Raw genomic sequence first — 57,671 nt, 5'->3', positions numbered from 1 at the left:
AAGGTTTGATTTTCAGTATGTTCCAGTTGTTTCAGTCCGCAGGACGAAATGGCACTTCGGCAATTGCCGCAAAAGGGTTGTCTGGTCCCGGGTACGATGGTCACTATTTTTGGGATACTGAAATTTACGTGGTGCCATTTTTCGCGCTTACGGCACCGGACATTGCTCGTAGTTTGATTATGTATCGTTATCACACGTTGGATAAAGCCAAAGAGCGAGCAAGGCAAATGTCGCATGACGATGGCGCTTTGTTTGCTTGGCGAACCATAAGCGGCGAAGAGTGCTCCGCTTTTTTCCCTGCCAGTACGGCGCAATATCACATAAATGCAGCCGTGGCGTTCGCTATTCGTACCTATTTTAGATCGACAGGTGATTTACAGTTCTTGCACGATTACGGCACGGAACTGTTGGTAGAGACTGCACGCTTATGGCCGCAGCTTGGGCATTTCAATCAGCAAGGTGACTTTTGCATTGATGGCGTGACTGGTCCAGACGAATACACTGCGGTGGTGAATAACAATTTCTACACTAACTACATGGCGAAACAGCATTTATTGTTCGCTATAGAAGCCATTTTCCTAATGAAAGACAAAGCGGTAGATATTGAAACCGCATTCGGTGTCAGTGAGCAAGAGCTTGCCTTATGGGAACGTATTGCCGAGAAAATGTATTTACCATTTGATGAGAACAAGCAAGCGCACCCGCAAGATGATAGCTTTTTCCAGAAAAAAATATGGGATTTAGTGAATCAACCGAAAGAGAAAATGCCACTGTTATTGCACTACCATCCCTTGGTGATTTATCGGCATCAGGTGCTTAAGCAAGCGGATGTTATTTTAGCGATGTTCTTGGGGGACGATGATTTTACCGAGCAACAAAAACGCAGCAATCTTGCTTATTACGAGCCGCTCACCACTCATGACTCAACGCTTTCCTCGTGCATTCATAGCATGTTGTATGCAGAAGTGGGGGACATGAAAAAAGCGTGTGATTATTTTGGTGATTCTGCTCGAATGGATCTCGATAACCTGCATCACAATACCGAATACGGAGTACATACGGCCTGTATGGCGGGGGCATGGAGCTGTATCGTTTTCGGATTCCTTGGCTTGAGGTTGCGGACAACGGGACTAAGCTTGTCGCCTAAATTACCGCAAGGTTGGCGCAGCATTTCACAGGTGGTTCAATACCACGGTGCCAGTTTGCATATTGTGTTAGATGCTACGCAATTAAGCTTAACGTTAGAAAGTGCGCCACAAGAAGGGGAATCACTGACTGTCTACTGTTTTGAGCAACCTTTGACGCTCAGTAAAGGCGAAGTAACCTGTATTCAATTGACTCAATCGGGAGCTGCATAATGAGTTCAGAGCCAAGAAATGCTGTGATTTTCGATTTGGATGGTGTGTTAACAGATACTGCGCACTTCCATTTTATCGCGTGGCAGAAAATCGCGCACCAAGTCGGAGTTGAGTTTGGTGAAGCGGAAAATGAAGCGTTGAAAGGCATCGATAGAATGCGTTCGCTGGAAATGATTTTGTCGCGTAGCGATATGACGTTTACCGATGCAGAAGTATTCGCGCTAGCTGAGCAAAAGAATACACATTATCAGTCGCTAATTGCTGAAATGACACCAGATGATGTGTTTCCCGGTGTTAATACCTTGATTCAGGGACTAAAAGCAGAAGGCTTTGGGCTTGGCGTTGCCTCGGTCAGTAAAAATGCAGAGTTTGTATTAACACGTATCGGCTTATTAGATGAGTTCGAATTTGTTGCTGATGCAGCAAAAATCAAAAACACCAAACCAGATCCAGAGATATTCTTAACCGTTGCGAGTGCCTTGTCTGTTCCACCGGAACAATGTATTGGCATTGAGGACTCTCAAGCCGGTGTGACCGCAATTAAAGCGGCAAATATGCCTGCAATCGGTGTAGGAAGCGCTGATACTCTGACTCAAGCGGATACAATAGTCGCGCGTACAGGTGATATTACTCCTGCCTTGATTACGCAATGGCTTAATAAGTAATACACGACAGGAGCGAGTTATTCGCTCCTATTGTTTTCAGGAGGAATCTCAAAGCAATGAGCACTTTGTTGCAATTAATATCCTCGATGACGACAGAAACCTGATCATTCTTTTTCAAGTCAACAATCTTAAACACACTTCCCTTTCGGTAATCTCCACCTTGATAACGCTCTCAAACCGGGAGTGGCTTAGTTGCGCAGAATGGGTACACACTTTGAATGAGTTTAGTCTGCGCGGGCGAAAGTGATTCCAATGCATTGGATTGTGCTTTAAGGCATCAAAATATGAGGGGTTAGAATACGACTCTTTGCTTCTGTAATTGTTTGATAAGAATAAATAAACATCGATTTGGTGAATAATAGTCTAATATAGACAGGGACATTCATGAGCGGAGATAAGAAAGTGAGTAAAATTTCAAACACAGTGTGTATTTCGATGCTTTTTGCTCTGACAAGTGCCGGTGTGTCTTCGGGGCTTTGGGCCAAACAGCAAGACAATGAGCAAGTGCAAACAGAAAGGTCTCTCAGGGCTGTTGAGCGTGAGAGAAAAATGGAATCAGCGAAATTAGAAAGGGAACAGCAAAGAGAAGATAGAGCATTGAAGCGTGAGCGCAGCAATGAAATATTCGATCAAGAGCGTGAGGCAAGAGCGGTTAAGCGTGAAGAAAGGGAAAAACTGCGAGAAGAAGAGCGCGAGTTAAGAAAGGAAAAAAGCCAACGAGAGCGTGAAGCAAGAAGTATTGAAAGGGAAAAACGTAAGGCCGAGAATTGGCAGGAAAGAAAAGCCTTTGAAGCTAAGCGTGAAGCGCGAGAGGAAGCGCGTGAACAAGAGCGAACTGAACGCAAGGATAAGCGCGAAGCCCGAAAAGAGGCGCGTGAGCAAGAGCGAGCTGAACGCGAAGATAAGCGTGAAGCTCGAGAGGAGGCGCGTGAACAAGAGCGAGCTGAACGGGAAGACGAGCGCGAAGCTCGAAAAGAAGCGCGGGAACAACGTTCGAAAAAAGAGCGTAAGCGTAACAAGGATGAGCCCAACTAATCGGAAAGCCTCCTATCTATGAAAATTGCCTTTTACACATTGCTGGCGCTTATCGCGTTTGCTGGGAATTCGGTATTGTGTCGTTTGGCGCTAGGAGAGGCCGTGGTTGATGCAGGGAGTTTTACCAGTATTCGTTTGGTGTCTGGTGCATGTGTGTTGGGTTTGCTACTCCAATTGTCTCAACGGTATTCTCGCCGACGTCATCAATTGTCTCAGGAAATAAGCAATGCTGAGCCATCGGAATCACACCGAGGAAGTTGGAGAGCAGCAATCTTGCTTTTCGTATACGCAGTCGGTTTTTCCTATGCGTATATCTCATTGGATACGGGAACGGGCGCGCTGATTTTATTTGCCTCGGTACAAATAACCATGATTTTATCTGGGATGATACAAGGGCATAAATTGCATATTACCGAACAACTTGGTGTATTGGTGTCGATTTTGGGGTTTATTTACCTAATGTTGCCCGGAGCGGCAATGCCAGCTATCCCCGGGTTTATACTCATGTCCATTGCGGGTGTGGCTTGGGGGTTCTACTCGCTTTTAGGGCGAGGCTCTGGTCATCCCTTAGCCGATACAGCCTACAATTTTATTCGCTGCATTCCTCTGGTAATGATGCTGGCTGCTGTCACGTTGTTTGATGCGTATCTCTCCTTAGAAGGGATCATATTAGCGATACTTTCCGGCGCAGTAACTTCCGGGGTTGGTTATACCATTTGGTACATGGCACTACGGGGATTGTCAGCGGTTCAAGCTGCGGTGGTGCAGCTTTTCGTACCCGTTATTGCTGCTTTTGGAGGCGTTATTTTTGCTCAAGAAGTGCTATCTATGCGCTTAGTCACCGCTTCTTTACTTATCTTGGGCGGTATATTTATCGTGATTTTAGGAAGGCAATATTGGAGTAAGCCGACTGCGGCCTAAATTTACACGAGCTTGCTTGATCCTCTTTCAATCAGTTTTGTTTCTAATTCAACAGAGTGTGCAGGTTTTTTGTGGATCTGTTTAAACAACAACTCAACTAACCGTTTTCCACCTTCATACGTATCTTGTCGAATGGTTGTTAAAGAAGGATGCATGAACTTTGATACTTCAATATCGTCATATCCCACTATCGAAAACGGCTTTGCTTGTTCCGATAATTCTTTTTCTGCATTGAAATCATTAAAGGCTTTTAAGATGCCAAGAGCGATTGTGTCACTCGCCGCAACAATACCGTCAAAATTAAATTGCTGAGTTTCGAGTAGCTTTGTTGCCACGTTATAGCCATCTTGATAGGTAAAATGGATGTCGATTAAAGGAGATGAAGGGAGATCTGCTTTTTCGAGTGCGTCCTGATAACCATGAAAACGCAATTCTGTTTCAATCGTTTTTCGTCCCGCGTAAGCAATATGTTTACATCCTTGATTGATAAGATGCTCAGTGGCTAATTTACCGCCTAAAAAATTATCAGTGCCTACGGTGAGATAACGCTGATGAGGATCTTTGGTTCCCCAAACAACAAAAGGCATATCATTATTAAGGAGGTGATCAAAGAGCGCAGGATCATTACCCTGACCGAAAACAATCATGCCATCCGCTTTTTTGCTATCAAAGTAATTCTTTAACGCATTTTCATTTGGGCTGGTATGGGAGGCCAGTAGCATGTCGTAGCCAATTCGTGTGAGTTCATCGGCAATAACACCGAGCAAGCGAAGAATAAAAGGATCAGTTGTGGACTGGTCATTCTCTGAATGGATAAGTAAGACAACCGCAATTGTGTTTGATTTCTGTAAACGCAAATTACGAGCCGTGGTATTAACACTGAAATTGGCTTCCTTTGCCAGTGCTTGAATTCGCTCACGCGTTTTTACGCTTATCAATTTACTGTTACTTAAAGCTCGGGATACAGTCGATTCCGAAACGCCAGCCAATTTTGCCATATCAGATAAAGTTGAAACCTTTTTCCTCATGGGTAATTATTATTCCTGTTAGTTGTATATTGTTTAAATAACGGTTTTGCATCATAACATGCAGTTCACGTATTTTGCCTGCAAATAGACGCGAGATATGTCACAAACTGTGAGTTGTTTTTGATGCAGTGTATTTATTTTGTTAACGGGAATGTAAACATCACTGCAATCGTTTGCATGAATGTATTGCAAACGATTGCATTTTAACATATGTTTTACATTAATGATGTGTGAATGTGGAAATATCGAAATGCAAAAAGTGGTCTCTTCATCAAATTTAGCGAATAAAAATAAGTTTAAAGTCAGTGGGTTAACTTTAGCAGTAGCTTTGGCTTGTTCGACGTCAGTTATGTCACAAGAAGTATCGGAACCCGATTCTGGAAAAGAAAAACAAGACTTTTTCGAGCAGATAGTGGTAACGGGTACAGCAAGTGGCACGGCGGTACGAAAAGTAGACTCAAGCTATGCAACGACATCTCTTAACGCTGACATGATCAAGAAGCTTGCTCCAAAAAGTACAGCCGATTTATTCAAGGCTATTCCCGGCGTTTGGGCAGAAAGCTCTGGCGGTGTGGGTGGTGCGAATGTGTTCGTTCGTGGTTTTCCCGGTAGTGGTGATGCACCTTTCTTAACGGTGCAGTTGCAAGGTGTGCCGATTTATCATCCACCAACGTTATCTTTTTTGGAAAACTCAACTCTGTTCCGTGTAGATGAAACTATTTCATTTATGGATGGCTTGCGTGGCGGTCCTAACTCGGTTGTTTCCAATGGTCAACCCGGATTAACCACTAACTTCATCTTAAAAGAGGGGGGTGAAGCCACCGAAGGCTTAATTAAATACACGACCTCTGATTACGATTTGCAGCGCTTAGATGCGGTATTAAGCGGCGCGATTGCAGAAGACCTTTACTACATGGTAGGTGGTTATGTTCAACAAAGTTCTGGTATTCGTGACGCTGGCTTTAATTCAGAGAAAGGCCAACAGTTTACGATCAACATCACGAAAGAGTTGGACAACGGTAAACTGAATTTCTACACCCGTGTTACCGATGACCATGGTGCGTGGTATCTGCCCACACCGTTAGTGGAGGGCGTAGATAATAACTATGCGCAAATTGGTACTTTGAATCGCCAAGCAAGTATCCAGTACGGCCCCAATGGCACAACGCAAGCGTTTGATTTTGGCGATGGTCGTGGTTGGGATGGCTCCATTTCCGGTGGTTCAATCAACTTAGAACTTGGCAACGGCTGGACATTTGTAGACCGCTTCTCTTACACCAGCGGTGATGCCGATACCTTTGGTTTAGTGCCAAACTTGTCGCCCGTAGCGCTTTCGACGGTTGCCGATAACGGAAGCAGCGCATTTGGTGCTGTTACAGGTACAGAATATTCTGGTGATACCTTGGTTCAGCAAGTTGGTCGCTGGGTAGTATTGAAAGAAATTGAAGCCTTCACGAACGATTTAGCATTAACTAAGAAGAGTGATAAATACCAAGCAACTATTGGTTTGTACGCAACCGACTATTCAGCAGAAGATTGGTGGTCTATCGGTAATCAGTCTTATCATGTGATCCAAAGCGGTGGTGAGAACCTAACGGGTATAGCGTGTAACGATAGTGCTGATAGCTGTGACTTTAACTACGACATTAACAGTGTTGGCGATGGTAAAACTACCGCACTTTATGCCGCATTTGAATATCAGTTAACCGAACAATTACGCGCCGATATTGGTATTCGTAACGAAGATCACGAAGTCGAATATACGGTTGATGAAGGCTTAGATGGTGTTATCACTAAAGCCGTTCAGTACGATGAATCTGACACCGCGTGGACAGTTGGTTTGAACTATCAATTTCAACGCGACATGGGGGTATTCTTCCGTGCCAGTGAAGGTAGCAAAATGCCTTTCTTTGATGATTTCAGAGATAACTTTGATGCTTACACCGGCGGTGATGACCTAATCAAAGATGTCACTCAGTACGAAGTCGGTTTCAAACTTGCTCGCTCTAACTTTAACTTATACACCACGGGTTTCTTCACTGAGGTGAAAGGTGACACCTTTGTTCGTCGTCCCGGCGCTCCTGTTGAGAAGCTAACCAACGAAGCTTACGGTGTGGAAATTGACGGTGCTTATTTCAACGATAGCGGCTTTTCGGTATCAGTAAATGCCACTATTCAAGAAACTGAAATTACCGAAAGTGCGACAAACGAAGGTAATGAAGCAATGCGTCAGCCGGGCTGGCAAGTACGTGTTACGCCTAGTTATGACTTTGAACTTAGTGGCTTGGAAGCTAACGTCTATGGCACCTTAATTGCGGTAGATGATAGATATTCTAGCAACGAGAACAATGTTGTATTAGAAGGCTATGAGCAGGTGAATTTAGGTATGTTTGTGCGCACAGAATCAGGCTTGAAGTTTGAGTTTGCGGTAAACAATTTAACAGATGAAGACGCACTTACAGAAGGTGATCCTCGTAATCCGCAGGCACCGAATGGTCGCTTCATCATGCCACGAAATGCGACGTTTAGTGTGAGCTACGAGTTCTACTAAACTGCATAATCGAGCTGTGTTTGCTCTTGTAACACAGCTCTTTGTTCTTTTGTGTGTTTGTTTCTTGTGTATTGGAGTCGGGTTTAGCCTTGAACCCGATCTCCTTTTTTCATTATCCAACTTGGCGTAATGACACCAAATTCGTAGACTAAGTCTCGTGGATGCGAAATATCCCAGCAAACAATATCCGCAAGTTTTCCTGCTTCTAATGTCCCAACCTGATTCTGCATTCCAAGCGCTTTAGCGGCATTCAACGTTGCACCTTGTAGTGCTTCTTCCACGGTTAAACCAAACAATGTACATGCCATGTTTAGTATTAACGGTAACGAGGCGATGGGAGAAGAGCCGGGATTAAAATCCGTTGCAATGGCCATTGGTACTTGGTGCTCGCGTAGCAAATTGATAGGCGGTAGCTTCGTTTCTTTTAAATAATAGAAAGCCCCGGGAAGGAGTGTTGCAACTGTGTCGTTTTTCGCCATGGCTTTTACATCAGACGCTTGTAAATACTCTAAATGGTCAACCGACATCGCTCCCATATTTGCCGCAAGTTCACTGCCACCCATTGCGGAAAGTTGCTCTGTATGACCTTTAATGGCGAGCCCTAAGGACTTCGCTCGACGAAATATTTTTTCTGTTTGCGCTAGCGTAAAACCAATGTTTTCGCAAAATACATCAACCGCATCAATAAAATTTGCATCAGCCAAATCTGGCATGATCTCATCGCAAATCTTGTTAACGTAAGCATCTGCATTACCTTTGAATTCAGGCGGGATAGCGTGAGCGCCCAAATACGTTTTACTGATATTAATTGGCAACGATGCTTCAATCCGTTTAGCAACCTTTAACACACGTTTCTCGGTTTCGTGATCTAAACCATAACCTGATTTAATTTCGATGGTGGTGACGCCGTTGTTCAACATGGCTTTGGCGCGACGAATAGCGAGTTGATATAAGTCTTCCTCGCTAGCTGCGCGAGTTGCATTAACGGTATTCAAAATACCTCCACCTTGCTCGGCAATTTCCTGATAAGACACCCCATTTAAACGCTTTTCAAATTCATTGGAGCGATTTCCAGCAAAGACAAGATGCGTGTGGCAATCTATGAAGCCGGGCATGAGCCATTTGCCCTGACAATCATATTGAATAAGGTTTTCTGGGAAGACACTGTATTGAGACAATTCTTTCATAGAACCTACCCAGATAATTTTCCCTCCTTCGATGAGAAGTGCTGCATGACGAAAAACACTATTATCGGAAATGCCGTTTTTCATGGTGGCAATATTGGCGTTAACGAGAAGAAGGGGAGTTGGCTCGTGTGTCACAGAATTTGTCCTACAGTAATGATTAGGTCGATACCTCTATTTTGAATATTTTATCTTGTATATACAAGTCAAATATGCCAATTTAAAAAGAGTAACAAGCGTTTCCGTCAAGATAGGTAAACATGGCTAAAAGTAAATACCAAGTCATCAAACAGTTCTTATTACAGAAGATCGAGTCTGGGGAATGGCCGGAGTATGAAGTGGTGCCATCGGAAAATATGTTAGCTGAGCAATTTGCTGTGAGTCGTATGACAGCCCGCCGGGCATTGCAGGATTTAGCTGACCAAGGTGTGATTATTCGCAATCAAGGAGCAGCTAGCACCGTTGCCAGTATTAAGAGCCAGTCTTCGCTAATCGAAATTCGTAATATCGCTGATGAAATAGCGGACCGAGGTCATACGCATTCTGCTCGGGTGATAAAACTAGAATCGGTTCCGGCCTCAGCCCAAGCTGCACATCAGTTGGGTTTTATTCAAGGTGAGCCGGTGTTTTACAGCAGTATCATCCATTATGAAGATGACTTGCCGGTGCAACTAGAGCAGCGTTATGTGAATCCTAATGTTATCCCAGATTACCTTTCTCAGGATTTTGAGCGAACTACACCTCATACCTATCTTAGCCGAATCGCCCCGCTTACCGAAGCGGATCATCAAATTGAAGCGGTGCTTGCTGATGTGGCAATTACCGATTTATTAAATATGACGCCGACTCAACCTTGCTTGCAAGTTCAGCGTCGGACTTGGTCCAAAAAAGCCGTTGTGAGTTTTGCCATTTTAACCCATCCGGGTCATCGATACCGTTTAGGCGGGCATCTCACTTTTTAACGCTTTCATCACAGGAAAAGGTTATGACAGATAAACATTTAAGACACGATCCTTCGCGTGTTATCCGTGCGCCTAAAGGCACAGAGTTGACTTGCAAAAGTTGGTTAACAGAGGCGGCAATGCGCATGTTAATGAACAACTTAGATCCAGATGTGGCTGAACGTCCAGAAGACTTGGTGGTTTACGGTGGTATTGGCCGTGCGGCGCGTGACTGGGAGTGTTTTGATAAAATAGTCGAAGTGCTACAGCGTTTAGAAAGTGATGAATCACTACTCGTACAGTCGGGCAAACCTGTTGGTGTATTCAAAACCCATGCAGATGCGCCAAGAGTGTTAATCGCTAATTCAAATTTAGTACCGCACTGGGCTAATTGGGAGCATTTCAACGAGCTCGATAAAAAAGGCTTAGCAATGTATGGCCAAATGACCGCTGGAAGCTGGATTTACATTGGTAGTCAGGGCATCGTCCAAGGCACTTATGAAACTTTTGGTGCGGTAGCTCGTAAGCACTTCAATGGTGGAGCAAAAGGTAAGTGGGTGTTAACTGGCGGTTTAGGTGGAATGGGCGGCGCACAGCCATTGGCAGCAACAATGGCGGGGTTTTCAATGATTGCCGTTGAGTGCGATGAAACTCGCATTGATTTCCGCTTACGTACTGGATACGTCGACAAAAAAGCGCATTCACTAGATGAAGCCATGAGCATGTTGCAGGCGTCGTTAGACAACAATCAACCGACTTCTATCGGCTTATTAGGTAATGCTGCTGATGTTTTTGCTGAGTTAGTGGCAAAGAGTATCACGCCTGATGTGGTTACAGACCAAACCTCAGCACACGACCCATTAAACGGTTACTTGCCACAAGGTTGGACAATGCAACAGGCCGCAGAAATGCGTCAAACCGATGAGGCGGCAGTCGTTAAAGCGGCTAAGGCATCCATGGCGGTCCAAGTAAAAGCAATGCTTGAGCTCCAAGCACGCGGTGCAGCGACCCTTGATTATGGCAACAACATTCGTCAAATGGCGTTAGAGGAAGGCGTGGAAAACGCCTTTGATTTCCCCGGCTTTGTACCAGCTTATATTCGTCCTCTTTTCTGTGAAGGCGTTGGGCCGTTCCGCTGGGCTGCGCTTTCCGGTGATCCTGAAGATATCTACAAAACCGATGCTAAGGTGAAGGAGCTTATTCCTGACAATGCACACTTGCATAACTGGTTAGATATGGCGCGGGAGCGTATTCATTTTCAAGGTTTACCCGCTCGTATTTGTTGGATTGGTCTGAAAGACCGTGCTCGTATTGCGCTCGCCTTCAATGAGATGGTCAGAAATGGTGAATTGAGTGCGCCGGTTGTCATTGGTCGAGATCATCTTGATTCTGGTTCTGTTGCTAGTCCAAATCGTGAAACCGAATCCATGCTAGATGGTTCAGATGCGGTTTCAGATTGGCCACTATTAAACGCCTTACTCAGCACTGCTGGTGGCGCAACATGGGTTAGCTTGCATCATGGCGGCGGCGTAGGTATGGGCTTTAGCCAGCATTCTGGTGTGGTTATTGTGTGTGATGGCACAGAAGCGGCAGACAAGCGTGTTGGCAGAGTATTATGGAATGACCCGGCAACAGGTGTCATGCGCCATGCAGATGCAGGTTACGATATTGCCAAACAATGCGCCAAAGAGCAGGGGCTCGATTTACCTATGATGGATAAGGAGTAAGTCGATATGTTTACATTAAAGATTCATCCCGGAAAATTAAGCCTGAACGATTTGCGTCAGGCTCATCAATCCCCAACTAATTTAACGCTAGATCCAGCAGCTATTCCAGCTATCGAAGCTTCTAATAAAAGCGTAGTGAGCGTGTTGGCTGCGGGTAAAGTAGTTTATGGTATCAATACAGGGTTTGGCTTGCTGGCAAACACGCGCATCGCGCCAGAAGAATTGGAGTTATTGCAAAAATCTATCGTGTTGTCTCACGCTGCGGGTACAGGCAAGCCGATGAGTGATGCGGTTGTGAGGCTCATCATGGTGTTAAAGATTAATTCTTTGGCGCGCGGTTTTTCTGGCATCAGACCAGTTCTTCTCGACATGCTTATGGGGATGGTGAATGCTGGTGTTTACCCCTGCGTACCCGAAAAAGGCTCCGTTGGTGCAAGTGGTGATTTAGCACCGTTAGCACACATGAGCTTGCCGCTGATTGGTGAAGGCCATGTACGCTACAAAGGGGAAGTGCTAACGGGTGAAGAAGGGCTAAAAATAGCAGGGTTCGAGCCTGTCACCCTCGCTCCTAAAGAAGGGTTGGCACTATTAAATGGTACGCAAGTGTCAACAGCATTAGCACTGTCGGGCTTATTCCAAGCTGAAAATCTATTAATTGCAGGCACGGTAGCTGGGGCATTAAGCGTGGAAGCGGCACTAGGCAGTCGAGCGCCATTTGACGCACGGATCCATGAAGCGCGAGGTCAAGAAGGGCAAATTGCGTTGGCTAGTTGCTACCGTGACTTGTTGGGTGAAGGGTCTGAAATTGGTGATTCACACACTGATTGTGAAAAGGTACAAGACCCGTATTCATTGCGTTGCCAGCCGCAAGTCATGGGCGCATGTTTCGACCAGCTTAAACACGCAGCAAAAATATTATTGGTTGAAGCTAATGGGGTTACTGATAATCCGCTCATTTTTGGTGATGACATCATTTCCGGTGGTAACTTCCACGCCGAACCCGTGGCTTTTGCTGCGGATAACATTGCGCTGGCGATAGCAGAAATTGGTGCATTGTCGGAACGTCGCACCGCTTTGTTAATTGATAAAAATTTGAGTGGGTTGCCCCCGTTTCTAGTTGAAAACGGTGGGGTGAATTCAGGTTTTATGTTGGCACAAGTAACGGCAGCGGCTTTGGCTTCTGAGAATAAAACCTTGGCACACCCCGGTTCGGTTGATAGCTTGCCGACTTCAGCGAATCAGGAGGATCATGTGTCGATGGCTACGTTTGCCGCGCGGCGTTTAACCGATATGTCGGAAAACACGCGTGGTATCTTAGCTGTTGAATTGCTGGCGGCTGCACAAGGTGTTGACTTCCGTCGCCCGTTGAAAACAACAGAGAAGCTAGAAAAGGCATATTCCAGTATTCGTGGTCACGTACCTTTTTATGATCATGACAGATATTTCTCACCAGATATTGAGAAAGCCTCTGCAATGGTTTTTGATGGCGAATTGAACTCACTGGTGCAGGCACTTATTCTTTAGCCAATAAGCATAGGTGTGAGATAAAACCAAAAAGGGCTTGAGGAAGCACGGCATTTAGCTGTGCTCTCTCAAGCCCTAATCGTACACATCCTTGGTTAGCTTTCCCACGCTATACTGCTCCTTTTATGCTTCCAGTGCTTAAAGTAAAATCATCCTTGGCAATATTTAACCGCTTCCTTAACCCTTTTCTTCCTGAGTTAGTCCCTTATCTATTCCCTAGTAAACAATTGGCTTTCCTTAATTCCTTGCCTTCCTTTTGTCTATCCTTAATCAATCCGTTACTAAACGTTTATCCATTTACTGATGCTAATCCATGAGCAAATTCTTTATCCGTTTCCTTGAGTCGTCCCTGTTCCCTGACTACGGAACTAACTATAGACGAATCTAAAATGGATACGAGGGAGGTAAATAAAAAATTGGTCTGAAATTTGGGTAAAAAAAATAAAAAAACGTTAATAAACAATGCTTTTAATCGATTTAAAGGCGCAGGAGGACGCAAAAATAACGCGGCGTCTTATAGTCTTGTAAGAGATGTCTTACATAGTGTCGGGCAAAATGGGAAATATTGTGGAGCGTTGTTAAAGGGATGGATATATCAGTGAGGTTAAAATAATTACCGATATTGAATAACAATAATGAATGTGAAATATAATTGCAACGAAAACTTAAATTTTCCTTAAGCATTTGATGTGGGGAATGCTATCACCTCATTAATATGTTTCGCTTGGAGTGCAATCATCAGAAGTCGATCAATGCCTAATGCCACACCAGCGCATTGAGGAAGGCCCGCGTTCAATGCCGCAATGAATCGGGTATCAATCATTGCTTCGGGCAAACCCATTTGTGCTCGTAACTGATTATCTTGTTGGAAACGTGTTTGTTGCTCTTTTGGATCAGTTAACTCATTAAAACCATTAGCTAATTCCACACCTTGATAATAAAGTTCAAAGCGCTGTGCAACACGGTTATCGTTAGGATTCAGTTTGGCAAGTGCAGCCTGTGAGGCGGGGAAGTCATAAACAAAAAGCGGGACACTAGGGTCGACTTTTGTCTCAATGTGCTCGCAGAAAAGCAGTTGCAGTAAAGTATCAGGGTGAGTTTCGGTGTCGGCAATTGACTCAAAACCCAGTTTACAGCAGCATTGTTTAAGCTCCTGCATTGAAACCATAAGAGGGTCGATTCCTAAATACTCTACGAACAAGGATCGGTAGCTTCTACGTTCTGCGTTTGGGCTTACCACAATATGCTTTAATAACGCCTCCACTTCATCCATAAGCTGCCAATGATCGAAGCCGACTCTGTACCACTCTAGCAACGTAAATTCTGCATTGTGATAGCGCCCGCTTTCTTCGTTTCGAAACGCCTTCCCCATTTGATAAATGCAGCCACTGCCAGCAGCAAGTAGACGCTTCATGGCATATTCTGGGGAGGTTTGTAGATACAAAGAGGTTTCGCCTGTCTGTGACGGCGAAATCCATTTCGTTGAAAAGTTCACCAAGTGAGGATCGGTAACGGGGGCGTGGCTTAAGCTTGGCGTATCGACTTCTAAAATATTTCTTTGTTCAAAAAAATCACGAATGGCGCGTAAAATTTGCCCACGCTTTTTTAAGTTTTCAATGGAGGTTGTTGGTTGCCAAGTATGCTGCATAAGCGAGGAAATGGTTAATTAGCGCAAGGAGATGATTAAAAAGGGCAAGACTGGCAACGAGGTGTTGCCAGCAAAGAAAAATTATTTTTGTGCACGAGACACATATTCGCCAGAACGCGTATCTACTTTAATGATCTCGCCTGTTTGAACGAATAACGGAACACGAACCACTGCACCTGTTGATAAGGTTGCAGGTTTGCCGCCTGTGCCTGCGGTATCTCCTTTAAGGCCGGGATCGGTTTCGGTGATTTCAAGTTCAACGAAGTTAGGAGGCGTTACTGCGATAGGGGAGCCGTTCCAAAGCGTTAAGGTACATACATCATTTTCTCTTAACCACTTTATAGAATCACCAACTGCTTTTTCGTCGGCAGCAACTTGCTCGAAAGTGTCATTATTCATGAAGTGCCAGAATTCGCCATCGTTATATAGGTAAGCAAGGTCTGTGTCGAGTACATCAGCACCTTCGGCAGAGTCACCTGAGCGGAATGTTTTTTCTAACACTTTGCCAGAAATTAATTTACGGATTTTTACGCGGTTGAAAGCCTGACCCTTGCCTGGTTTTACATATTCATTTTCTAAAATGTTGCAAGGCTCTCCATCAAGCATTATTTTAAGGCCCGCTTTGAATTCATTGGTGCTGAAAGTCGCCATGTAATCCTCTTAAAAGTATTCTTTAAATTTTTATAATGAAGAAATTTGGTGCAGATGATACCTAAAAAACTCGAACCTGTAGAGAACCTTTGGCAAAAAGAGTTAGCTAGCGCTTTTACTGACCCTAGAAAGCTATTGGAATTTCTAGAATTTAAGCCAGAAATCATCTCAGGCACTTTTGCCGCTCGTAAATTATTTCCAATGCGAGTGCCGGTCTCTTTTGCACAACGAATGCAAAAAGGCGATATACATGACCCATTGTTGAATCAGGTATTACCACTAAACGCAGAGTTTGTGGATGCTGAGGGCTTTGTTGCCGACCCTTTACAAGAACAAGGCAATGGTTTGAAGGGCCTAATTCATAAATATCAGAGCCGTGTTTTGTTGGTAGTACGTGGTGGTTGTGCGGTGAATTGCCGTTATTGTTTCCGGCGTCATTTTCCATATCAAGATAATCAGGTTAATCGAGAAGGGTGGGCAAGCGTTATTGAGTACATCCAACAAGACCAAGCCATTGAAGAAGTCATTTATTCTGGGGGCGATCCCTTGATGGCAAAGGATGACTTTCTAGCATGGTTAACCCAATCATTGGCCGCAATCCCTCATGTTAAATACTTAAGAATTCATACACGATTACCCGTGGTGATTCCTTCGCGCGTAACGCGCTCGCTATTGGACTGGTTCACTGACGCGCGTTTGCAACCAATAATGGTTGTGCATGTGAACCATAGCAACGAAGTGGATGAGCACTTCGCTCAAGCGATGCGTTTATTACGTGAGGCAGGCGTGACCTTGTTAAATCAAGGAGTGGTGCTTAAAGGTATTAATGATTCGGTCGATGCACAAGTGAAGTTAAGTAAGGCGCTATTTGATGTCGGTGTTTTACCGTATTACTTACACATGTTGGATAAGGTGAAAGGGGCGAGCCACTTCTTAGTGGACGATGAAGAAGCGATTGCGATACAGCGAGAAGTAGTAAAGCGCTTGCCAGGGTATCTGGTTCCTAAACTCGTTAGAGAAATAGGAGGCCAACCTGGCAAAACGCCTTTAGATTTACAACTGCATCCATAAAACTTTAGGCGTGTGTGTCCACAGTGCCACCAATTGCTGGATTAGCTGAAGTTGCTTTTGGAGCCTCAGAAGCCGATTCTAACAATTGAATGGACTGTTGACCTTCTTGCTCTTGTTGGTTTTTAGCGAGTTTCGCTGAGCGAAGTTCTGCTGAAGCATTAGCTGCTTGAGAGCCACCTGCACCAGAAATTTCCATACCAAAGTTCCTCAAGTTATTTATTATCGCCTGAATGGCATAACCATAGGCTTGTCGATTAGTTAAAAAACAGGCAGAATTGCCCGCCTTCGTTCTCCTCATCGGCAGGTCAAAAGAAATCTTTAGTTATTTTTTAAAAAAAATTTTATGAATGCAGTGATTACTCAATTAAAAGACAATTTACAGTTACTTTATCGCAAATCAATAGACGCAGATAATGCTTTGAAACAGCTTCGAGCCCAAGGAATAGGCAAGTTTGAGCAAGTGTTTGAAAAACAGTCAGGTTTTGAGAGTACAAGTAAAGAATTTCGACCTTATGTTGAAGAGGTGGCAAAAAACATTGAAGCGTTATTGACTCAAGATGAGACACAAATGCAGCAGTCATTGCCAATTATCATCAAAAAAATGGAATTGTTGTTTAAAACCTTGGCCGGATTTCAGCAAAGTTTGAAAGATTAAAGAAAGAAGTCGGGTTATATTCTGCATGGGTAGTTTGTTTTTTGAACAATTTGAGCCATACTAATTAAGTGGAGTAAGAGGGGGTTGTTATGAAAGTAACAGCAACAGTTGAAAGTATTAATACTGGCATTAGTCAAACTAATCGCGAGTCAACTGAGCCTGAACCCCGTCCTAATGCCTTTGGTATTGGCTCAGAAAACAAACCAGAAATAGAATTGTCTGCGCAGGCCCGTATTCTTCAACAAGTCGATCAAAACCAGCGTGAATTGCGAGAGCGCTTCGATGAACAGCGAGAAGCTGTGCGTGAGCGAGAGAGAGAAGCAGCGGAAAGGGAAGAAAGGAATAGCTTACTCAATGGTCGGCAAACGACTGATGCTCAAAATGATTTTTTGCAAGACCCTCGTGATGATCAACAAGATGTTAGAAGCAATGCAGTGTCAGAGAGAGCCGCGGGGCTCTATCAAACTATTTCAGGTTTTAGAGGTGACGAATAATAACGTCACCTCTGATTACCGCTTTATCACAACTATCACAATGTTAATGCAAAGTTCACACTGCAATGTTGGGTATCAATCATATTAGTTTTCTGCGCTTGTAGGCATTAATGTTTTATTGAACCAACGCTCTAACATGTTTTTTTCATATCTGAGCGAATCGTTTTGAATGCGCCCAATATTGCGCTCCTGAAAGCTCATATCTTTGAGTTCTTCTTCACCTTCTTTAATGACCTTGCCATTGGCATCAAATAATTGGTAAGAAAAATACATGCGAGGAATATCGACACGTTTTATAACTCGAATTTCTTGTGTGCTATTCATTCCTGCCATGTGTCCCGGCCAAACATGCCCGGCTAAATCCAAGTTCGTGACAGTCATGCTCAGTGTTTGTCCCTCGGGAAGTGCCTCAGCAAGCTTTTCTACAAACGCTTCTAATTTGTTAAAAGTGGATGTTTGGAAGCGTTTTTTAGATTGATTGGAAGGACGCACATCAACGTATTCATCAGGGTTTTGCCATTCAATAGTTGCTCTCCCTGCTGGCTTTTCTTGGGTGTTATCTGCTGCCTGGGTTAAGAAGGATAAACTCAATCCGCAAAGTAAAGAAATAACTAGCTTATTCATAAGGGTACCACCGTTCGTATTATGCTAACAATGTAAGTGGACAGCTCGTTTCGCTCCCTTCATTAAGGGACATCTTCATATTGATTTAGTTCCGAAACTTCCACACGATTTCTTCCATTTTTCTTAGCTTTATATAACGCATCATCGGCCTGATGAAGTAATACTTTGTAATCATTTCCAATCGGTAGCATCGCGCAAACGCCAATGCTGGTGGTCATCACATGTTGTGCGTCGCGGTAGCTAAATGCTTGTGCAGAAAGGGCTTCTCGAATATTTTCCGCCATGCTAATAGCGGATGCAATACCCGTTTGAGGCAGGATAACAGCGAACTCTTCTCCCCCATAACGCACCACCATGTCGCTACGTCGTTTTGCTACATTTCGAATAATTTTGGCTGTATGTACTAGGCATTCATCCCCAAAAACATGTCCATATTTGTCGTTAATTAACTTGAAGTGGTCTAAATCAATCATTAACAACGCTAACTCTTCCCGGTTACGTTGAGCTAAATACCATTGATGGGCAATCTGTTCATTGAAAAACAATCGGTTGTAGGTTTTTGTTAAGAAATCAGTTTGGCTAAGGGCTTGCAGTTCTTTTTGCTTTGCTTGTAAGGACCACTCTATACGAAATGCACGCATGTATTCTTTGTGATATCTACGCGTAATGTAAATCAAGTAAAAACAGAAAAAGCCAATTAAAACGCCGAGGTTCCATTGTTCTGGGTCCAGCAATAAAAAGACACCTGTCGGCACTGTAAGGACGGCGTTATAAATCAGGCAAATACGATATTTTGGGGTAAGGGAGATAACCGATGCACTTGCAATACCTGCCGTTAAAATGTTGATGGATGTGGTTAGCTCGGAGAAAGCTGGAAGCGCATTTGCGAGAAAAAATAGGATGCTCCAAAGGCACGCATGGGCAATAACTAAACAGGTTTGTAGCCGACGTAATCCAAGGGTGAAGCGCTCATAATGTTGTGTAATGATGATCATGAGCCCGAGTCGTATTGCGCTAATTAAGGCTAATAGCCCTGCCATTATCCAGCAAAAATAGGGATTTGTAAGGTGGACGCTGCTTGCTAAAAATAAGATAGACCAAGCAACAGCGTAAAAGATAACGCCTAATTTTGAACGGTTTACAAAGTCACAGTCAATGCGTTTACGAAACTCGTTTTTTAACAAGTCGTTGTTAATCATGCCAGTTTAACGAGGTGTTTTAATCCTACATTTGAGTATAGACGGACATGATGGAATTGCTGCTAAGAAAGTTAAAACAGATCTGGATTGAGTAAGTGAAGCATTTCTTTTGCTTCCATTTGTGTTTGTTTAATCAAGGCATCAAGATCTTCATAAAGTAATCCCATGCTATCCATTACTCTGCCTTCAATAGGATTTCGATGCTTGAATTTTCCTTCGAATGTAGCTTTTAGGGCGGTGCGGTAGGCTAAATATAAAACCGCAATGTCTTTATGTTTGAGGGCTTCTTCTGCATTGTGAATTTGGCGTAGCGGCGCATAAAGTTGTTCTGGCAGATCCCACGATTTTAATATTTCAGCGGTGCAATCCGCATAATAAAATCTTAAATGCTTGTGTTGAGATTCCCATGGAAAAGCGGAGTCGATTTCGGACTCAATGCTTTGGGCGACTTTCGGGGCTTGCTTAGCAATTACCAGCTCCGAGAAGTTATTGAGTAGTCCCATCAAAAAGAAGTGCTCACTGCCTCTGACTCGGCAACTTTTTGATAAATTTTGCGCGAGTAAGCCACACAAAACGCTTTGCTTCCAAAAACGCTTAAGGTCGATTATCTCACTCTGAAATTGTTGATAAGCATTAGCCGCAGTTTCTGACATCACCAAGATATACAGAGCTTCACCACCAATAATATTAATCGCCTTACTAATGGAACTAACTTGTGAACGAAAACGGAAAAGTGAGCTATTGGCAAGCTTTAATAATTTGGAGCACAGGGACGGATCAATAGAGATAAGTGCCGCAATGTCATCGGTATTCGTTTGTGGATTATCCAACATTTTACGTAGGGTTACGCAAACCTCGGGTAAGGCAAACGACTCTTTGACTTTCGAAGCAAACTTAATAGCTGTCACTTAAACTCCTTTCTTTATCTTACTGGCGACCTAAATTAAGGACTGAGGATTATTACAAAAACACATACAAAGACAACTAACTTTGCCAAATTTAGTTTCCCTATAAGGTTATAAATTCAACTGGTATTGTGCGGGTCTGAATACCTAAAATGGATTTAATCAAATTTCATTACATTGTTGTGTAAATTAAAATTACCCAAAAAATACGGTGGCGATGACAATTCCTGAAACCATGGAGGTAACATCTGCAACTAGAGCGCACGGAATAGCGTGTCGACTATGCTTGATACCGACAGCCCCAAAGTAAACTGCTAATACATAAAAGGTCGTTTCAGTCGATCCTTGGAATACGCTGGCGAGCCGACCCGCAAATGAATCTGCTCCATGGGTTTGCATAGTTTCAACCATCATCGCTCTGGCTCCGCTTCCCGATAAGGGTTTCATAATGGCAGTAGGTAAAGCTTCAACAAAATGCGGGTCAAAACCGAGCATTCGAACAAGAGAGGCTATTCCTGATACTAATAAATCCACACTGCCGCTGGCGCGTAACACGGCGATAGCCACTAACATTGCGAGTAAATAAGGAATGAGTTGAATCGCACTTTGAAAGCCTTCTTTTGCTCCTTCAATGAAGAGAGTGTATGCATCGAGCTTTTGCCTATAAGCACTGAATAAAACGCCAATAATAAAACTAAAAATCAGCAAATTCGCTATCAATGCTGATTGCTCGCCTAAAACGGTAGCAGGTAAGGACAGAAAATAAACGAGCAAGCCACCCAAAATGGAGAAAGCAAGCGCAGCATACAGTAAAAACGTATGATGCAGTAAGTTAATACGTTGCACTAGGGCGACAGCTAGCAACCCCGCGATGGATGAACAAGATGTGGTTAACAATATGGGTAAAAAAACATCGGTTGGAATTGCGGCGCCCTGCTGTGCCCGATATACAAAGACAAAAATAGGAAATAAGGTAACGGATGAAGTGTTTAGCACTAAGAATAATATTTGTGCATTTGTTGCAGTGTCAGGGGAAGGGTTCAGTGATTGAAGGTCCTTCATCGCTTTAATCCCTAAAGGCGTTGCTGCGTTATCGAGACCCAGCACATTAGCGGATAAATTCATGGTAACCGAGCCAATAGCAGGGTGATTTGCAGGAACCTCTGGCATTAATCGGTGGAATAGAGGAGAGAGCCATGTTGCAATTTTTTCAATCCATCCATTGTGCTCGGCAATCTTAAAAATACCCAACCATAAACTTAACGCGCCTACTAGCCCTATAGCAATGTCGACACTGGTTTTGCTCATGTCGAACATGGCTTGAACCAATTGGGTGAAAATGCCTTGGTTTCCCAACCAAAGCCACTGATATAACGAGGCGATTGCAGCTATGCCAAAAAAGGCAAGCCAGATAAGATTGAGCACGGTTCTAAAATTATTCTACGAAATATGTTCCCCAGCCGTCGTAAAACAAGCCATGTTTGTCGGCAATGGTTAATAGGTGTTTGGTATCTTCATTGATAGCGTCAAGTTGTAATGGCATTTCTTTAATAGCGTCAAAACTGTAAATCAAGCTGCCGTCATCTAATTGCAATTCTTCAGCATCCGTTACTTCGTATCCCGCCTTAAAAAGATCCACTGCCGCTTTCTCAAGATTATCAAACTCTTTACCTGCAATGTGATGTTCGATCATATGAGGTCTTTCGGGATGGCTACCATCCTCTAACAACGCTTCAACAGTTTCAGTATTAAAAGCGATCCACTCTTCTAATTCATTAATTTGTGCCATGAAATGCTCAATTCGGGTCAATGGTTTTGCGGCGTAGTTTAGCTTTCTTTATGGGGAGAGGCGAGAGTTTCCATTAAACAGGAAAGCATATTTTGCAGGAGGGTATTTATTTTCTTTATGTTAACTAAAAGTAATCAATATAAATATTTTGTATTCAAAATGTTGATTTTTCTGGTCAGACCACTCTATTATCGTCCGGCAGTATCTAGAAAACGAAGTCGTAATTTTTAACAAATAAAGAAAATTGGAGCCACAATATGAAACATTGTGTGAAGTTGCTGGCCGTTTTAGCCTTATGTTTTGGTTCAACGGTCCATGCGGGTAGTGCAACCGCGACGAAAAACCCTATCGTTCTAGTACACGGATTGTTTGGATTTGATAGCATCCTAGGAATTGACTATTTCTATGGTGTACCGAATGCGCTTAGTCGTGATGGTGCGCGAGTCTTTGTAACAAGTGTTTCTGCAGCAAATAGCTCGGAAGTACGAGGTGAGCAGTTACGTCAAGAAATTCAAGAAATTTTGGCTATCACAGGTGCAAAAAAAGTAAACCTAATTGGTCACAGCCACGGCGCGCCAACATCCAGATATGTTGCATCAGTATCACCTGAATTAGTTGCTTCAGTTACTTCTGTTGGTGGTGTTAACTGGGGCTCTCCAGTAGCGGATGCCGTTCGCGGTGTTATCCCAGAAGGTTCTTTCAGTGAAGCCGTGGTTTCTGCGGTGGCAAATGCCTTCGTAGACACGATTGAGTTTTTGTCTGGTAGTGCGTCTTTACCAACGAATTCTCTTAAAGCTTTAGAATCTTTGTCTACTGCTGGAACATTAGCGTTTAACCAGCGTTACCCAGAAGGTGTGCCTTCATATTACTGTGGTCAAGGTAGAGAGTTAGAGAGCAATGGTGTTTACTATTACTCTTGGAGTGGTTCTAACCCATATACAAACGTATTTGATGCTGTTGACCCATTCATGGAAATCACTTCTTGGGTTATTTCTGGTCCTAATGATGGTTTAGTTTCTTCTTGTAGCTCTCGCTTAGGCCGTGTGCTGAACGATCGTTATGATATGAACCATTTGGACGAAATTAACCAAACATTTGGTATCACTCACTTATTTGAAGTGGATCCAAAGTCAGTTTATGTCAATCATGCAAAACGCCTTAAAAACATGGGCCTTTAATTGATCACCAAATATTGAATAGTCGCGCTCGAATCTCGGGCGCTTTTCGATTCAGGAGAAAATGATGAAAAAGGTGGGATTGATTTTGGCTGGAATGATTGCCGTGGTGGCATATTGGCTATTCCAATCAGAAACAAATGAGTCTGGTTCATTACTGTCTGCATCGACAACGAATCAAAAAGAAAAGCCAGTATTAGCTAATCACTCAACTTCCGTGAACGCAGGTGATAAGAAAAGTCAGTCTCTATCTGCTGATGTGGCGCTAGTCGACTACAAGATTTCAGCAGAAACACTGCACTTGTTTGAACGCATTATTTCTGAGAGTGAGTCGAAAGAAAAAGACCTGCTTTTAGATGCGCTTAATGCTGAGCTAGTCAAAATGAACATCATGCAAAACGTTATCGATAAAATCAAAGCGTTGTTTTCTCGTTATATCGATTACAAAGCTGCTTTAGCTCAGGTAAAAGAGCAGGAGCATGAACGTCCGTTTAGCAGTGATGATATGGAAAGCAAGTTGTTTGCCATCAAACAGTTGCGCTTAGATTACTTTTCCCAAATGGAAATTGACCAGTTATTCCGTGAACAACAGTTATTTGATGAAATGGCGTTAGCTCGCCTTCGTATTCAGCAAGATGCTGATTTAACAGAGGCTCAAAAGCAGCAGCTTTTAGAAGATAACATTGCACAATTGCCCGAGCATATGAAAGCGGCACTACAGCCTTCCCTTGATATTCGTAAAGTACAAGCGATTAAAAAATCAGCTCAGGGACTTTCTCGCGAGCAGAAATTAGCTCGATTTAGTGCGGAGTTTGGTCAAGAGGCCGGACAAAGGCTCTTAGCAGCACAAGATAGGCAACAAGAATGGGGTCGCCGTGTCACACATATTAAATCTGAGATTGAAACTATTAATCAAAATGAGGCACTTTCGGCTGAGCAGAAGTTAGAAAAAATTCAAGCGCTTAAAGGCCGAGACTTTTCTAAACAAGAATTAAAACGTTTAGACGTTTTCTTGCGAAATCCTCAATTACTTACTTCTCAATAATCCGCTTTCAAAGCAGTGCTTCGCGCCAGTGAAGCACCTTTTTCCTGCCTTTGTAATAACGACTTTGCTGTTCTTGGAGAAAAAAGATAGCTAAGTCTGGTTTTGAATTATACTTTCTAGTTAAAAGGGGTTGTTATTCCCTAACGCTTCATAGAATATTGTTCACCGTATTTTGCAGGCTGGTAGGTCCGTTCCAATTGTCGTAGTAAATGCGGGTCAAAGTGATCAGAAAAAGAAGAGGGTAATTGACTAGATGCAGACCTTTGAACATGAAGATTTAGACGACGAAATTCTTGGTGATTTATTAGAGGAAATCAACGAGCTTTATGAAGAAAGCGAACAAACGTTGATCGACCTTGAAGAAGACCCTCATGACAATGAACTACAACGCTCATTGTTTCGCTCCATCCATACCATAAAAGGGGATTTAGGGATGGTGAATTTTTCACCGTTAATCCCTCTGTTACAACATGTAGAAGACTTACTCGACTTTCTCAGAAACGGACAAATCAAATATACCAGTACCATGAGCGACTTAGTGTTGTTGAGTATGGACAGGGTAAAGATTTTCGTTGAAAGCTGTATTAATACCGGTTCGGCTCAATATGATTCCCAATTATTCAAACACTTAGTGAATCATATTAGTCGTATTCGCCCGGATAATATTGCTCAACATGAGCAGTTGCTAAAAGAGTGTGTGCTACTACTGGATCCCACATTAGATGCATCAAGCTTTGGTGAAGAAAAGTCTGAGGAAAAAAGCGGCGACCAATCACCTTCTTCAGATGTCAGTGAGGAAATGACGGAAGATCTGTCAGGTTTAGATTTGCCTGTAGACATCAGCGAAGAAAAAATGGCAGATATTCGTTTCTTCCGCGAGTTGATGAAACCCATTGAGCGTCGCTCTTTGTATTGGGAAGGTCGAGGAGACAGAATTGCTAAGCTAGCATTATATATTAACAAGCTTGCTGGCGAGCCTGTCGATAATGAACAGCTGTTAGTGGCGAGTTATGTGCACGACTTTGGAATGGCATTTATGCCACTGGATATATTGCATAAGCGTGACAAATTAGAAATTCCTGAGTTCAACCTTCTTCGTTCACACGTTTATAAAAGCTCACGTTTGCTTGAACATCTTGAGCAATGGAATGACGCCAGAAAAATTGTGATGCAGCATCATGAGCGTTGTGATGGTTCCGGTTATCCTCTTGGCTTAGTTGAGAAGGATATTTGCGAAGGCGCCCAACTGCTCGGCATTCTCGACACCTTTGAGGCGCTGACACATCAACGAGCACAGGATGACCACCTTAAGCGCCCGAAGCGACGTGCGGTTATTGAAATGAACGAGTTGCCCGAAGGGTTATTTAGTGCGAAATGGATGAAATTGTTTAATACAGCAATGACCAAATTGTTGAAAAAATCCGATTAAGTCATTGTCGGTTGTAGAGGCAAAGAATGAAAAAGTGTCAATCGCTGGTATTCCTACTTATTTTAGGGTTGACCGCGTGTGGTCAAAAGGGGCCGCTATATATGCCTGATATTGAGAAAATGCGTAATCAGGCAGAAGACGTATCAGACGCAAAATCAGAGCAAAATCAAGCACTCACTTCCGAGCAGTCAGGAAGCTAACCTATGGATCATTTTCAGTACCAAAAAGACGACTTGTACGCAGAACAAGTCGCCGTTTCCGATATTGTTTCTCAATATGGGACGCCCTGTTATATTTATTCCCGCGCCACTATTGAGCGACATTGGAAGGCTTTTGATAACGCTGCGGGCGACAGAAAGCATCTAGTATGTTATGCCGTCAAGGCCAACTCAAATTTAGGGGTGCTTAATGTCATGGCTCGCCTTGGTTCAGGGTTTGATATTGTTTCTGGTGGCGAGTTGGCTCGGGTTTTAGAGGCTGGAGGGGATCCGAAGAAAGTCGTATTTTCTGGTGTAGGTAAAACGGAACAGGAAATAGCTTATGCGTTGGAGCAAGATATTTTTTGTTTCAATGTGGAATCGGCAGCGGAACTGGAACGAATCAACCATGTGGCAGCCTCGATAGATAGAATCGCACCTATTTCAATACGGGTTAATCCTGATGTGGACGCGAAGACTCATCCTTATATTTCTACAGGGTTGAAAGCCAATAAATTTGGTATCGAAAGGGAAAAAGCCATATCGGTTTATGAATATGCTGCATCTTTGCCTCATCTGAAAGTGAAGGGAATTGATTGCCATATTGGTTCGCAGTTAACGGAAATAAGCCCATTTGTAGATGCGTTGGATAGGTTGCTTGCGTTGATTGATGAGTTGGCAGAAAAAGGAATTCATATAGAACATCTTGATGTGGGGGGCGGATTAGGTGTGCCCTATAAAGATGAAACACCTCCTCATCCCGATGCGTATTCTCAAGCAATCGCAGAAAAGCTAAAACATCGTCCTGAGTTAACCCTGATTTTTGAACCCGGGCGAGCCATTGCTGCAAATGCAGGTATTTTGGTCACTAAAGTTGAATTCCTAAAAGAAAACGCAGAGAAAAACTTTGCGATTGTTGATGCCGCGATGAACGACCTGTTGCGTCCATCCTTATATTCCGCTTGGCAAAACATCATCCCAGTACATAAGCGTCATAACCTTGCTAGTGCCGTTTACGATGTAGTTGGTCCAGTCTGTGAAACTGGCGATTTCCTTGGGAAAGACAGGGAGTTAGCTGTTCAGCAAGGCGATTTACTCGCGGTCAGAAGCTGCGGTGCATATGGTTTTGTGATGGCTTCCAATTATAACTCGAGAGTCAGACCCGCAGAGATCATGGTCGATGTTGATAAGATTCATCTGGTGAGGGAAAGAGAAATTTTACAAGACCTCTGGAAAGGAGAGTACAAACTCCCGTAAACTACAGCAATTATTGCGTATCGGTTTATTACATGCTGGTTAATTTCTCAAAAATGCATGGTTTAGGTAACGACTTTGTCGTCATTGATAACCTGACTCAAAATGTGTTTTTTTCTAAAGAAAAGATACGTCAGTTAGCAGACAGGAATTTAGGGGTTGGCTTTGACCAAATGCTTTTGGTTGAGCCTCCTTACGATCCTGACCAAGACTTTCATTACCGTATTTTTAATGCAGATGGCTCCGAGGTGTCCCAGTGTGGTAACGGAGCGCGCTGTTTTGGTCGTTTTGTTAAAATGAAAGGGCTTATCAATCGCAATAAAATCGTAGTGAGCACGAAAGCTGGGCGTATGGTGTTGTACATTGAGAACGATGGACAAGTCACCGTTAACATGGGAAAGCCTAAGTTTAAGCCTAGTGAAGTGCCTATGAGAGCAAACAAGCAAGAAGCGATTTATGTGGAACGCATAGCAGACACAACCGTGTTTTTTGGCGCAGTCTCACTCGGTAATCCACATTGTGTATTAGAAGTGGAAGATATTGAAACGGCCCCCGTGGAAAGCTTAGGAACCCTTATTGAAACTCATGAACGCTTCCCCGAAGGTGTAAATGTCGGTTTTATGCAAATCGTCAGCCCTAACCATGTGAAGTTACGTGTTTGGGAAAGAGGCGTTGGTGAAACATTGGCTTGTGGTAGTGGCGCCTGTGCCGCAGCAGTTATCGGCCAACTGCAAGATAAACTAAGTAAAGAAGTTCAAGTGGACTTGCCGGGTGGATCTCTACGTATTCGATACAACAAAGAAGGCCCCGTAAAAATGACAGGGCCAGCAGAACATGTGTTTGACGGAAGTCTTTATCTATGAGTAACCCGAATAATAATAATGCTGAGCATTTAGACGAAGCGGTTATGCCTTCGGCCGAGCAAGTTAAAGCGTATTTGCAAGCGCACCCCGACTTCTTCCTACGTTTTCCTGAATTAGCCGATGAAATTCGTGTTCCCCATGAGAAAAAGGGCGCGGTGTCGTTAGTTGAGCTACAGGCAGAGCAATTACGGGAACGCAGCGCTGAGCGCCAAGAGCGTATTAATCGGCTGCTTGCAGTTGCACAACAGAATGAGCGAATTTACCGTTTATATGCCGAATTGAACCTAAAGCTTTATCAATGCGAGAGTATTGATGATATGACGCAAACACTGCAATCGAGTATTGAACAACAATTTGAACTTGAAACAGTACGTTTGATTACGTTCAAGAATAATGAAGCAGACACTCAGGAATGGCGAGATTTCAAAGCTAAACGTTTTAAAGATACTCATTTCTTTTTTGGGCGAATGCCGCAGTCTGAAAATGCGCTTTTGTTTGGCGATGTCAAAGCCGAATCGGTTGCATTAATGTTGTTGGGGCAAGAAGGGGAATTGGGGTTACTGGCGATTGCGAGCAATGAGCCGGGCCATTTTTCACCTGAAATGGACACCTTGCTCATTGCACAATTGCAGCAGTTGATGACGCTGTTAGTTAGTAAAGCGATGAGCTAATGTCGGCGCCCTTGGTTACGCAAATTAACCACTTTATCGATTACTTAAAGTTTGAGCGTAACCTCGCCGAAAAAACACTCGATAGCTATTTCCGGCAACTCACCGCTGTTTCTGAATTGTTGCCTATTACGCAGTGGCAAGGATTAACTCGAGATCATATCAAGCGCATTTTGGCACTCTCTAACCGGGCTGGATTAAGTCCACGCTCCATTGCATTGCGATTGTCCTCATTACGCACATTTTGCCAGTTTTTGGTCGCACAAGGCATTTTGGAAACGAATCCCGCAAAAGGTGTGCAGGCCCCTAAACAAGGGCGTCCTTTGCCTAAACAGTTGAATGTTGATGAAATGCAGCAATTGCTAAACATCGACGAAGACTCACTACTCGCGTTACGAGATAAAGCCATGATGGAGTTAGCCTATGGTTGTGGTTTGCGCTTGTCTGAGATTGCTGGTTTAGATTTACGTCATATTGAGGATGGTATCAGGCAACTTCGAGTACTGGGTAAAGGGAGTAAAGAGCGGATTCTCCCCATGGGAAAATTTGCACAGGAATCCTTAAAAGCTTGGCTAAAAGTAAGAGGTCAGTTGGTTTCCGGCGACGAAAAAGCTGTGTTTTTAAGCATGAAACAGCGACGTATTTCGGAGCGACAAATTGCCAAAAGAATGAAGCTCTGGGCCCAAAAGCAAATGATTGATAGTGAAGTAAGCCCTCACAAACTAAGGCATTCTTACGCAACGCATCTACTGGAATCAAGTGGTGATTTGCGAGGTGTCCAAGAATTACTTGGTCATGCTAATTTATCCACCACGCAGGTGTATACACATTTAGATTTTCAGCATTTAGCGCAGGTTTATGATAAGGCGCACCCGAGGGCTAAAAATAAATAGGAGAGGCATTTGATATTCTATCGTCGCTGGGCACCCATAAAAGCTATAACTTTCGATTTAGATGATACGCTTTACGACAATCATCCCTTTATTCAGTTGGCCGAGCGTGAGCAATTTCAATTCATGCACCAACACTTTCCCACATCTCAATCGATTGAAAAGCATCAGTGGCATCAACTGCGTCAGGATGTGATTTCAGAGTCTCCCAGCTATGCGGGTGACATGATCAAACTGCGCCGGGCAGTGCTAAGAAAAGGGTTGGCTTTAAGCGGATTAGTGGGTGACGAACTGAACGATGCGGTGGAGCGTGTGTATCAACATTTCTATCATCATCGTAGTAATTTTGAAGTGAGAAGTGAGGTGGTTCAGGTTTTAGAAGCTTTAGCTGAACGTTACCCTTTGGTTGCCATTACAAATGGTAACGTAGACTTATCCCGTGTAGGTATTGAGCCGTATTTCTCGTTAGCATTGCATGCTAGTGCTGAGCAGCCAAGAAAGCCTTCCCCTTTTATGTTTGAAAGCGCTAAATCACATTTAAACTTACCTTCTAACGAGATATTGCATGTTGGCGATAATCTAAAAAAAGATGTGTGGGCAGCGTTAAATTGTGGATTTAGAGCCGGGTGGTATGCTGATAACCGCACTATGCATTTGCCAAGAGAACGCACCGCTTTACTACCTGATATAGCTTTTTCAGCCTTCGATGAGCTTGTTGATTTGTTGTGTTAAAGGTTTGTTGTTCGGGGAATATGAAAAAGGCGCAATCAGATGCGCCTTCGTGGAATTAACTAACAGTACATGTTAATACATCAAGCTATACATCTTACGTCTATATTTTGAGGCTAGTGCGTCCCCTTCAGGCAGGGCGTTGATGGTATCTAACATTAATTTCTTCGCTTCAGAAAAACCAAAATCTTTCTGCAACACTTCGAATAAAAGAGTTAGCGCTTCTTCATTGCGTTGTGCTTGTTGTAGCTGTACAGCGAGCGACACTTTAAGCTCCAAGTTGGTTGGGTCTTGCTCAAGTTGCTGCTGTAGAGCTTGAATTTCCGGGGTGTCAGCCGCTTGTTCCGCCAACTCTATTTTGCTCATAACGGCTTGATAATGTCCGTCTTGATCTGCCAAACCAATGCTCTTAATTAATTCTTTTGCTGGCGCAATGCGTCCTAATTCAATATTAAGGTCGGCAAGCAATAATTTAACGTCAGCACGATCAGGACAAAGTTCATGGGCTTGTTTCACTAATGGGAAAGCATCAGCAAAGTTTTGCTGCGCATAAAACTCACTTGCCTGTGCTAATAGTGCATCTTCAGGTTTAGGCAGGTGTTGATCTAACCATTCTTGTATCTCTTGCTCCGTTTTTAGTCCGGCGAAACCATCTAATGGCTGGCTGTCTTTAACCAAAATAACGGTTGGTAAGCTGCGTACACCGAATTGCATTGAAATAGCTTGTTGCGCGTCACAGTCGACTTTCGCTAATACAATGTCGTTTGAATATTTGGCCGCAAGCTTTTCTAACACGGGAGTGATAGCTTTGCATGGTTCGCACCATTCAGCCCAGAAATCGACTAAAACCAATTTCTCCTTTGAGGTTTCAATAATAATTTGTTCGAAATTTTCGGGGGTGATGTTTACGATGTTTTCCATATGGTGTGTAGCTCAATTCAAAAGTTATCTGGGATCTAATGTATGGGTAATCCGATTGAATGCAAGTCGTAAGGAGCAATTCAAGGCAAATGGACTTAAAACAGTGTGAAACGATTGAGTGTCTGAATAAAGGGTTGGAAAGACTAAACATTAGATGTTGATGTATTGGTTAGGAGTGACATTAGGCGAATTTACCGTTTTCCTAGCCTGTGGTACTGTTGATGTTAATGAAATGTAATATGAGAGTTGTCTATGTCTAACCTAACCACACAAGAACCGGGTAAAAAGTATTCAAGTTTTGCTGAATTTTATCCATTTTACTTGTCTGAACACGCTAATTTAACCTGTCGTCGTTTGCATTTTGTTGGCTCTTGTTTGGTGCTTTGTGTGTTGGCTTGGGCTTTGTTGACTCAAAGTTGGTCTGTCTTAATTTTGTTGCCAATCATTGGTTATGGATTCGCATGGGTCGGCCATTTCTTTTTTGAAAAAAACAGACCCGCAACTTTTACTTATCCGCTTTATAGCTTTATTGGAGATTGGGTAATGTTTAAGGATATTTTGATAGGGAAAATTAAATTCTAGTAAAAGTGAGTGCTAATGGGTTTGTATGCACTCACTTTTATGCATTAATTATTTAAAATATTTGTAGCTCTTTTGCTGCGGGTACAAGCAGCGGAAAATCTTCTTCTGGTAAATACTCAGTAAGCGAAGATAGGCGCTTTCCTAATTGCTGATAAGTTTCAGCGGTTAGATTGAAGTGTCCAAGCTTTCGTTTTGCTCTAGGCTCTTTTCCGTACCAGTGTAAGTGACTGCCCGGAATAGCAAGCATCGTGCTTGAAAATTGCCCTAAACCAATAATATTAATCATGCCGGTAATTTTATAGTTATCGGTTTGGCCTATGGGGAGATCGCAGACAGCGCGAATGTGGTTTTCAAATTGGCAAGTATCTGCACCTTGCATACTCCAGTGACCCGAATTATGAACTCGTGGTGCGATTTCGTTCACCAATAGCTTGTCACCAATTTGGAAAAACTCTACGGCCAACACACCAACATAACCTAACTCGTCACCGAGTTTTTTAAAGGCATCTTGAGCTTGCTGAGTGAGTGCATCGGAGATATTCGTTGCCGGCGCAATGGTTAGATGAAGCTGGCCTTGGTGATGACGGTTTTCCACTAATGGGTAAAATACATAGCTACCGTCTTGGCTGCGGGTGCCGACTAAGGATAATTCACGATCAAACTTCAGCATTTTTTCTGCAATCAGAGGAACCGAAGTTAAATCCAACTGGCTTAAATCATCCTCTAACTTAACCAAGTCTGCCCTGTTAGTTAAACGCCACTGCCCATAACCATCGTAACCATCACGACTGGCTTTCAGGATGAGTTGATCGCCGAGTTGATTCATTGCTGGTGCAATTTGCTCAATATCTTGGATAATTTGGTGTGGGCAATTAGGAATGTTGAGCTTTTCTAAAAGGCGTTTTTCCCTAACGCGATCAGCGCCAGCAAGGATTGCCTCGATACCCGGCTTAAGTTTGCCTGATTGATGGGCAAGTTGTAGTAAGTGTTCTGGCACATGCTCGAATTCCACTGTGATGGCATCGGCATCTTCAATAGCTTGCTTAATAGATATGGTGCGACGTGCTTTGCTAACAGGGTTAACCACCTGCTCTTTGTTGACATCGACAGCGCTAATATAAACACCAAGCGGACAACCGGCTAAATACATCATGCGGGCCAATTGCCCACTTCCGAATATCAATACATTCATTCGATGGGCTCCAATTCAGCGTTTTGTAAAACGGTTTCGGTTTGCTCTGTACGCATCTCAATAACACGTTGAGCCAGGGCTTTGTCGTGAGTCGCGAGGATTTGCGCCGCTAATAAACCAGCATTTGCCGCGCCTGCATCACCAATTGCTAGCGTACCTACTGCTACGCCTTTCGGCATTTGAACGATCGAAAGTAGGGAATCTAGTCCCTTTAAATGCCGAGAACTAACAGGCACGCCCAAAACGGGCAGGTGCGTGTGTGCGGCGATCATGCCAGGTAAATGTGCTGCTCCACCTGCGCCAGCGATAATGACGCTATAACCATTGTCTGCGGCTGTTTCGGCGAACTCAGTAAGCAAGTTGGGAGTACGGTGAGCGGAGACCACGTTGGCTGTGTATTCCACGGACAGATTCTTAAGCATTTTTGCGGCGTTTTGCATCGTGGGCCAATCAGATTGTGAACCCATAACAATGGCGACTTTAGACATGTTTTCCCCGTATTACTTAGTGGTTGCCCCGGTACTAACTAAGGCTAGTTTGTTCTAGCTTATTGAAGGATAGACCAAGGGAATAATTGTGCTCCGACATTTATTTAGACCAAATATTCGGTCCCGCAGAAGCAAGAATTCTAAAGGTGCTGAATTGTAACCTAGTTATTTTGGATGTCGAGAGACTTTGCGCGAGCGCAATGTTTCTGCGATAGATTCTGATAATTTAATCTCATTGTAAGAATTCTGTAACATTTCCCTTATCTAATGCCGCCATCATTTGCAATTAATGCAAAGTTATACTGAGCTGTAGCAGGCTCGAGGCTATATTGGACTATTCATGAATCATTCTGAGATACAGAGCGCTCCTATTCCTACCCTCCCGAACAGCAAGAAAAACTGGGCCTATTTAGCTCTGCTTGTGTATGGGATTCTCATCGCCGTTACCATTATTGGTGCGGGGTTTAAGTTAGCGACGGGCGATCATGCTGAAGCCTTATTTGGTTTTGCAGAAAACCCCATTTTAGGTTTGATTATTGGCATGGTTGCCACAGCCCTTGTGCAATCTTCTAGCACGGTGTCATCTATTATCGTAGCTATGGTGGCGGGAGGGTTGCCTGTTAGTATTGCTGTTCCTATGATTATGGGGGCCAATATAGGAACAAGTATTACGAGCACGATCGTCAGTTTGGGTCATGTTGCTCACAAAGATGAGTTTCGACGCGCCTTTGGTGCCGCGACCATTCATGATTTTTTTAATGTCATGTGTGTGTTTATTTTCTTACCGTTAGAGATTGCATTTGGTGTGTTGGAAAAGGCAAGTGGTTTTCTTGTTTCCCTATTTTCAACTTCAACGGAACTTAGTGTTTCTGGGTTCAACCCAATCAAAATCATGACTAATCCAGTGAGTCAGTTGGTTGCTGATATATTCTCCTTTCTGCCTAATTTGTTCGCAGGTATTTTAATGGCTATCTTAGGCGTTGCTTTGATCATTTTATCCATTACCTTGATGGGAAAAACGATGAAGGCATTGATGGTAGGTCGGGCAAAAGATATTTTACACAGAAGCATTGGGCGAGGGCCTATTCAAGGAATTGCATCAGGTACAATTGTGACAGTGTTGGTGCAATCGTCGTCAACAACAACCTCTTTAGTTGTGCCTCTTGTTGGAACTGGCGTTCTTTCAACTAAAGAAGTTTATCCATTTACGTTAGGGGCGAATATTGGCACTTGCATCACGGCGCTGCTTGCCGCAGTTGCCATTACTGGCCCTAATGCGGATGTGGCGCTACAGGTTGCTTTTGTGCACTTAATGTATAACGTTCTAGGGGTGGTGCTTATCTACAGCGTCAAGTTGTTGCGGAATGTGCCTCTTCACCTTTCTTCTGCTTTGTCGGATGTCGTGGCTGAGCATAAGCTTTTCGGTTTGGCTTATATTATTACGCTGTTCTTCTTAGTGCCCTTATCAGTGATTGCTGTTGCATCATAGTGTTTTTATAGGCGCATAGTGATGAGCGGTTCGAATATCTTGAGATGGCAGTTTTGGGACGGACTGTATCCGTCCCTTAAGCGTTTAGGAAAGCTGAAAGCCATCAGGCTATCGTCTTAGCCTGAAAATGCTTGGTCTAGCTTCCATTGAAGCACTTGTCCTGCGTGGAATGGTACAATTGGTTCACCGTTTGGTAGGGTAATTGATTCGGGAACAGTCCATTCTTCCTGTATTAGACGAATTTTCGTTGTATTTCTGGGTAAGCCATAAAAATCCGCTCCAAAGTGGCTAGCAAAGCCTTCGAGCTTATCTAATACACCCAAGTCGTCGAAGATTTGTGCATAGAGTTCTATTGCACTCCAAGCGCTATAGCAACCCGCACATCCACAATCACTCTCTTTTTTATGCTTTTCGTGAGGTGCGGAATCTGTGCCTAAAAAGAATTTTCTAGAACCACTGCAAACGGCTTCCTGCAATGCTTCTTGGTGTGTATTACGTTTTAAAACGGGTAAACAATAGTTGTGAGGCCGAATTCCCCCAACCAGTAAGTCGTTGCGATTTAACATCAAATGTTGAGGTGTAATGGTGGCGCCTACAATATCACTCGCTCCACTTACGAATTGCACGGCCTCCTTTGTTGTAATGTGTTCCATCACAACCTTTAATGTTGGAAATGTTTCTACAATTGGCTGCAAATGTTGTTCGATAAATTTATGTTCTCGATCAAAAATATCGATATGGCAGTCGGTTACTTCCCCATGGACCAATAAAAGCATGTTTTGTTCAGCCATGGATTCAAAAACCGGATAGAGCTGCTGAAGTGAAGCTACACCTGCATCGGAGTTTGTTGTGGCTCCCGCAGGATAGAGCTTAGCTGCGGTGACTCCGCTATTTTTCGCTGTAACAATGTCCTCAGTTGTGGTTCTATTGGTTAAATAAAGTGTCATTAATGGGGTGAATGACTTTCCTGAAGGAATAGCTTCTTGAATTCGTGCCTGATATTCCGCTGCCAGTTGTGCATTTGTCACAGGTGGAACAAGATTGGGCATCACGATGGCGCGGTGAAAGCATCGTGCCGTTGCAGGAACGGTTTCTTGAAGCATGTCACCATCTCGTAAATGGACATGCCAATCATCAGGCTGGGTCAAAATTAGCTCGGTCATTTGTGATCCTTGTACATTTCTGGAGTGATTTCGGGTCTGTATAGGGCCTTGAATATCGCTGTTTAAATAGCTTAGTTGCTTAAGCGGCGATTGAACCGGGTAAATGTATCAAATTTTAAGAACGAAATTGAGTAAAAAGCGAGTATTGATGCAGAAGCGAATTAGCTTGGGGGAGTTAATTTCTCAAGAAAAACAAAATGGGATAATGAAGTTGGGTATCCGTTTAGGAGACCGATTACTCGGCTTACATAAAATGCGGGCGTTATACCAAAACAATGGTTTGGAAGGGCTGAGTAAGGAAGAATTCTCCGATAAATTGCTCGAAGCATTGAATATTACTTTGGATGTAGACCAAAAAGCCCTTGATATGATCCCTAAAGAAGGGCCGTTATTGCTTGCGAGTAATCATCCTTTCGGTGGGATTGAAGGCGTGATTTTAGCGAGAGTCATAAGTCAGGTTCGACCCGATCTAAAGGTGCTCGCTAACACGGCATTGCGAGTATTTTCGGAATTAACAGATTATTTTATTTTTACTAACCCTCTTGCGCCTAAAAATGCCAAAAATGCCCCTTCGCTTAAACAAACTATTGGTCACTTAAAGCGTGGCGGCGCGTTACTAATTTTCCCAGCAGGAAAAGTAAGCTTTTACGATGTTGCTTCTCAGCGTGTTGTTGAGCATGAGTGGAATCGTTTAGTGGGCAGAATGTTGCAAATTCCGCAAATACAATACACGCCAATATTTGCTTCTGGAAAAAATAGCGACTGGTTTTACCGTGTAGAGCGGTTGAACTTTAAACTCAGAATGTTTTTCCTTGGATGGGAACTCCTCAACAAAAAGAATCAAAATTTACGAATCGATATAGGGCATACAGTGAGCGCAAATAGGATAGAAACACAGGTTACGGATAAAGAACTGGCTGCATTGGCTCGAGCTCAGAGTTATGCACTTGAGCCTGAATGGCGAAGTGATTGGCCAGTAACAAATGCAATGGAGTTTTCACCCCTAGCCGCACCAATTGATGTGGCGTTGCTTCAAAAGGAAATCGCGGATTTGCCAGCTAAACAGCACTTAGTTGAATATCGAAACTTTAGTGTTTATTACGGTTATCGCGAACAAATACCGAATGTCGTATTGGAAATAGCCCGTTTGAGAGAAAGGGTGTTTCGTGAACATAATGAAGGCAGTGGTAATTCAAGAGATACTGACCATTTTGATGATACTTATACGCATTTATTCGTGGTTAATAACGATACACACGAACTGGTTGGTGCCTACAGAATGGGGCAAACCGATAGGTTGTTAGCAAATTACGCAAAAGACAAAGACGACCTTAGTCCGATTTATTTGGCGCAGATGTTTAATTTTCAGCCAGGCTTTATCAATCGAAAAGAGCCATGTTTGGAAATGGGGCGCTCATTTTTAACCCCAGAATACCAAAGAAGTTTTCATGGATTGTATTTACTCTGGCGCGGTATTGGGGCTTTCTGTGGGAAATTTCCACAATATCGTTATTTATACGGCACTGTATCGCTGAGCAAATTATTTGATAAACGTAGCATTGCGATTATCAAAGCGGCGCTTGTGGAAGAAACCGATAATGTGAGTCCGAAACATGACTTTGATTTTGCGCTACATCCTGAAATTCAAGCGTTTCATCAGGATTATCATTTGCGATCCCACATGAGCAGCTTTTTGCAAGCGATAGAAACAGATGGAAAGGACATTCCAATTTTGCTCAAACACTACATGAAGCTGAATGCCAATTTCCATGCGTTAGGTGTTGATAAAAACTTTGCGGATACACCAGGGTTGTTGTTGAGTGTGCATTTGCCAAGCGCGCCACAAAAATTAGTGAGCAAATATTTGGCAGATGAAATGCCCGCTTATCTGGCCTATTCTTAATAATTTTTTAACTTAGTGCGACTTCACGTTGGTGGCTTAATGTTGCTGGTGCTACGCCGAAGTCGTTATCTAATTGAGTTCCAGTTAACGACATCATTGCAGAAATAAGTGAAAAATGATGTACCGCGTGGCTGCCTACAAACATCAGTTCTCGTGCAACGTTTGATGGACAAGTAAGCACTTGTGTTTCAGAAACCGAGATTTCACTTTTGACATCTAATGTGCGTAATAATTCTTCGCTGGTTAAGGCGCTAAGCCAATTCTCAATGGATTCAAGTAGGCTTAATGCAGAGTCTAACTCCGATTCAATGCTAGTATCGCGGTTTCGCTTGTCGTAATCGATTAGGCCAGTGTCGTTACTGTTCATTATGGCTAAATAATGATCCAATACGTGGCGCATGTGTTTGCCGGGAGAGCTGGTGAAATGAGGAGCGGTAATATGATTATAAGCCGCGTTTGAGCAACTTAGGAGGAATTGCTTCCCTTGGCCTAAAATTTCCAGCTGACTACTGATGACTTTTTCTACATTCATCCTTTTGACTAACCTCTATAGCATCGTTTTCGGAGCAAGTTTTCGAAAATTGTACCTCATTTGTTATCGATTTCAGCCTGTTGCGGAAAAATAAATGGGCATTTTTGGAGATTGTATTGATCTGACCGGATCATTGTCATCCTTTTTACAAATTAATTTTAATTTAAGTCAGCAAGACCATGCTTGTATAGTTCGATTCAATGAGTATAATACCGCTCCCTCCTTTATCATGACTCAGAATTTCCCGTTTCAAGATTGAAGATACATAGTTAAGGGAAATCTTATGGCTTACGAATGTGGCCTTTAGAGGGTTGTGATTTAAAGAAGGATGAACAAAATTAAAGGGGTGTAGTTCCAATTGGTAGAACAGCGGTCTCCAAAACCGATGGTTGGGGGTTCGAGTCCCTCCACCCCTGCCAATAGCAAAAGTAAATGCATAAAGGTTAAATCATGAGTGAGAATGCAGTTGACAATACTGGCTCTCTAGACACGTTAAAGTGGTTAGTTGTTGTTGTATTACTCGGTGCGGCTGTAGGCGGCAATTACTATTTCGGTGATATGTCAGTCTTAGTTCGTGCTGTGGGTGTGGTTGTCGCTATTGCGGTTGCGCTTTTTATCGCAGCAAAAACAGTAAAAGGTTCGCAGTTTGTCAGTTTTGCGTCAGAGTCTAGAACTGAAGTACGCAAAGTTGTATGGCCAACTCGTGAAGAAGCAACACAAACAACGCTAATCGTATTGGCTGCCACGTTTGTCATGGCTTTGTTGCTTTGGGGATTGGATGGTATCGCCGTTCGTGTGGTTTCATTTATCACCGGCATAGGAGCATAAGTAAATGTCAGAGTCTGAATCAGTAAAACGCTGGTACGTCGTACAAGCCTTCTCAGGCTATGAAGCTCGCGTTAAAAAAACGTTAGAAGAGCATATTAAAATGCACAACATGGAAAATTACTTCGGTGAAATCCTTGTTCCTACCGAAGAAGTGGTAGAAATGCGTGCAGGCCAAAAGCGTAAAAGTGAGCGTAAGTTCTTTCCAGGCTACGTGTTAGTTGAAATGGAAATGAATGATGACTCTTGGCACTTAGTTAAAAGTGTGCCTCGTGTTTTAGGTTTTATCGGTGGAACGACTGATCGTCCAGCGCCTATTACTAAAAAAGAAGCTGACGCTATCTTAAATCGTCTTCAAGAATCGGTTGATAAGCCCAAGCCAAAAACCTTGTTCGAACCGGGCGAAGTGGTACGTGTTACCGATGGTCCATTTGCCGACTTCAATGGCGTCGTTGAAGAAGTTGACTATGAAAAGAGTCGCTTAAAGGTTTCCGTTCTTATCTTTGGCCGTTCAACACCCGTTGAATTGGAGTTTAGCCAAGTCGAGAAAGGCTAATCTATATCAAGCTAATCTGTAGAATATCTGCTAGGGTTAAAGCGAGTTGATCAAACGACTCGCTTTTTTGTTTTTCGGCGTAGAGAAAACGCCAAAAGTTAAAGCAAGTAAATGTTCAAAAAATATCAAATTAGGGCTTGTTATCTATACGGCTTTTCACTATAATCCTCGGCCTTTTAAACAGGGGAGCCATTTGAGTACTTTGAGCTCATCATTGTGCGAGGCGTTATACCCAAACCGAGAGACATTTCACAATGGCTAAGAAAATTGTTGGCTTGATTAAGCTGCAAGTGCCTGCGGGCTCTGCAAATCCAAGTCCACCAGTTGGTCCTGCTTTAGGTCAACACGGTGTGAACATCATGGAATTCTGTAAAGCGTTTAACGCCAAAACAGAAAGCATGGAAAAAGGAATGCCGATTCCAGTTCAAATTTCTGTATTTGAAGATCGTTCATTTACTTTCGAAACTAAAACCCCACCTGCTTCATTCTTACTGAAGAAAGCGGCTGGCATTAAGAGCGGTTCTGGTCGTCCTAACACTGAGAAAGTGGGTAAAGTTACCCGTGCTCAATTAGAAGAGATCGTGAACATGAAGCAAGCAGATTTAACTGCTGCCGACTTGGATGCTGGTGTTCGTACAATTGCTGGTTCTGCACGTAGCATGGGCCTAGAGGTGGAGGACTAACACATGGCGAAACTCACTAAGCGTATGCGTCTAGTTCGCGAAAAAGTAGATGTTACTAAAGATTACGAAATCAATGAGGCGGTTGCTCTATTGAAAGAATTAGCCACAGCTAAGTTCCCTGAGAGCTTAGATGTAGCGGTCAACCTTGGTATTGATGCTCGTAAATCTGACCAAAACGTACGTGGTGCAACAGTGCTTCCACATGGTACAGGTAAAGATGTACGTGTTGCGGTATTTACACAAGGTGCCAATGCAGACGCAGCTAAAGAAGCGGGTGCAGATGTTGTAGGTATGGAAGATCTTGCTGAGCAAGTGAAAAAAGGCGAAATGAACTTCGACGTGGTTGTTGCTTCTCCTGATGCAATGCGTGTTGTTGGTCAATTAGGCCAAATCCTCGGTCCTCGTGGCCTTATGCCTAACCCTAAAACGGGTACAGTTACTCCTGATGTTGCGACAGCTGTTAAAAATGCTAAAGCAGGTCAGGTTCGTTACCGTAACGATAAAAACGGTATTATCCACGCGAGTATTGGTAAAGTTGGCTTTGAAGCTAACCAAATTCAAGAAAACTTGGAAGCCTTGTTGGATGCGCTTAAGAAAGCAAAACCAGCAAGTGCAAAAGGTTCGTACATCAAGAAAGTTAGCCTTAGCACTACAATGGGTGCTGGTGTAGCGGTTGATCAAAGTACTTTGAACTTTTAATTGAATGTGGGTTGGAGCTTGGATTTTCCAAAAGAAAAATCAAGCTCCCGTCCAAGACCGTAGGTGTGGTTTGACTTTGTCAGAACTACTTAATCTAACAACCTACGCAGACGGTGGTTCGACTCAGACTCTCTGGGGAAAATGAACACCGTGGAACGGTAGCAAAGCACTTTGGAAACAAAGTATGGCGTTGCCAATCTATGAACTCTGGGAAGCGGCTTTGCCAATTCTCAGTAACTAAGAGGTGATCTCAGTGGCATTAGGTTTAGAAGCAAAAAAAGAGATCGTTGCTGAAGTAAGTAACGTTGCATCTGAAGCTCTATCCGTCGCCGTCGCTGAATATCGCGGTTTGGAAGTTGCTGACTTAACTGCTTTACGCGTTAAAGCTCGCGAGCAGGGCGTATATCTGAAAGTTATCAGAAATACACTTGCTAAGCGTGCGTTAGCAGACAGCAAATTTGCAGATTTGAACAGTGCTTTAACGGGTCCACTTATCTATGGCTTCTCTATGGATGCCCCGGGTGGTGCAGCTCGTCTTTTCAAAGATTTTTCTAAAGAAAATGACAAGCTACAAGTTACAGCTCTTTCTATCGGCAGCGGCTTACTTGGTCCAGAAAAATTGGACGCAGTGGCTTCACTTCCGACACGCGACGAAGCGTTAGCAAAACTTCTTGCTACCTTCAAAGCACCTGTTGGCAAGTTTGTACGTACTATCAACGAAGTACCTACCAAATTTGCACGCGTGCTGGCGGCTATTAAAGATACTAAATAATTTTAGTGTCTCTAAAAACGAATATTTGTATTAACATTTTAAACCCAGGAGTTTAGAGAAATGGCTCTAACTAAAGAAGATATCTTGAACGCGATTGCTGAAATGCCAGTTATGGAATTGGTAGAGCTAATCGAAGCAGCTGAAGAAAAATTCGGCGTAGAAGCAACTGCAGCAGTAGCAGTAGCAGCTGGTCCAGCTGCAGCAGCTGAAGCAGCTGAAGAAAAAACTGAATTCGACGTTGTTCTTGCTGGTATCGGCGGTAACAAAGTTGCAGTTATCAAAGCTGTTCGCAGCGCAACTGGTCTTGGCCTTAAAGAAGCTAAAGAGTTGGTTGAATCAGCTCCTAAAGCTATCAAAGAAGCTATCTCTAAGGATGAAGCTGAAGCACTTAAGAAAGAGCTTGAAGAAGCTGGTGCTGAGGTTGAACTTAAGTAATTTGTCATCCGACAGGTTACAGCCAGAAATGGCGTAGGCTGGTGGTTTATTAACCTCCAGCCTTTTTGCGCTGTAGGATAGTGCAGCTTCACCGTTGATTGCCTATCCTTTATACGGCGCGAGGAAACGTTATCTATAATAATTTTTATTAAACCAATGCCTTTGCGTTTTTAGTAAAAAGTATTGGTCAGTAAGCGTTATCTAAAACGGTGCTGAGAATTGTCGACGTTACGACGGCAACAGGGTCAAAAATCAGCAGACTGAGGAATCCATGGTTTACTCTTATAGCGAAAAGAAACGTATCCGCAAGGACTTTGGCAAACGCCCCCAAGTTTTGGAAATACCTTACCTTCTTTCGATTCAACTCGATTCATTCCGTAAATTTATTGAAGTTGATTCCGATGGTCAGTATGGCTTGGAAGCGGCGTTCCGCTCGGTATTCCCAATCAAAAGTTACTCTGGTAATTCAGAGTTACAATATGTGAGCTACCGTTTAGGTGAGCCAGTATTTGACGTAAAAGAATGTCAGATTCGTGGGTTGACTTATTCAGCTCCTCTTCGAGTTAAGCTTCGTCTAGTTTTATATGATAAAGAAGCGGCTCCAGGCACAGTAAAAGATATTAAAGAGCAAGAAGTGTATATGGGTGAAATCCCATTAATGACCGATACGGGCACTTTTGTTATTAATGGTACTGAGCGTGTTATCGTTTCTCAATTACACCGTTCTCCCGGTGTATTCTTTGATCATGACCGTGGAAAAACTCACTCTTCAGGTAAGGTACTTTATAATGCTCGCGTTATCCCTTACCGTGGTTCTTGGTTAGATTTTGAATTTGACCCGAAAGATAATTTATTTGTACGTATAGATCGTCGTCGTAAATTGCCTGCCACCATTATCCTTCGCGCTATGGATATGGGAACGGAAGAAATTCTAGGTTTATTCTTCGATAAAGAAACCGTTCGTATTACTGAGCGTGAATTCATGATGGGTATTATCCCTGAACGTTTACGCGGTGAAACAGCGAAGTTCGACATCAAAGATGGTGAAGGGAATATACTTGTTGAAGCAGGTCGTCGTGTATCTGCTCGTCATACTCGTCAGATGGAAAAGGCAGGTATCAATGAGCTAGAAGTACCGGCAGAATTCTTAATCGGCCGAGTATTTGCTACCACTTACGTTGATGAAGCGACGGGTGAAGTCATTGTTAACGCTAATGATGAAGTTACTTTAGAGCGTCTAGCTGCACTTAGAACTGGCGGTTATGACACCTTCGAAACGCTTTACATCAATGAGCTCGATCACGGTTCATATATCTCTGATACTGTGCGTATCGACCCAAGCTCCAACCGTTTAGAAGCGCTAGTAGAAATTTATCGTATGATGCGTCCCGGTGAACCACCAACAAAAGACGCAGCAGAAACTTTATTCGACAATTTATTCTTCTCTGAAGAACGCTATGACCTATCAGCAGTAGGCCGTATGAAGTTCAATCGTCGTCTTGGCCGTTCAGAGTCAACGGGTGAAGGCACGCTTTGTAAAGAAGATATTGTTGAGGTTATGCGTCGCCTAATTGCGATTCGTGACGGTAAGGATGAAGTTGATGATATTGATCACTTGGGCAACCGTCGTATTCGTAGCGTAGGTGAGATGGCAGAAAACCAATTCCGTGTTGGTTTGGTGCGTGTTGAAAGAGCTGTTAAAGAGCGCTTAAGTCTTGGCGATTTGGATAGCATCATGCCGCAAGACTTGATCAACGCTAAGCCGATCTCCGCTGCCGTTAAAGAGTTCTTTGGTTCCAGCCAGCTATCTCAGTTTATGGACCAAAATAACCCGTTATCGGAAGTAACACATAAACGCCGTGTTTCAGCATTAGGCCCCGGTGGTCTTACGCGTGAACGTGCAGGATTCGAAGTTCGAGATGTTCACCCAACTCACTACGGTCGTGTATGTCCAATTGAAACCCCTGAGGGTCCAAACATCGGCTTGATTAACTCATTATCAAGTTATGCGCGAACTAACGATTATGGTTTCCTTGAAACACCGTATCGTAAAATTGTTGATGGTGTAGTGACGGATGATGTGGATTACCTTTCTGCAATTGAAGAAGGTCAGTTCCCTATCGCTCAGGCGAGCGCAAAGTTAACAGAAGACAGCCGTCTTGCTGATGACTTAGTACCCTGTCGTCATAAAGGTGAATTCACCTTAATGCCACGCGAAGACATTCTTTATATGGATGTTGCACCGCAGCAGATTGTTTCCGTTGCAGCAAGTATCATCCCATTCCTAGAACATGATGATGCTAACCGTGCCTTGATGGGCTCGAACATGCAACGTCAAGCTGTGCCAACGCTAAAAGCTGAAAAGCCACTAGTGGGTACAGGCATGGAAAAAACCGTTGCTATCGATTCAGGGGTAACGGTTGTCGCCAAGCGCGGTGGTGTAATTGATTATGTAGATGCTAGCCGTATCGTTGTTAAAGTTAACGATAGTGAGCTAATGCCAGGCGAAGCCGGCATCGATATTTACAACTTAACTAAATACACGCGTTCAAACCAAAATACTTGTATTAACCAGAAGCCGACTGTAAACGTTGGTGAACCTGTTAATGCCGGTGATGTTATGGCTGATGGTCCTTCTACAGACCTTGGCGAATTGGCGCTTGGTCAGAACATGCGTATCGCTTTCATGCCTTGGAACGGTTTTAATTTCGAGGATTCAATCCTTATCTCTGAGCGTGTGGCTCAGGAAGATCGCTTCACAACGATTCATATTCAGGAATTGAGCTGTATTGCTCGTGACACTAAGCTAGGTCCAGAGGAAATTTCTTCTGATATTCCGAATGTGGGTGAATCTGCATTAAGCAAACTTGATGAGTCAGGTGTTGTTTATATCGGTGCAGAGGTTAAAGGCGGTGATATTCTTGTTGGTAAGGTAACGCCTAAAGGTGAAACTCAACTAACGCCAGAAGAAAAGCTATTGCGTGCAATCTTTGGTGAAAAAGCGTCCGACGTTAAAGATACATCTCTACGTGTTCCAAATAGTGTTCATGGTACGGTTATTGACGTACAAGTATTCACTCGTGATGGTGTAGAAAAAGACAAACGTGCGCTTGAAATTGAAGATATGCAGTTGCGTCAGGTTAAGAAAGATTTAACTGATGTATTCAATATTTTGGCAGATGACATCTTTGCTCGTACTCGTAACCTTTTAGTTAATAATGGTGTTGCGTCTGAGAAACTAGATACCTTGCCAAGAGAGAAATGGTTTGATTTACCACTAAGCGATGAAGATGCGCAAGCTGAATTAGAGCAAAGTGCAGACCAATTTGCTGAAATTAAAGCTGACTATGATAAGAAGTTTGAAGCTAAGCGTCGCAAAATCACACAGGGTGATGACCTAGCGCCAGGTGTTCTTAAAATTGTTAAAGTTTACTTAGCGGTTAAACGTCGTATTCAACCGGGTGACAAAATGGCAGGTCGTCACGGTAACAAAGGTGTTATCTCATCCATTCAGCCAGTTGAAGACATGCCTTATGATGAAAATGGTACGCCTGTTGACATCGTACTTAACCCGCTGGGCGTACCTTCGCGTATGAACATCGGTCAGATCCTTGAAACTCACTTGGGTATGGCTGCAAATGGTCTTGGCGTGAAGATTGATCGCATGATCAAAGAGCAGCAAGAACTCGCTAAGTTAAGAGAATTTATCCAGCAAGTATATGATGCAGGTCGATGCAGACAAACGGTTGATCTTACAACATTCACTGACGATGAAGTGAGACGTTTGGCACATAACTTGCGCAAAGGTGTACCAACTGCAACGCCAGTATTCGATGGTGCTACTGAACTTGAAATTAAAGAGCTACTTAAACTCGCTGATATTCCAGAAAGTGGACAAATCACGTTATTTGATGGTCGTACTGGTCAGGAATTTGAACGTCCGGTAACAGTGGGTTACATGTACATGCTGAAACTGAACCACTTGGTAGACGACAAAATGCACGCTCGTTCTACTGGTTCGTACAGCTTGGTAACGCAGCAGCCGTTAGGTGGTAAAGCTCAGTTCGGTGGGCAACGTTTCGGTGAGATGGAGGTATGGGCACTAGAAGCATACGGTGCTGCCTACACCTTACAAGAAATGTTGACAGTTAAATCTGACGACGTGAATGGTCGTACGAAGATGTATAAGAACATCGTCGATGGTGACCATAGCATGGACCCTGGAATGCCAGAATCATTCAACGTATTGTTGAAAGAGATTCGCTCTCTGGGTATCAACATTGAGTTGGAAGAACAATAGGGCGCTCTGGTTTAGAGCAGTTGGTTTAGGCTGTAGCATTTGTTACAGCCTAGTCAGGTTGATTGACTCCGTTGGGAGAACATTGTGAAAGACTTACTTAAGTTTCTCAAACAGCAAAATAAAACAGAAGAATTCGATCAGATTCGAATTGGTCTTACATCACCAGACATGATCCGCTCATGGTCGTACGGTGAAGTGAAAAAGCCAGAAACGATTAACTATCGTACCTTCAAGCCAGAGCGAGATGGTTTATTCTGTGCACGCATCTTTGGTCCTACAAAAGATTACGAGTGCTTGTGTGGTAAATACAAGCGCTTGAAGCACCGTGGTGTTATCTGTGAAAAATGTGGCGTTGAAGTAACGCTAACGAAAGTGCGTCGTGAACGTATGGGCCACATTGAGTTAGCAAGCCCTGTTGCACATATTTGGTTTTTGAAATCACTGCCATCTCGTATCGGCTTAATGCTCGATATGACATTGCGTGATATTGAACGCGTACTTTACTTCGAGTCATACGTAGTTACTGAACCCGGTATGACTACACTTGAAGCAAGTCAACTATTGACTGAAGAAGAGTATCTAGATGCGTTAGAAGAGCACGGTGACGAGTTTGAAGCAAAAATGGGCGCAGAGGCTATTTTTGATTTGTTGCTTGCTTTAGATGTTGATGCTGATGTGGCATCAATGCGTGAAGAATTGCCTTCTGTTACTTCAGAAACAAAACGTAAGAAAATCACTAAGCGTTTGAAATTGTTGGAGTCTTTCCAGCAGTCAGGTAACAAGCCTGAGTGGATGATCATGACGGTGTTACCAGTATTGCCACCTGACCTTCGTCCGTTGGTACCGTTAGACGGTGGTCGTTTTGCGACCTCTGATTTGAACGATTTATATCGTCGTGTAATCAACCGTAACAACCGTCTGAAAAGATTATTAGATTTAGCAGCGCCTGACATCATCGTTCGTAACGAGAAACGTATGTTACAAGAAGCGGTGGATGCGTTACTTGATAATGGACGTCGTGGTCGTGCGATCACCGGCTCTAACAAGCGTCCATTAAAATCGCTTGCTGACATGATTAAAGGTAAGCAAGGTCGTTTCCGTCAAAACCTACTTGGTAAGCGTGTTGACTATTCTGGTCGTTCTGTAATTACCGTTGGTCCTACATTACGCCTACACCAATGTGGTCTTCCTAAGAAAATGGCTTTGGAGTTGTTCAAACCCTTTATTTACGGCAAGTTAGAAGGCCGTGGCTTAGCAACGACCATTAAAGCTGCTAAGAAAATGGTAGAGCGAGAGGCACCGGAAGTATGGGACGTTTTAGATGAAGTCATCCGAGAGCATCCGGTTTTACTTAACCGTGCGCCAACGCTTCACAGACTCGGCATCCAAGCATTTGAACCGATTCTAATCGAAGGTAAAGCGATTCAGTTGCACCCACTAGTGTGTGCGGCATACAACGCTGACTTCGACGGTGACCAAATGGCGGTACACGTGCCGTTAACCATTGAAGCACAGCTTGAAGCGCGTGCATTGATGATGTCGACTAACAACATCTTATCGCCAGCGAACGGTGAGCCAATCATCGTACCTTCACAGGACGTTGTATTAGGTTTGTACTACATGACGCGTGATCGCATTAATGCGAAAGGCGAAGGCATGGCGTTTGCAAACGTGAAAGAAGCTGAAAAGGCATATAGAACAGGTGTTGCCGATTTACACGCTCGCGTAAAAGTTCGTTTGAACAACGTAAAGATTGATAAAGACGGTAATGTTTCTGAAAAGGTTGAACTGATCGATACGACAGTCGGCCGCGCCATTTTATCTTTGTGTTTGCCAGAAGGTATTCCATTCGAACTAATGAACTTGGCGATGGGCAAAAAGCAAATTTCTCGTTTGCTAAATGCTTGTTATCGTAGTCTTGGTTTGAAGAAAACAGTACTTACAGCCGACCAAATTATGTATACCGGTTTCCACTATGCAATGAAAGCAGGTGCTTCAATCGGTATTGATGATATGGTAATTCCTGATGAGAAATCAGAGATTATCGACAGCGCAGAGCAAGAAGTTGCCGAAATCCAGGACCAATTCCAATCAGGTCTTGTTACCGCGGGTGAGCGCTACAACAAAGTTATTGATATTTGGTCTGCTGCCAACGAACGTGTTTCAAAAGCCATGATGTCGAACTTGTCCAAAGAACAAGTTTTGAATCGTGATGGTGAAATGGAAGAGCAAGATTCTTTCAACTCCGTTTACATGATGGCCGACTCTGGTGCTCGTGGTAGTGCCGCTCAAATTCGTCAGTTGGCGGGTATGCGTGGTCTGATGGCGAAACCAGACGGTTCAATCATCGAAACACCGATTACGGCTAATTTCCGTGAAGGTTTGAACGTACTTCAGTACTTCATCTCGACCCACGGCGCGCGTAAAGGTTTGGCCGATACTGCATTGAAGACAGCTAACTCAGGTTACTTGACTCGTCGTTTGGTTGACGTAGCCCAAGACGTTGTTATTAACAACGACGACTGTGGCACGTTTGAAGGCATCATTATGAAGCCGCTAATTGAAGGTGGTGATGTTGTTGAACCACTTAGAGAGCGTGTACTAGGTCGTGTTGTTGCTGAAGACGTAATCAAACCAGGCTCTGATGAAGTGTTAGTAGAGCGTAATGTACTGTTAGACGAAAAACTGGTTGATTTACTTGAAGCAAATTCCGTAGACCAAGTTATTGTTCGTTCGGTTATTACCTGTAAGAACGACTTTGGTGTATGTGCTAAATGTTATGGTCGTGATTTGGCTCGAGGTCATATGGTTGCACCGGGTGAAGCCGTGGGCGTAATTGCCGCTCAGTCAATCGGTGAACCAGGTACACAGCTTACCATGCGTACGTTCCACATTGGTGGTGCGGCATCTAGAGCCTCGGCGGAGAACAGCGTTCAAATTAAGAACGATGGCTCCTTGAAGATGCATAATGCTAAGTATGTTCGTAATACCGACGACAAGATCGTTATTGTTTCTCGTTCAACTGAGCTAACGGTTATCGATGAATTCGGTCGTGAGAAAGAGCGTTATAAAGTGCCTTATGGTGCGATCCTACAGGTTGATGATAGTGCTCAGGTTAGTTCCGGTGAAATTGTTGCTAACTGGGATCCGCATTCGCATCCAATTGTGACTGAACGTACAGCGAAAATTACCTTTGCTGATATTGATGACAGTAACACTGAAATGCAACAAGATGACATCACTGGTCTTTCTCGTGTTGTTGTTAAGGATTTGGCGAAAGCGGCTGCGAAAGAACCCAAGCTTATTCTTGATATTGAAGAAGTGGGCTTGCAAGAGATTCGTTTACCAAGCTTTACCACGATTGAGATTTCTGATGGTGCGACTGCGCGTCCAGGTGATGTGTTAGCACGTATCCCGCAAGAAAGCTCGAAGACTCGTGACATCACGGGTGGTCTTCCTCGCGTAGCGGACTTGTTCGAAGCGAGAAAACCAAAAGAGCCAGCTATCTTGGCGGAAATCTCTGGTTCTGTGGGCTTTGGTAAAGAGACGAAAGGCAAGAAACGTCTTGTTATCACACCTGAGCAAGGTGACGCATACGAAGAAATGATTCCTAAGTGGCGTCAGCTTAACGTGTTCGAAGGTGAGCGTGTTGAACGAGGTGAGGTTATCGCTGACGGTCCTGAGTCTCCACATGACATTCTTCGTCTTCGTGGTATCAGTGCAGTTTCAAACTATATCGTCAACGAGGTTCAAGAAGTTTATCGCTTACAGGGTGTAAAAATTAACGATAAGCACATCGAAGTTGTTATTCGTCAGATGTTGCGTAAGTGTGTGATTACACATCCGGGTGACACTATGTTCCTCGAAGGTGAGCAGTGTGAAGTTTCAGATGTAAGCATTGCTAACCGTGAACTAGAGCAACAGGGTAAGATTCCAGCAGAATATGAAGTTCAATTGTTGGGTATTACTAAAGCGTCTCTTTCCACAGAGTCGTTTATCTCAGCAGCATCGTTCCAAGAAACAACACGTGTTCTTACCGAAGCGGCAGTTCAAGGTAAGCGTGACGATCTGAGAGGCTTGAAAGAGAACGTTATTGTTGGTCGCTTAATTCCTGCCGGTACTGGCTTGGCGTATCACAAACGTCGTCTGGAGTCTCGAGTTGTTGAAGCAGAAGAGTTATCTGTTTCAGCAGAAGAAGCAGAACAAGCACTTACCGAAGCATTGAATGCAGAAGTAAGCAATAGCTCTTCTACATCAGAAGAGTAAAATATAGAAAGGTGACTCAAGTATTGAGTCACCTTTACTTTTCTCACATAATCTCTTATCCCAACCGGGATTATCCCCGTTTTTCCAGCCTTGTTTTTTATATCTAAACCCCGTGGGTTGACAGACTAAACTTCGATCATTAGAATGCCGCGACCCTCGTTATGGGTATAGTGGATTTTTTGTCTTGGAAACATCTCAAAAAGAGTTTCCGTCCTGAAAATTTGTCGTAATTAGGAGCTAATAATGGCAACAGTTAACCAGTTGGTGCGCAAGCCTCGCCGTAGCAAAGTTGTTCCAAGCAACGTTGCTGCATTGCAAGCTTGTCCACAACGTCGTGGTGTATGTACTCGTGTATATACAACCACTCCTAAGAAGCCAAACTCGGCACTTCGTAAAGTGTGTCGTGTTCGTTTAACGAATGGCTTTGAAGTAAGTTCGTATATCGGTGGTGAAGGCCACAACTTGCAAGAGCACAGCGTTGTTCTTATCCGTGGTGGTCGTGTTAAAGACTTACCGGGTGTTCGTTATCACACTGTTCGCGGTACTTTGGACTGCGCAGGTGTTAAAGATCGTAAGCAAGCTCGCTCCAAGTACGGTGCGAAAAGGCCCAAGTCTTAACGGTTCTCCGTTAGTAAGGCCAAACATTAAACATTAACGTTTTGGGATTATCCTGAAAAAAGTCGGAGAATTAAGATGCCTAGAAGAAGAGTCGTAGGACAGCGTAAAATCCTACCGGATCCTAAGTTCGGATCACAATTACTCGCTAAGTTTATCAATGTTGTCATGTTAGACGGCAAAAAATCCACGTCTGAAAAGATCGTTTACGGTGCACTCGATATTGCTGCTGAAAAAGTAGGCAAAGACCATTTGGTTATTTTCGAAGAAGCACTAGACAACATTCGTCCATCTGTCGAGGTTAAATCTCGCCGTGTGGGTGGTTCTACTTATCAGGTGCCTGTAGAGGTTCGTCCTGTTCGTCGTAACGCGCTTGGTATGCGTTGGATGGTAGATGCTGCTCGTAAGCGTGGTGAGAAGTCAATGGCTCACCGTTTAGCGGCAGAGATGCTTGATGCATCCGAGAACAAAGGTTCAGCTGTTAAGAAACGTGAAGATGTTCACCGTATGGCTGAAGCGAACAAAGCATTCGCTCACTACCGTTGGTAGTCATCTACTACAGTATATTTGTAGGCTAATTGAGAGGAAACTATGGCACGTACTACCCCTATAGAACGCTACCGTAATATTGGGATCTGTGCTCATGTTGACGCTGGTAAAACAACCACCACAGAGCGTGTGTTGTTTTATACCGGCTTGTCACACAAGATCGGTGAAGTCCATGATGGTGCAGCCACCATGGACTGGATGGAGCAGGAACAAGAGCGTGGTATCACAATCACTTCTGCTGCAACCACTTGTTTTTGGCAAGGTATGCAACAGCAATTCGAACAACATCGTATCAATATCATTGATACTCCTGGACACGTTGATTTCACTATTGAAGTAGAACGTTCCTTACGGGTATTAGATGGTGCCGTAGTTGTCTTCTGTGGTTCTTCTGGTGTTGAGCCGCAGTCAGAGACAGTATGGAGACAAGCTGATAAGTACCGTGTTCCTCGCATGGTTTTCGTTAACAAAATGGACCGTGCTGGTGCTGATTTTAATCGAGTCGTTGAGCAAATTCGTAACCGTCTGGGAGCGAATTGTGTTCCGATTCAATTGAATATTGGTGCTGAAGAAAACTTTAAGGGCGTGATTGATCTTTTCAAGATGAAAGCGATCAATTGGAACGAATCAGATCAGGGTATGACTTTCAATTACGAAGACATCCCGGCAGAACTCTTGGATGAAGCAGAAGCACTACGCAGTGAAATGATTGAAGCTGCTGCTGAGGCAAATGAAGAGTTAATGGAAAAGTATCTCGAGGGTGGCGAATTAAGCGAAGCTGAAATTAAAGAAGGGCTTCGTATTCGTACTTTGAATAACGAGATCGTGTTGGCTGCATGTGGTTCTGCATTCAAAAATAAAGGTGTTCAGGCTGTTCTTGATGCAGTTATTGAGTTTTTGCCATCGCCAACCGACATTCCGCCTATCAGAGGTATTTTGGATGATGCAAAAGAGTCAGAAGGTGAGCGTCCCGCTGATGATAAAGAGCCTTTTGCAGCGCTTGCGTTTAAAATCGCCACTGATCCATTCGTTGGTACATTAACTTTCTTCCGTTGCTATTCCGGTGTAGTGAACACTGGTGATGCCGTGTTTAACTCGGTTAAAGGGAAGAAAGAGCGTTTTGGTCGCATTGTACAAATGCATGCGAAAGATCGCGAAGAATTAAAAGAAGTACGCGCAGGTGATATTGCTGCGGCAATTGGTTTGAAAGATGTGACGACTGGCGACACGCTATGCGATCCAAACCATATCATCACGCTTGAGCGTATGGAATTTCCAGAACCCGTTATCTCAGTTGCTGTAGAGCCTAGGTCTCAAGCTGATCAAGAGAAGATGGGGGTAGCGTTAAGTAAACTTGCGGCAGAAGATCCCTCTTTCCGAGTTCACACTGATGAAGAATCAGGGCAAACCATCATTTCTGGTATGGGTGAACTACACTTGGACATTATTGTCGACCGTATGAAACGGGAATTTAAAGTCGAGTGTAATGTCGGTAAACCTCAGGTTGCCTACAGAGAAACGATTCGTAAATCCGTTGAGGTTGAGGGTAAGTTTGTGCGTCAATCAGGAGGTCGTGGTCAGTTTGGTCATGTTTGGTTGCGTATTGAGCCGCAAGAAGAAGGCGCGGGATATGAGTTTGTCAATGAGATAGTTGGCGGTGTTGTTCCAAAAGAATACATTCCCGCCGTTGACAAAGGAATACAGGAGCAAATGCAAAACGGTGTGCTTGCAGGCTATCCAGTATTAGACGTTAAAGTAACGCTATACGATGGCTCTTACCATGATGTTGATTCATCAGAAATGGCATTTAAAATTGCTGCTTCTATGGGCTTCAAAGATGGTGCAAATCAGGCCGATCCTGTGTTGTTGGAACCCACCATGAAAGTTGAGGTGACTACACCTGAAGAGTGGATGGGTGACGTTGTCGGTGATTTAAATCGCCGTCGCGGCATGATTGAAGGTATGGATGATGGTGTAGCTGGTGTGAAAATTGTTCGCGCTAAAGTGCCATTATCTGAAATGTTTGGTTATGCCACAGACCTGCGTTCTGCAACACAGGGCAGGGCTTCATATTCAATGGAGTTCCTTAACTATGCAGAAGCATCTAGCAATGTTGCTAATGCAATTATTGAATCTAGAAGATAGTTAATTAGGTATCATTTAGTCAGTGATCCCAAGTTACTGACCGAATTTTAAATTTGACTTTGGGAAAAGAGAACAATGGCAAAAGAAAAGTTTGAACGTACGAAACCCCACGTTAACGTCGGTACAATCGGCCACGTTGACCACGGTAAGACTACTCTAACAGCAGCAATCACTACAGTTCTTGCAAAGACTTACGGTGGTTCAGCTCAAGCATTCGATCAAATCGATAACGCTCCAGAAGAGCGCGAGCGTGGTATCACAATCGCAACTTCTCACGTTGAGTATGACACGCCTACGCGTCACTATGCTCACGTAGACTGCCCTGGACACGCTGACTATGTTAAAAACATGATCACAGGCGCAGCGCAAATGGATGGTGCTATCTTAGTAGTAGCAGCAACAGATGGTCCTATGCCACAAACACGTGAGCACATCTTGTTGGGTCGTCAGGTAGGCGTACCTTACATCATCGTATTCATGAACAAGTGTGACATGGTAGACGACGAAGAGTTGTTAGAATTGGTAGAAATGGAAGTACGTGAACTACTTTCTGAGTACGAATTCCCAGGTGATGACTTGCCAGTAATTCAAGGTTCAGCTCTTAAAGCGCTAGAAGGCGATGAAGAGTGGGAAAAGAAAATTGTTGAGCTAGGCGAAGCACTTGATTCTTATATCCCAGAGCCAGAGCGTGCAATCGACAAGCCGTTCATTCTTCCAATCGAAGACGTATTTTCAATCTCAGGTCGTGGTACAGTAGTAACAGGCCGTGTAGAGCAAGGTATCGTAAAAGTAGGTGAAGAAGTTGAAATCGTTGGTATTAAAGAAACAACGAAAACAACTTGTACGGGCGTAGAGATGTTCCGTAAGCTTCTTGACGAAGGCCGCGCGGGTGAGAACGTAGGTGTTCTTCTTCGTGGTACTAAGCGTGAAGATGTAGAGCGTGGTCAAGTATTGGCACAGCCTGGTTCAATCAACCCGCATACTAAGTTCGAAGCAGAAGTATACGTATTGTCAAAAGATGAAGGTGGTCGTCATACACCATTCTTCAAAGGCTACCGTCCACAGTTCTACTTCCGTACAACTGACGTAACAGGTGCAGTAGAGCTACCTGAAGGCGTAGAAATGGTAATGCCTGGCGATAACCTTAAATTCGTAGTAGAGCTAATTGCTCCAATCGCGATGGACGAAGGTTTACGTTTCGCAATCCGTGAAGGTGGTCGTACAGTAGGTGCAGGTGTTGTATCTAAGATCATCGACTAATATCGAACGATATTAATCAAATTGATATTTGAATAAAGAAGGCCGCTATTAAGCGGCCTTTTTGTTTTCTAATGCTCGTTTTAAATTCCTAAAATAAGTGTCGGCCTACTCTAAGAGGAGTTACTATACTACCTACACTACAAATTAAATTTTGCTTTATTGGAGCCAAACGCTAATGAAACCATTTTGGGTCATGTTGTTAGGTCTGATGTTGAGCCCTTTCGTTATTGCCGAAGACGAAGAAAAAGAACTCCCCCCTCTTGATCCTATTTTTATGGGCAGTCAAAAAATGGTGCTTGCCGTTGGAGGACAAAACCTCTTTGCACTGAACTTAGTCACCCATAAGCGCCCTGCCAATGTGCAAATTATTTATGAGTTAAGTACAAAAGACCCTGCATTATTTTATCTTGTTAGAGATGCAGACCTTGTTTCAATGAAAATGAAACCATTTAACCTCGAAAGGCTAATGCGGGGAGAAGAAGTCAGCGTTAAAGCGGATATTTACATGGGACACTTCGACGAAGCTGGTATGCTGACATACAAAAATAGAGATATAACCTTCACTAAGCAACACTTCGTGAGAGATTTAGCTACGGATATACCACTACCTTCAAGTCAACAACGTGAATATCTTTCAGTCGACCTTAGAGGTAACGAGCGTTTATTAGTGCATAAAGTACAGGGGGCTCCGAGCTATCAACACCTCATCTTTTTTCATGAGAGCCTTGGTTGTGTAACGAACTTTACTAGTTCTTCTGCCGTGCCCCCAGAAGGTGAGATACTGAGTCGTTTATCTTTATGTGGCTCAATGAAGCCGCTTTATTATTCTGGTAACTATCTAAAATAATCTTGGCTTAGCGGCGATCGTGATTCTAATCTCGTCCTCTCTTTCCCGGGTGGATACGCCGCTCAAGCTCCCATTCGAAAATAGCCCGATAAACCACACCGTGTTTATGCTTAATGGATTCATATAAGCCAAATTTATTCGCTTTAAATGTGATATCGGGGGCGAATAGGGGAGCAGGGGGAGGCATTGGCATTTTTCTAAACACACTAACATGTGGGGTGAACGTTTGATGAGCGACGCCCAAACTTAACCGTTGACTAATGGCAGTTAGTTTTTCATTTAATTGCAGTAAGGTGTTAGGTATAGCCGAACAGCCAACAAAAGCGATCCCCGGCTTTTGAAAATAACCGAAGTTATCTAATTGTATTTCGAACTCATAAAAGGCTAACTCATCAACTAATTTTTGCAGTTTATCGAGTTGTGATTCTGAGGTCTCGCCATTAAAACACAAGGTGATGTGAAAATTCGTCATCGGGATGTCGCCTTTAGCGGGAGGTAAGGCTTTCGTCCGCCATGTATCAAGGTTGAGCTTAGACTGAGCGGGTAAATCAAGTGCGAAGAATGTTCTCATAAGAAAGATAAGATTCAGTTCGTTGGACATTGGATGCAGAGACGCCTTTCTACCATAGATTATGACAATATGCTCCCTTGTTTAGCTGCTGTTGTCTTTCGTAGAATGAACTGAGCTTCATCATCGCTTGTGATTGAGCGCAGACAATCCAAGCACAGCGGTGTAAAATCAGTATTGCAATGATAATTCATCTTTAAAAGGAATCGCGTGGCAGTAGACAAAAATCGCAATAAGCAAAAATCCTCTCGTTCGAGTGGTACCAAGCAATCTGTATCAAAAAAAGCCCAAAAAACACCTTCATCTAAATTCTCCTCTTTTCGAGGCTGGCTAAAGCGTGAGTTGTGGAAGTTCTTTGTTATTGGGTTTTTGATTGTTGGTGCTTACGGTTTCTATTTGAACGCCCAAATCAAGCAATCTTTTTCCGGTAATAAGTGGCAGGTTCCCGCACAAGTTTATGCCCGACCATTGCTTATCAAAGTGGATGATATTTTGCTTCCTAAAGAGCTACTGCGCGAATTGTCTCTGCTCAAATACCGTAAAAAAACACAGTTAAAAGGCAGTGGCGACTACGTACATTATAAGACCAAGTTTCACATTGCCCGACGCGCTTTTGCCTTTCCTGAAGGATTAGAAGCCCAAAGAAATATAGAAATTATCA

The 57,671-nt window shown here is 43.5% G+C and carries 53 protein-coding genes and 1 tRNA gene (2 of these 54 cut by a window edge); 38 read left to right on the top strand and 16 right to left on the bottom strand.

Annotated elements, in window-relative coordinates:
- The 4 genes from HJG39_RS04470 to HJG39_RS04455 all read left to right on the top strand — a co-directional run.
- On the top strand, window positions 1-1,358 hold the 3' portion of the coding sequence (locus HJG39_RS04470) for a glycoside hydrolase family 65 protein (RefSeq protein ID WP_268407282.1). 955 nt of this gene lie to the left of the window's left edge; only the last 1,358 of its 2,313 coding nucleotides appear in the window; its start codon lies beyond the left edge, outside the window; the stop codon is at window positions 1,356-1,358.
- Window positions 1,358-2,023 (top strand): beta-phosphoglucomutase, encoded by a 666-nt coding sequence (gene pgmB, locus HJG39_RS04465; RefSeq protein WP_268407280.1) that lies wholly within the window; start codon window positions 1,358-1,360, stop codon window positions 2,021-2,023. Before HJG39_RS04470 ends, pgmB begins: the two co-directional genes overlap by 1 nt.
- Window positions 2,024-2,425: 402 nt before the next feature.
- Window positions 2,426-3,058: a hypothetical protein gene (locus tag HJG39_RS04460; protein WP_268407278.1), complete on the top strand. Its 633-nt coding sequence runs from the start codon at window positions 2,426-2,428 to the stop codon at window positions 3,056-3,058.
- Window positions 3,059-3,076: 18 nt separating this feature from the next.
- On the top strand, window positions 3,077-3,979 hold the full coding sequence (locus HJG39_RS04455) for a DMT family transporter (protein ID WP_268407276.1): 903 nt from the start codon (window positions 3,077-3,079) through the stop codon (window positions 3,977-3,979).
- Between the two features lie 2 nt (window positions 3,980-3,981).
- Here the strand turns inward: HJG39_RS04455 and HJG39_RS04450 are convergent, their stop codons facing one another.
- Window positions 3,982-5,007, bottom strand: a complete 1,026-nt coding sequence (locus tag HJG39_RS04450; protein ID WP_268407274.1) for a LacI family DNA-binding transcriptional regulator — start codon at window positions 5,005-5,007, stop codon at window positions 3,982-3,984.
- A 349-nt stretch (window positions 5,008-5,356) separates the two neighbouring features.
- Here HJG39_RS04450 and HJG39_RS04445 point away from each other — a divergent pair, with 349 nt between their 5' ends.
- Window positions 5,357-7,558 carry a TonB-dependent receptor gene (locus HJG39_RS04445; protein WP_442781002.1) on the top strand — a complete coding sequence of 734 codons (2,202 nt, stop codon included), beginning with the start codon at window positions 5,357-5,359 and terminating at the stop codon, window positions 7,556-7,558.
- Window positions 7,559-7,641: 83 nt separating this feature from the next.
- Here HJG39_RS04445 and hutI read toward each other — a convergent pair whose 3' ends face one another.
- Window positions 7,642-8,829, bottom strand: coding sequence for an imidazolonepropionase (gene hutI / locus HJG39_RS04440; RefSeq protein WP_442781001.1), 1,188 nt, complete (start codon window positions 8,827-8,829; stop codon window positions 7,642-7,644).
- 173 nt (window positions 8,830-9,002) lie between these two features.
- On the opposite strand from hutI, the gene hutC reads away from it, so the two are divergent.
- From hutC to hutH, 3 genes are read left to right on the top strand one after another with little or no spacing between them, the layout of a single operon-like run.
- Complete coding sequence (hutC, locus tag HJG39_RS04435; protein ID WP_268407267.1) at window positions 9,003-9,704, top strand: histidine utilization repressor; 702 nt, start codon at window positions 9,003-9,005, stop codon at window positions 9,702-9,704.
- 23 nt (window positions 9,705-9,727) lie between these two features.
- Window positions 9,728-11,410 (top strand): urocanate hydratase, encoded by a 1,683-nt coding sequence (gene hutU / locus HJG39_RS04430; RefSeq protein WP_268407265.1) that lies wholly within the window; start codon window positions 9,728-9,730, stop codon window positions 11,408-11,410.
- Window positions 11,411-11,416: 6 nt separating this feature from the next.
- Complete coding sequence (gene hutH, locus HJG39_RS04425; RefSeq protein ID WP_268407263.1) at window positions 11,417-12,934, top strand: histidine ammonia-lyase; 1,518 nt, start codon at window positions 11,417-11,419, stop codon at window positions 12,932-12,934.
- A 676-nt stretch (window positions 12,935-13,610) separates the two neighbouring features.
- Here the strand turns inward: hutH and epmA are convergent.
- Window positions 13,611-14,582 carry an elongation factor P--(R)-beta-lysine ligase gene (gene epmA, locus HJG39_RS04420; RefSeq protein ID WP_268407261.1) on the bottom strand — a complete coding sequence of 324 codons (972 nt, stop codon included), beginning with the start codon at window positions 14,580-14,582 and terminating at the stop codon, window positions 13,611-13,613.
- Between the two features lie 81 nt (window positions 14,583-14,663).
- Window positions 14,664-15,233, bottom strand: coding sequence for an elongation factor P (efp, locus tag HJG39_RS04415; RefSeq protein ID WP_268407258.1), 570 nt, complete (start codon window positions 15,231-15,233; stop codon window positions 14,664-14,666).
- 45 nt (window positions 15,234-15,278) lie between these two features.
- Between efp and epmB the strand changes: the two genes are divergently transcribed.
- Window positions 15,279-16,304: an EF-P beta-lysylation protein EpmB gene (gene epmB / locus HJG39_RS04410; RefSeq protein WP_268407256.1), complete on the top strand. Its 1,026-nt coding sequence runs from the start codon at window positions 15,279-15,281 to the stop codon at window positions 16,302-16,304.
- 4 nt (window positions 16,305-16,308) lie between these two features.
- Here the strand turns inward: epmB and HJG39_RS04405 are convergent, their stop codons facing one another.
- The gene (locus HJG39_RS04405) at window positions 16,309-16,500 is read right to left on the bottom strand and encodes a hypothetical protein (protein WP_268407253.1); all 192 of its coding nucleotides are present in this window, start codon (window positions 16,498-16,500) and stop codon (window positions 16,309-16,311) included.
- Between the two features lie 147 nt (window positions 16,501-16,647).
- On the opposite strand from HJG39_RS04405, the gene HJG39_RS04400 reads away from it, so the two are divergent.
- Together HJG39_RS04400 and HJG39_RS04395 are read left to right on the top strand one after the other, a co-directional pair.
- Window positions 16,648-16,959: a hypothetical protein gene (locus tag HJG39_RS04400; protein ID WP_268407252.1), complete on the top strand. Its 312-nt coding sequence runs from the start codon at window positions 16,648-16,650 to the stop codon at window positions 16,957-16,959.
- Window positions 16,960-17,048: 89 nt separating this feature from the next.
- Window positions 17,049-17,453 (top strand): hypothetical protein, encoded by a 405-nt coding sequence (locus HJG39_RS04395; RefSeq protein WP_268407249.1) that lies wholly within the window; start codon window positions 17,049-17,051, stop codon window positions 17,451-17,453.
- A gap of 84 nt (window positions 17,454-17,537) precedes the next feature.
- Here the strand turns inward: HJG39_RS04395 and HJG39_RS04390 are convergent, their stop codons facing one another.
- The 5 genes from HJG39_RS04390 to rraB form a co-directional block, all read right to left on the bottom strand.
- The gene (locus HJG39_RS04390) at window positions 17,538-18,077 is read right to left on the bottom strand and encodes a DUF3016 domain-containing protein (protein ID WP_268407246.1); all 540 of its coding nucleotides are present in this window, start codon (window positions 18,075-18,077) and stop codon (window positions 17,538-17,540) included.
- 62 nt (window positions 18,078-18,139) lie between these two features.
- Window positions 18,140-19,276, bottom strand: coding sequence for a GGDEF domain-containing protein (locus HJG39_RS04385; protein WP_268407243.1), 1,137 nt, complete (start codon window positions 19,274-19,276; stop codon window positions 18,140-18,142).
- Window positions 19,277-19,347: 71 nt separating this feature from the next.
- Window positions 19,348-20,184 carry an HDOD domain-containing protein gene (locus HJG39_RS04380; RefSeq protein ID WP_268407241.1) on the bottom strand — a complete coding sequence of 279 codons (837 nt, stop codon included), beginning with the start codon at window positions 20,182-20,184 and terminating at the stop codon, window positions 19,348-19,350.
- Window positions 20,185-20,376: 192 nt separating this feature from the next.
- Complete coding sequence (locus HJG39_RS04375) at window positions 20,377-21,606, bottom strand: nucleoside recognition domain-containing protein (protein ID WP_268407239.1); 1,230 nt, start codon at window positions 21,604-21,606, stop codon at window positions 20,377-20,379.
- Window positions 21,607-21,616: 10 nt separating this feature from the next.
- Window positions 21,617-21,970, bottom strand: coding sequence for a ribonuclease E inhibitor RraB (gene rraB, locus HJG39_RS04370; protein WP_268407237.1), 354 nt, complete (start codon window positions 21,968-21,970; stop codon window positions 21,617-21,619).
- A gap of 257 nt (window positions 21,971-22,227) precedes the next feature.
- Here rraB and HJG39_RS04365 point away from each other — a divergent pair, with 257 nt between their 5' ends.
- The 9 genes from HJG39_RS04365 to HJG39_RS04325 all read left to right on the top strand — a co-directional run bounded on the left by HJG39_RS04365 (window position 22,228) and on the right by HJG39_RS04325 (window position 30,223).
- A complete protein-coding gene (locus HJG39_RS04365; RefSeq protein WP_268407235.1) occupies window positions 22,228-23,148 on the top strand; it encodes a triacylglycerol lipase in 921 nt (306 codons plus the stop codon).
- A gap of 61 nt (window positions 23,149-23,209) precedes the next feature.
- On the top strand, window positions 23,210-24,190 hold the full coding sequence (locus HJG39_RS04360) for a lipase secretion chaperone (RefSeq protein WP_268407233.1): 981 nt from the start codon (window positions 23,210-23,212) through the stop codon (window positions 24,188-24,190).
- 253 nt (window positions 24,191-24,443) lie between these two features.
- A complete protein-coding gene (locus HJG39_RS04355) occupies window positions 24,444-25,619 on the top strand; it encodes an HD-GYP domain-containing protein (protein ID WP_268407231.1) in 1,176 nt (391 codons plus the stop codon).
- A 26-nt stretch (window positions 25,620-25,645) separates the two neighbouring features.
- Window positions 25,646-25,819 carry an LPS translocon maturation chaperone LptM gene (gene lptM / locus HJG39_RS19400; RefSeq protein ID WP_442780994.1) on the top strand — a complete coding sequence of 58 codons (174 nt, stop codon included), beginning with the start codon at window positions 25,646-25,648 and terminating at the stop codon, window positions 25,817-25,819.
- Between the two features lie 3 nt (window positions 25,820-25,822).
- Entirely contained in the window at window positions 25,823-27,073 is a 1,251-nt protein-coding gene (lysA, locus tag HJG39_RS04345) for a diaminopimelate decarboxylase (RefSeq protein ID WP_268407229.1), read from the top strand.
- A gap of 32 nt (window positions 27,074-27,105) precedes the next feature.
- Window positions 27,106-27,933 (top strand): diaminopimelate epimerase, encoded by an 828-nt coding sequence (gene dapF, locus HJG39_RS04340; protein ID WP_268407228.1) that lies wholly within the window; start codon window positions 27,106-27,108, stop codon window positions 27,931-27,933.
- Entirely contained in the window at window positions 27,930-28,604 is a 675-nt protein-coding gene (locus HJG39_RS04335; protein ID WP_268407226.1) for a DUF484 family protein, read from the top strand. The genes dapF and HJG39_RS04335 overlap by 4 nt, the downstream gene beginning before the upstream one ends.
- The gene (gene xerC / locus HJG39_RS04330; RefSeq protein ID WP_268407225.1) at window positions 28,604-29,494 is read left to right on the top strand and encodes a tyrosine recombinase XerC; all 891 of its coding nucleotides are present in this window, start codon (window positions 28,604-28,606) and stop codon (window positions 29,492-29,494) included. Before HJG39_RS04335 ends, xerC begins: the two co-directional genes overlap by 1 nt.
- A 9-nt stretch (window positions 29,495-29,503) precedes the next feature.
- Entirely contained in the window at window positions 29,504-30,223 is a 720-nt protein-coding gene (locus HJG39_RS04325; protein WP_268407223.1) for an HAD-IA family hydrolase, read from the top strand.
- A gap of 72 nt (window positions 30,224-30,295) precedes the next feature.
- Here the strand turns inward: HJG39_RS04325 and trxA are convergent, their stop codons facing one another.
- Complete coding sequence (gene trxA, locus HJG39_RS04320) at window positions 30,296-31,141, bottom strand: thioredoxin (protein ID WP_268407221.1); 846 nt, start codon at window positions 31,139-31,141, stop codon at window positions 30,296-30,298.
- A gap of 252 nt (window positions 31,142-31,393) precedes the next feature.
- Here trxA and HJG39_RS04315 point away from each other — a divergent pair, with 252 nt between their 5' ends.
- Window positions 31,394-31,723 carry a DUF962 domain-containing protein gene (locus tag HJG39_RS04315; protein WP_268407220.1) on the top strand — a complete coding sequence of 110 codons (330 nt, stop codon included), beginning with the start codon at window positions 31,394-31,396 and terminating at the stop codon, window positions 31,721-31,723.
- Window positions 31,724-31,775: 52 nt separating this feature from the next.
- Here the strand turns inward: HJG39_RS04315 and HJG39_RS04310 are convergent, their stop codons facing one another.
- The gene (locus HJG39_RS04310) at window positions 31,776-32,915 is read right to left on the bottom strand and encodes a 5-(carboxyamino)imidazole ribonucleotide synthase (protein WP_268407218.1); all 1,140 of its coding nucleotides are present in this window, start codon (window positions 32,913-32,915) and stop codon (window positions 31,776-31,778) included.
- A complete protein-coding gene (gene purE / locus HJG39_RS04305) occupies window positions 32,912-33,403 on the bottom strand; it encodes a 5-(carboxyamino)imidazole ribonucleotide mutase (RefSeq protein WP_268407215.1) in 492 nt (163 codons plus the stop codon). The genes HJG39_RS04310 and purE overlap by 4 nt, the downstream gene beginning before the upstream one ends.
- A 340-nt stretch (window positions 33,404-33,743) precedes the next feature.
- On the opposite strand from purE, the gene HJG39_RS04300 reads away from it, so the two are divergent.
- Window positions 33,744-34,892: a Na/Pi symporter gene (locus tag HJG39_RS04300; protein WP_268407214.1), complete on the top strand. Its 1,149-nt coding sequence runs from the start codon at window positions 33,744-33,746 to the stop codon at window positions 34,890-34,892.
- A gap of 116 nt (window positions 34,893-35,008) precedes the next feature.
- On the opposite strand, the gene pyrC is transcribed toward HJG39_RS04300, so the two are convergent.
- Window positions 35,009-36,055: a dihydroorotase gene (gene pyrC / locus HJG39_RS04295; protein ID WP_268407212.1), complete on the bottom strand. Its 1,047-nt coding sequence runs from the start codon at window positions 36,053-36,055 to the stop codon at window positions 35,009-35,011.
- Between the two features lie 127 nt (window positions 36,056-36,182).
- On the opposite strand from pyrC, the gene HJG39_RS04290 reads away from it, so the two are divergent.
- Window positions 36,183-37,958: a lysophospholipid acyltransferase family protein gene (locus HJG39_RS04290; RefSeq protein ID WP_268407209.1), complete on the top strand. Its 1,776-nt coding sequence runs from the start codon at window positions 36,183-36,185 to the stop codon at window positions 37,956-37,958.
- 7 nt (window positions 37,959-37,965) lie between these two features.
- Here HJG39_RS04290 and HJG39_RS04285 read toward each other — a convergent pair whose 3' ends face one another.
- Entirely contained in the window at window positions 37,966-38,490 is a 525-nt protein-coding gene (locus HJG39_RS04285) for a DinB family protein (RefSeq protein ID WP_268407206.1), read from the bottom strand.
- A gap of 342 nt (window positions 38,491-38,832) precedes the next feature.
- On the opposite strand from HJG39_RS04285, the gene HJG39_RS04280 reads away from it, so the two are divergent.
- The 14 genes from HJG39_RS04280 to HJG39_RS04215 all read left to right on the top strand — a co-directional run bounded on the left by HJG39_RS04280 (window position 38,833) and on the right by HJG39_RS04215 (window position 56,442).
- Window positions 38,833-38,909: transfer RNA gene (locus HJG39_RS04280), tRNA-Trp, on the top strand.
- Window positions 38,910-38,940: 31 nt separating this feature from the next.
- Complete coding sequence (gene secE, locus HJG39_RS04275; protein WP_268407204.1) at window positions 38,941-39,318, top strand: preprotein translocase subunit SecE; 378 nt, start codon at window positions 38,941-38,943, stop codon at window positions 39,316-39,318.
- A 4-nt stretch (window positions 39,319-39,322) separates the two neighbouring features.
- Complete coding sequence (gene nusG, locus HJG39_RS04270) at window positions 39,323-39,871, top strand: transcription termination/antitermination protein NusG (protein ID WP_268407202.1); 549 nt, start codon at window positions 39,323-39,325, stop codon at window positions 39,869-39,871.
- A 254-nt stretch (window positions 39,872-40,125) separates the two neighbouring features.
- Complete coding sequence (rplK, locus tag HJG39_RS04265; protein ID WP_268407201.1) at window positions 40,126-40,554, top strand: 50S ribosomal protein L11; 429 nt, start codon at window positions 40,126-40,128, stop codon at window positions 40,552-40,554.
- Window positions 40,555-40,557: 3 nt separating this feature from the next.
- Window positions 40,558-41,253: a 50S ribosomal protein L1 gene (gene rplA, locus HJG39_RS04260; protein ID WP_268407198.1), complete on the top strand. Its 696-nt coding sequence runs from the start codon at window positions 40,558-40,560 to the stop codon at window positions 41,251-41,253.
- 253 nt (window positions 41,254-41,506) lie between these two features.
- A complete protein-coding gene (gene rplJ / locus HJG39_RS04255; protein ID WP_268407196.1) occupies window positions 41,507-42,025 on the top strand; it encodes a 50S ribosomal protein L10 in 519 nt (172 codons plus the stop codon).
- Between the two features lie 60 nt (window positions 42,026-42,085).
- The gene (rplL, locus tag HJG39_RS04250; RefSeq protein ID WP_268407193.1) at window positions 42,086-42,460 is read left to right on the top strand and encodes a 50S ribosomal protein L7/L12; all 375 of its coding nucleotides are present in this window, start codon (window positions 42,086-42,088) and stop codon (window positions 42,458-42,460) included.
- Between the two features lie 271 nt (window positions 42,461-42,731).
- Window positions 42,732-46,760, top strand: a complete 4,029-nt coding sequence (gene rpoB / locus HJG39_RS04245; RefSeq protein WP_268407192.1) for a DNA-directed RNA polymerase subunit beta — start codon at window positions 42,732-42,734, stop codon at window positions 46,758-46,760.
- A gap of 84 nt (window positions 46,761-46,844) precedes the next feature.
- On the top strand, window positions 46,845-51,026 hold the full coding sequence (rpoC, locus tag HJG39_RS04240; protein WP_268407190.1) for a DNA-directed RNA polymerase subunit beta': 4,182 nt from the start codon (window positions 46,845-46,847) through the stop codon (window positions 51,024-51,026).
- 243 nt (window positions 51,027-51,269) lie between these two features.
- Window positions 51,270-51,644, top strand: a complete 375-nt coding sequence (gene rpsL, locus HJG39_RS04235; RefSeq protein WP_268407187.1) for a 30S ribosomal protein S12 — start codon at window positions 51,270-51,272, stop codon at window positions 51,642-51,644.
- 75 nt (window positions 51,645-51,719) lie between these two features.
- Window positions 51,720-52,190, top strand: a complete 471-nt coding sequence (gene rpsG, locus HJG39_RS04230; RefSeq protein WP_268407185.1) for a 30S ribosomal protein S7 — start codon at window positions 51,720-51,722, stop codon at window positions 52,188-52,190.
- Between the two features lie 42 nt (window positions 52,191-52,232).
- Window positions 52,233-54,335, top strand: a complete 2,103-nt coding sequence (gene fusA / locus HJG39_RS04225) for an elongation factor G (protein WP_268407183.1) — start codon at window positions 52,233-52,235, stop codon at window positions 54,333-54,335.
- Between the two features lie 75 nt (window positions 54,336-54,410).
- Window positions 54,411-55,595, top strand: a complete 1,185-nt coding sequence (tuf, locus tag HJG39_RS04220; protein ID WP_268407182.1) for an elongation factor Tu — start codon at window positions 54,411-54,413, stop codon at window positions 55,593-55,595.
- A gap of 175 nt (window positions 55,596-55,770) precedes the next feature.
- The gene (locus HJG39_RS04215; RefSeq protein WP_268407181.1) at window positions 55,771-56,442 is read left to right on the top strand and encodes a hypothetical protein; all 672 of its coding nucleotides are present in this window, start codon (window positions 55,771-55,773) and stop codon (window positions 56,440-56,442) included.
- A 25-nt stretch (window positions 56,443-56,467) separates the two neighbouring features.
- On the opposite strand, the gene thpR is transcribed toward HJG39_RS04215, so the two are convergent.
- Window positions 56,468-57,043 (bottom strand): RNA 2',3'-cyclic phosphodiesterase, encoded by a 576-nt coding sequence (gene thpR, locus HJG39_RS04210; RefSeq protein ID WP_268407179.1) that lies wholly within the window; start codon window positions 57,041-57,043, stop codon window positions 56,468-56,470.
- 177 nt (window positions 57,044-57,220) lie between these two features.
- Here thpR and mrcB point away from each other — a divergent pair, with 177 nt between their 5' ends.
- Window positions 57,221-57,671 carry the beginning of a penicillin-binding protein 1B gene (gene mrcB / locus HJG39_RS04205; protein ID WP_268407176.1) on the top strand. It continues 1,931 nt past the right edge of the window, so only the first 451 of its 2,382 coding nucleotides appear in the window; the start codon lies at window positions 57,221-57,223; its stop codon lies beyond the right edge, outside the window.

Origin of the sequence: Alteromonas sp. a30 (genome assembly GCF_026788005.1) — a bacterium.
Lineage (GTDB): Bacteria > Pseudomonadota > Gammaproteobacteria > Enterobacterales > Alteromonadaceae > Paraneptunicella.
The sequence above is the reverse complement of the archived record's forward strand: the minus strand, read 5'-3'. Positions and strand labels throughout refer to the sequence as shown.

Coding starts and splice junctions, on each gene's coding strand:
- HJG39_RS04445 (WP_442781002.1), top strand. CDS start 5,357: ATGTCACAAGAAGTATCGGAACCCGATTCTGGAAAAGAAAAACAAGAC.
- HJG39_RS04365 (WP_268407235.1), top strand. CDS start 22,228: ATGAAACATTGTGTGAAGTTGCTGGCCGTTTTAGCCTTATGTTTTGGT.
- rpoB (WP_268407192.1), top strand. CDS start 42,732: ATGGTTTACTCTTATAGCGAAAAGAAACGTATCCGCAAGGACTTTGGC.
- lysA (WP_268407229.1), top strand. CDS start 25,823: ATGGATCATTTTCAGTACCAAAAAGACGACTTGTACGCAGAACAAGTC.
- thpR (WP_268407179.1), bottom strand. CDS start 57,043: ATGTCCAACGAACTGAATCTTATCTTTCTTATGAGAACATTCTTCGCA.
- rplL (WP_268407193.1), top strand. CDS start 42,086: ATGGCTCTAACTAAAGAAGATATCTTGAACGCGATTGCTGAAATGCCA.
- HJG39_RS04360 (WP_268407233.1), top strand. CDS start 23,210: ATGATGAAAAAGGTGGGATTGATTTTGGCTGGAATGATTGCCGTGGTG.
- secE (WP_268407204.1), top strand. CDS start 38,941: ATGAGTGAGAATGCAGTTGACAATACTGGCTCTCTAGACACGTTAAAG.
- rpsL (WP_268407187.1), top strand. CDS start 51,270: ATGGCAACAGTTAACCAGTTGGTGCGCAAGCCTCGCCGTAGCAAAGTT.
- HJG39_RS04310 (WP_268407218.1), bottom strand. CDS start 32,915: ATGAATGTATTGATATTCGGAAGTGGGCAATTGGCCCGCATGATGTAT.
- rplK (WP_268407201.1), top strand. CDS start 40,126: ATGGCTAAGAAAATTGTTGGCTTGATTAAGCTGCAAGTGCCTGCGGGC.
- pyrC (WP_268407212.1), bottom strand. CDS start 36,055: ATGACCGAGCTAATTTTGACCCAGCCTGATGATTGGCATGTCCATTTA.
- pgmB (WP_268407280.1), top strand. CDS start 1,358: ATGAGTTCAGAGCCAAGAAATGCTGTGATTTTCGATTTGGATGGTGTG.
- purE (WP_268407215.1), bottom strand. CDS start 33,403: ATGTCTAAAGTCGCCATTGTTATGGGTTCACAATCTGATTGGCCCACG.
- HJG39_RS04395 (WP_268407249.1), top strand. CDS start 17,049: ATGAAAGTAACAGCAACAGTTGAAAGTATTAATACTGGCATTAGTCAA.
- rpsG (WP_268407185.1), top strand. CDS start 51,720: ATGCCTAGAAGAAGAGTCGTAGGACAGCGTAAAATCCTACCGGATCCT.
- rraB (WP_268407237.1), bottom strand. CDS start 21,970: ATGGCACAAATTAATGAATTAGAAGAGTGGATCGCTTTTAATACTGAA.
- HJG39_RS04450 (WP_268407274.1), bottom strand. CDS start 5,007: ATGAGGAAAAAGGTTTCAACTTTATCTGATATGGCAAAATTGGCTGGC.
- HJG39_RS04355 (WP_268407231.1), top strand. CDS start 24,444: ATGCAGACCTTTGAACATGAAGATTTAGACGACGAAATTCTTGGTGAT.
- nusG (WP_268407202.1), top strand. CDS start 39,323: ATGTCAGAGTCTGAATCAGTAAAACGCTGGTACGTCGTACAAGCCTTC.
- HJG39_RS04315 (WP_268407220.1), top strand. CDS start 31,394: ATGTCTAACCTAACCACACAAGAACCGGGTAAAAAGTATTCAAGTTTT.
- HJG39_RS04400 (WP_268407252.1), top strand. CDS start 16,648: ATGAATGCAGTGATTACTCAATTAAAAGACAATTTACAGTTACTTTAT.
- lptM (WP_442780994.1), top strand. CDS start 25,646: ATGAAAAAGTGTCAATCGCTGGTATTCCTACTTATTTTAGGGTTGACC.
- hutU (WP_268407265.1), top strand. CDS start 9,728: ATGACAGATAAACATTTAAGACACGATCCTTCGCGTGTTATCCGTGCG.
- xerC (WP_268407225.1), top strand. CDS start 28,604: ATGTCGGCGCCCTTGGTTACGCAAATTAACCACTTTATCGATTACTTA.
- HJG39_RS04405 (WP_268407253.1), bottom strand. CDS start 16,500: ATGGAAATTTCTGGTGCAGGTGGCTCTCAAGCAGCTAATGCTTCAGCA.
- hutC (WP_268407267.1), top strand. CDS start 9,003: ATGGCTAAAAGTAAATACCAAGTCATCAAACAGTTCTTATTACAGAAG.
- HJG39_RS04215 (WP_268407181.1), top strand. CDS start 55,771: ATGAAACCATTTTGGGTCATGTTGTTAGGTCTGATGTTGAGCCCTTTC.
- HJG39_RS04390 (WP_268407246.1), bottom strand. CDS start 18,077: ATGAATAAGCTAGTTATTTCTTTACTTTGCGGATTGAGTTTATCCTTC.
- hutH (WP_268407263.1), top strand. CDS start 11,417: ATGTTTACATTAAAGATTCATCCCGGAAAATTAAGCCTGAACGATTTG.
- HJG39_RS04335 (WP_268407226.1), top strand. CDS start 27,930: ATGAGTAACCCGAATAATAATAATGCTGAGCATTTAGACGAAGCGGTT.
- HJG39_RS04300 (WP_268407214.1), top strand. CDS start 33,744: ATGAATCATTCTGAGATACAGAGCGCTCCTATTCCTACCCTCCCGAAC.
- fusA (WP_268407183.1), top strand. CDS start 52,233: ATGGCACGTACTACCCCTATAGAACGCTACCGTAATATTGGGATCTGT.
- epmA (WP_268407261.1), bottom strand. CDS start 14,582: ATGCAGCATACTTGGCAACCAACAACCTCCATTGAAAACTTAAAAAAG.
- dapF (WP_268407228.1), top strand. CDS start 27,106: ATGCTGGTTAATTTCTCAAAAATGCATGGTTTAGGTAACGACTTTGTC.
- rplA (WP_268407198.1), top strand. CDS start 40,558: ATGGCGAAACTCACTAAGCGTATGCGTCTAGTTCGCGAAAAAGTAGAT.
- HJG39_RS04285 (WP_268407206.1), bottom strand. CDS start 38,490: ATGAATGTAGAAAAAGTCATCAGTAGTCAGCTGGAAATTTTAGGCCAA.
- HJG39_RS04455 (WP_268407276.1), top strand. CDS start 3,077: ATGAAAATTGCCTTTTACACATTGCTGGCGCTTATCGCGTTTGCTGGG.
- HJG39_RS04385 (WP_268407243.1), bottom strand. CDS start 19,276: ATGATTAACAACGACTTGTTAAAAAACGAGTTTCGTAAACGCATTGAC.
- tuf (WP_268407182.1), top strand. CDS start 54,411: ATGGCAAAAGAAAAGTTTGAACGTACGAAACCCCACGTTAACGTCGGT.
- efp (WP_268407258.1), bottom strand. CDS start 15,233: ATGGCGACTTTCAGCACCAATGAATTCAAAGCGGGCCTTAAAATAATG.
- hutI (WP_442781001.1), bottom strand. CDS start 8,829: ATGAAAAACGGCATTTCCGATAATAGTGTTTTTCGTCATGCAGCACTT.
- trxA (WP_268407221.1), bottom strand. CDS start 31,141: ATGGAAAACATCGTAAACATCACCCCCGAAAATTTCGAACAAATTATT.